The following is a 57,671-nucleotide window of genomic DNA, read 5'->3' on the forward strand; positions in this document are numbered from 1 at the left end:
AGATACATCTGTTATTTTAGAAGAGAAGAAAGCACCAAATTATACAAATAACGATGTAACTACAAAACCATCTACAAGTGAAATTCAAACAAAACCAACTACACCTCAAGAATCTACAAATATTGAAAATTCACAACCGCAACCAACGCCTTCAAAAGTAGACAATCAAGTTACAGATGCAACTAATCCAAAAGAACCAGTAAATGTGTCAAAAGAAGAACTTAAAAATAATCCTGAGAAATTAAAAGAATTAGTTAGAAATGATAACAATACAGATCGTTCAACTAAACCAGTTGCTACAGCTCCAACAAGTGTTGCACCAAAACGATTAAATGCGAAAATGCGTTTTGCAGTTGCACAACCAGCAGCAGTTGCTTCAAATAATGTAAATGACTTAATTACAGTTACGAAACAGACGATCAAAGTTGGCGATGGTAAAGATAATGTGGCAGCAGCGCATGACGGTAAAGATATTGAATATGATACAGAGTTTACAATTGACAATAAAGTCAAAAAAGGCGATACAATGACGATTAATTATGATAAGAATGTAATTCCTTCGGATTTAACAGATAAAAATGATCCTATCGATATTACTGATCCATCAGGAGAGGTCATTGCCAAAGGAACATTTGATAAAGCGACTAAGCAAATCACATATACATTTACAGATTATGTAGATAAATATGAAGATATAAAAGCACGTTTAACTTTATACTCATATATTGATAAGCAAGCAGTACCTAATGAAACTAGTTTGAATTTAACGTTTGCAACAGCAGGTAAAGAAACTAGCCAAAACGTTTCTGTTGATTATCAAGACCCAATGGTTCATGGTGATTCAAACATTCAATCTATCTTTACAAAGTTAGATGAAAACAAACAAACTATTGAACAACAAATTTATGTTAATCCTTTGAAAAAAACAGCAACTAACACTAAAGTTGATATAGCTGGTAGTCAAGTAGATGATTATGGAAATATTAAACTAGGAAATGGTAGTACCATTATTGACCAAAATACAGAAATAAAAGTTTATAAAGTTAACCCTAATCAACAATTGCCTCAAAGTAATAGAATCTATGATTTTAGTCAATACGAAGATGTAACAAGTCAATTTGATAATAAAAAATCATTTAGTAATAATGTAGCAACATTGGATTTTGGTGATATTAATTCAGCCTATATTATCAAAGTTGTTAGTAAATATACACCTACATCAGATGGCGAACTAGATATTGCTCAAGGTACTAGTATGAGAACAACTGATAAATATGGTTATTATAATTATGCAGGATATTCAAACTTCATCGTAACTTCTAATGACACTGGCGGTGGCGACGGTACTGTTAAACCTGAAGAAAAGTTATACAAAATTGGTGACTATGTATGGGAAGACGTTGATAAAGACGGTGTCCAAGGTACAGATTCGAAAGAAAAGCCAATGGCAAACGTTTTAGTTACATTAACTTACCCGGACGGTACTACAAAATCAGTAAGAACAGATGCTAACGGTCATTATGAATTCGGTGGTTTGAAAGACGGAGAAACTTATACAGTTAAATTCGAAACGCCAGCTGGATATCTTCCAACAAAAGTAAATGGAACAACTGATGGTGAAAAAGACTCAAATGGTAGTTCTGTAACTGTTAAAATTAATGGTAAAGATGATATGTCTTTAGACACTGGTTTTTATAAAGAACCTAAATATAATCTTGGTGACTATGTATGGGAAGATACAAATAAAGATGGTATCCAAGATGCTAATGAACCTGGTATCAAAGATGTTAAGGTTACATTAAAAGATAGTACTGGAAAAGTTATTGGTACAACTACTACTGATGCCTCGGGTAAATATAAATTTACAGATTTAGATAATGGTAACTATACAGTAGAATTTGAAACACCAGCAGGTTACACGCCAACGGTTAAAAATACTACAGCTGAAGATAAAGATTCTAATGGTTTAACAACAACAGGTGTCATTAAAGATGCAGATAATATGACATTAGACAGTGGTTTCTATAAAACACCAAAATACAGTTTAGGTGATTATGTTTGGTACGACAGTAATAAAGACGGTAAACAAGATTCAACTGAAAAAGGTATCAAAGATGTTAAAGTTACTTTATTAAATGAAAAAGGCGAAGTAATTGGAACAACTAAAACAGATGAAAATGGTAAATATCGTTTCGATAATTTAGATAGCGGTAAATACAAAGTTATTTTTGAAAAGCCTGCTGGCTTAACACAAACAGTTACAAATACAACTGAAGATGATAAAGATGCCGATGGTGGCGAAGTTGACGTAACAATTACGGATCATGATGATTTCACACTTGATAACGGATACTTCGAAGAAGATACATCAGACAGTGATTCAGACTCAGACAGTGATTCAGACTCAGACAGCGACTCAGATTCAGACAGTGATTCAGACTCAGATAGCGATTCAGATTCAGACAGCGACTCAGACTCAGATAGCGACTCAGACTCAGACAGCGACTCAGACTCAGATAGCGACTCAGATTCGGACAGCGATTCAGACTCAGATAGCGACTCAGATTCAGACAGCGATTCAGACTCAGATAGCGACTCAGATTCAGACAGTGACTCAGACTCAGATAGCGACTCAGACTCAGACAGTGACTCAGACTCAGACAGCGATTCAGATTCAGATAGCGACTCAGATTCGGACAGTGATTCAGACTCAGATAGCGACTCAGATTCAGACAGCGACTCAGACTCAGATAGCGACTCAGATTCGGACAGCGACTCAGACTCAGATAGCGACTCAGACTCAGACAGTGATTCAGACTCAGATAGCGATTCGGACTCGGATGCAGGAAAACATACACCTGTTAAACCAATGAGTACTACTAAAGACCATCACAATAAAGCAAAAGCATTACCAGAAACAGGTAGTGAAAATAACGGCTCAAATAACGCAACGTTATTTGGTGGATTATTTGCAGCATTAGGTTCATTATTGTTATTCGGTCGTCGCAAAAAACAAAACAAATAATACAATATGACCCAGGTCCTTGTGGCCTGGTTTTTTTTTATGATTACACATGCAATAGATGTATTTTTCATATAAAATAAACAATAAAGATACGGAATAAAACTTATATGAGGCGATAATATGAATTACATTTTAGGAACAATTTTAGAAAGTAAAATTACAGGTGTAGAAAAAGCGCAAATAAATAGATTGAAGTTGTTCAAACAACACGGCATATCTTCAAAATGTGTATATGTTAAATGGAATCCTTATTCATACACATATGCGAAGCAACATCAGATTGAAAATGATGTATTTACAATGTATGACTATTTTCAAAAAGCAATCAATTATAAAAAGACAAAGCAAGTTAACTGGATACAGTATTGGGAAAAGTCATGTAGGTACACATTGAAATTTGTGGAAAATTCAAATGATGTCAGAATATATGATGAAGAGCAATTTGTAATGTATGCTCATTTTTTAGATAAACAGTATCATCAATTAAACTATGTGAATTATTTTGATCATAAAAGAAGAAAAGTAAAACGCGAATTGTATGATGGAAGAGGCTTTTTAAGTTGTTCTCGAATTTTAGGTGAAGGACAACGGATTGTACTCGAAAATTACTATACACCTAATGGGGAAATCGTCATCCAAAAATATTTCGACGATATAAAAGGAAAAAACACGCTCACAAAGGTTATCTTAAATGAAGACCAGCAGCAACAATTTTTTGATACAGAAGATGAATTAGTTCAATATTTTCTCCATCAATTATGTAAAAATAATGATCAAATCATATTAGATCGTCCTCATGAATTAGGAAATGTTATAGCGGGATTAAATCAAAGTATTCCAGTTGTTGTTGTGCTCCATAGTACACATTTATCCGGTACCGGTAATGGTATAAAAAGTTTTTATAAAACAGTATTTAATAATTTAACACGTTATAAAGCGATTGTTGTATCAACAGAACAGCAATGCCAAGATATTTCACAATATATTGAAAATAAAATACCAGTTATCAATATTCCGGTTGGCTACGTGGCAAATTTAAAGTATCAATTTGACATCAATCAAAAGGAGAAAAATCATATCATATCAATTGCTCGCCTCGTTGAAAATAAACAAATTAAACATCAAATTGAAGTGATCAAGCAATTAGTAACAAAACATCCCAATATTCAATTGAATATTTATGGACATGGAAATGGTTTGTCAGAATATCGACAACTTGTAGAAGATTATCATTTATCGGAACATGTTAAATTTCATGGTTTTAAGACGCATATTAATGAAGAGATTGCTAAAGCAGAACTGATGTTATCGACAAGTAAAATGGAAGGTTTTGGCTTAGCAATTTTAGAGTCGCTTTCAGTAGGTACACCAGTGATCAGTTATGATATAGATTATGGGCCATCAGAACTGATTCAAGATGGATTTAATGGCTATTTAGTACCTAAAGGTGACATCAATCAAATGGTTGAAAAGGTCGATCAATTACTAAATAATACTCAAAAATTGCAACAGTTTTCGATTAATAGCATAGAATCTGCACAACAGTACAATGCAACTACTATCAGTACAAAGTGGCAAAATATTTTAAACTAAGTCAAAAGAAAAAAGCATTTTCCTAGAATCATCTATTTAACAAACAACGTTCATACGAACTTACATGTTTAGTTAAATGACATAGGAAAACGCTTTTTTTTATAAAAATAAAGGTGAAGTACATTTATATAAGACGAACAAATTGGTCCCATTGTTTAATTAACGACGCTTTACTATATTGTTGCGCTTTTGCCAAACTACCTTTTGACAGTCGTTGTTGTACTTCAGGATGATCAATCACATATTTTACTTTATCAAATAGGGCATCTTCATCATTTTTAGTAATTAAATAACCATTGAAATCAGGCGTAATCAATTCGTTAGGTCCATATTTAATATCATAACTAATAACTGGAACACCATGTGCTAAAGATTCAAGTAGCGCTAAAGAGAAACCTTCCATGTTACTTGTTATTAAACTTAAGTAAGCATCGCTGTATTCTTGGTTTAGATTGCTTAAAAAGCCACGTAAGTAAACATGATTTTCCAATCCATATTTTTGTATCAATTCATTTAATTTTTTACTTTCAGAACCAAAACCATACATATGAAGCTCTATTTTTGGGACATACGATACTAAGCGTTTAATTAATTCAATTTGTTGATGTAATTGTTTTTCAGGTGAATAACGAGCAACGGAAATTAATTTAACACTGCGCTGATCTAATGTTTGGACTGGTGTATCAATTGTTTCACTATAGCCGACAGGAATATTAACAATTGGAATAGTATGGTTAATACGTTTTTCAACATCTAATTTTTGCTGCTCAGTAGAAACGATAATTGCACGATATCGAGATAAATTTTCAAACATCGCTTTATATACATTTTTAAATGGCGATGAATCTAATGCATCAATATTTTTAATGTGTGTACTGTGAAGCACAGCTACTACTGGGATTGACTCAGGTGTTAAGTTGAAAATAGGTGCTGTATACACATTACGGTCACTGAAAAATAAATCCCCATGTTGATATAGTTGTTTAATGAAAAATGCGCCTAATTCCGTTTCATTATTAAAGAAATATTGTTTGTTAGCATAGTAAACAATAATTTTTTGTACTTCTGGTTTGCCATCCTTGTAAGAAAAATACTTTTCTAATTTTGTGTCACCTTCTGGATTATAGAAAAATTCACATAATGTTTGTTGTTTATCAACAAGAATCCTACTACAACTTAAAAAGCCACGCACATCATAAAAATCACGTTTTACTTTTCGTCTTTGACTATCAAAATGATTCACATAATCTAATATACGATATTTAGGATCTTGAAAATGGGCATACATTAAGAAACGCTCTTGATCATATATTCTAAAGTCATGACTATTTTCAACATGTTTTAAAGTATAATGACATTCATCAGTCCAATACGACAACCAGTCAAATGGTTCATTGCGTTCTAAATATGTTGCTTCTTGGAAGAAATCATACATATTAATATAGTCAGAACTAGTAATATAATTTTGGGCATTTCTATATAAATATCTATTCCATGACAGAAATACACATTGCGCTGGTCTTCCCATTTCTTTAAATAAATTTAAACGATTAATAATTGCTTTTTCTATCCCAGTTAAATTAACACCTAAACTATTACCTACAAAATAATTCATTTACAACACCACTTATATCTATTTTTTATAATTATATCACATAATATTTAATTACTTCTTTTAACTGGATGATGTGTTTATTTATAAAACAACAAATTTTGATATTTATAATGATAGTAGTTATTCAATCAACTACGACCAATATATCATTGTAGAGCTTAGGATATTGATTTATGCCTCAGGCACATCAAATGAGAAGATTTATAAAAGAGATATACAACTCTAGAAGGTATAATAAAAACGCGCAACTAATGTTACGCGTTTGAATTAATCATATGATATTATTTGCGATACTTTAATTTAGCGAAAGCATCATGTTGATGGATAGACTCTTCATTACGACATTCGATATCGAAACCGTCTAACCAATCAAATTCAACTAAGTCCGCGGCAATTAAACGAATTAAGTCTTCGACAAAACGTGGATTTTCATATGCACGCTCTGTCACACGTTTTTCATCAGGACGTTTTAAAATAGGGTATAGAATTGAACTTGCATTAGCTTCCATTGCATCTAAAATTTTGTTTTTATAGTCATCAACTATGTTTTGATCTTTATTAATATATGTTTTAACAGTGACAACACCACGTTGGTTGTGCGCTGAATACTCACTTATTTCTTTTGAACAAGGGCATAGCGTTGTGACAGTTGCTTCAATAGTAAGTTCTTTACGTGTAACTTTATCACCGTCAATTGCTAATCCATAAGTGACATCGGCATTACCAACTGCTTTAATATTTGTGGTTGGACTATAGCGGTCAAAGAACCATTTCCCAGAAACATCAACGCCTGCCGCATTTTGTTTCATATTCGTTTGTAAAGTGCGTAACACCTGATAAAGTGTATTAAATTCAAGTTCAATACCATTATCATAGTGCTTTTCAACACTTTCAATTATACGGCTCATATTAATACCTTTTTCGTCTTTTGTTAAACTTGTTGAAAAACTAAATGTGCCAGCTGTTTGATACTGGTCAACAAGTACAGGGTACACTAAGTTTTTAATACCAACTTCTTCTATTTCAAATAAAAAATCTTTATGTGTACTTTGTAAATCTGTCATTTCGTTCTTAGTAGTAGGTTTCGTGCCTTCAATAGGATCTACGGAACCAAAGTGTTTCCAACGACCTTCTCGTGTCGATAAATCAAATTCAGTCATTTTTTTCCTCCGTTAAGATTTAAAGTGATATGTCCAATATGGTTCGACTGTTAAAAAGCTGTGTTGTTTACCATCGATTTCAGGACTTGCTAATTGTTTTAAAAATGGACCTGTTTGAGAAGCATGTGCTTCAAATGCCTTAATTTTAAGTTCTTTAAAATCTGTAATATCATTTTGAATATCAGGTTCTCCAAGAGCTTCGGTTGCATCATTACTGAACGCAACTAAAGTTAAACGAGGGCGTTCTTCTTTAGGCATGCGTTCAACCGTTCGAATTACAGCGTCTGCTGTTGCTTCGTGATCAGGATGTACTGCATATCCAGGATAAAATGAAATAATCAATGATGGATTTGTATCATCGATTAAAGATTTAATCATACCATCTATATGTTCGTAGGGTTCAAATTCGACAGTTTTGTCACGTAAACCCATTTTTCTTAAATCAGTAATACCAATAACTTTACAAGCTTCTTCTAGTTCACGCTCACGAATACTTGGTAATGATTCGCGTGTTGCAAATGGGGGATTACCTAAATTTCTGCCCATTTGTCCTAGGGTTAAACATGCATATGTTACAGGTATGCCTTTTTGGATATAACTTGCTAATGTGCCTGCAGATGAGAAGGTTTCATCATCAGGATGTGGAAATATTACTAATACATGTCTTTCGTCAGTCATGTTGATGCCTCCTCTATAAATTAAATGGTCGCTCACTAATTTGAAGTGCTGCAGCGAGTTGACCTTCGTAATTAAAACCTGCAATTAAAAATTCATCATGTTCATTGACCTCAAAATGCGTTAGACCTTGTACATAAACCCAACCACCATTTGATAGTTTAAGACCAATGCGATAAGGTTCTTTATTACCACCTTTTAGTTGTGCATGCGTATATGTTACTTGTATGTTTCTTAAAAATGTACCAGCATTAAAAACACGTTGATCGAAATGGTTCGCATAGGCCCCATTTGTCGTTTCAACATGCAGATACACAGGTTTATGTTCAAAAGAAGCAAGTAAATCTATAACTTCTTGTTCTTTAATTGGTTCCAACACGTTCACTCCTTACACTATCAATGTGTTTATCTTTCTATTTTACTAAAAACTATTCGATAATTGTATACGATTGCTCAATTATTTATAAATTAATTTTCATGAAGGGTAATTACTCAGGATTACGTAATCATACAGCATTAGTTTTTTACTTTTAAAAATCAAAAATTTGTTGGAATTTGAAAAGTGTTAAACATTAAAAATGATGCTATATTAATGGTGTATGAATGAATTCATAAGTTTTTAAAATGTATTAAATTTGTGGAGGCATGTAAACAATGAAAGTATTAAACTTAGGATCGAAAAAACAAGCATCATTCTATGTTGCATGTGAGTTATATAAAGAGATGGCATTTAATCAGCACTGTAAACTAGGTTTAGCAACTGGTGGTACAATGACAGATTTGTATGAACAACTTGTTAAGTTATTAAATAAAAATCAGTTAAACGTAGACAATGTATCCACGTTTAATTTAGACGAATATGTAGGTTTAACCGCATCACATCCGCAAAGTTATCACTATTATATGGATGACATGCTTTTCAAACAATATCCTTATTTTAATAGAAAGAACATTCATATTCCAAATGGAGATGCCGATGATATGAATGCGGAAGCGTCAAAATATAATGACGTTTTAGAACAACAAGGTCAACGTGATATTCAAATTTTAGGTATTGGTGAAAATGGTCATATTGGATTTAATGAACCTGGTACGCCGTTTGATAGCGTTACTCATATCGTTGATTTGACTGAAAGTACTATTAAGGCTAATAGTCGATATTTTAAAAACGAAGATGATGTTCCAAAGCAAGCCATTTCGATGGGACTTGCTAATATTCTTCAAGCCAAACGTATCATTTTACTCGCATTTGGTGAAAAGAAACGTGCTGCTATTACACATTTATTAAATCAGGAAATTTCTGTTGATGTTCCAGCCACATTACTTCACAAACACCCGAATGTTGAGATATATTTAGACGACGAAGCTTGCCCGAAAAATGTTGCGAAAATTCATGTCGATGAAATGGATTGATTGCAATGTTTAATTAAGAAATGCCTCGGGAAAGGTTCCAATAGAAAGATAAAAAGCATTGGAAGGATGATTTTTAGTGGAATTACAATTAGCAATTGATTTATTAAACAAAGAAGACGCGGCTGAGTTAGCAAATAAAGTAAAAGATTATGTAGATATCGTAGAAATCGGTACGCCAATCATTTACAACGAAGGTTTACCAGCAGTTAAACATATGGCAGACAACATTAGTAATGTAAAAGTATTAGCAGACATGAAAATTATGGATGCAGCTGATTATGAAGTTAGCCAAGCAATTAAATTTGGCGCGGATGTAATTACAATACTAGGTGTTGCAGAAGATGCATCAATTAAAGCAGCTATTGAAGAAGCTCATAAAAATAATAAACAATTACTAGTTGATATGATTGCTGTTCAAGATTTAGAAAAACGTGCAAAAGAACTAGATGAAATGGGTGCTGATTATATTGCAGTACACACTGGTTATGATTTACAAGCAGAAGGGCAATCACCATTAGAAAGTTTAAGAACCGTTAAATCTGTTATTAAAAATTCTAAAGTTGCAGTAGCAGGTGGAATTAAACCAGATACAATTAAAGATATTGTCGCTGAAAGTCCTGATCTTGTTATTGTTGGTGGCGGAATCGCAAATGCAGATGATCCAGTAGAAGCTGCAAAACAATGTCGCGCTGCAATCGAAGGTAAGTAATATGGCTAAATTTAGTGACTATCAATTAATTCTAGATGAATTAAAGATGACTTTGTCACATGTTGAAGCGGATGAGTTTTCAACTTTTGCATCCAAAATACTACATGCTGAACATATATTTGTAGCTGGCAAAGGACGTTCAGGATTCGTGGCGAATAGTTTTGCAATGCGCTTAAATCAGCTCGGCAAACAGGCACATGTTGTTGGAGAATCAACGACACCTGCGATTAAGTCGAATGATGTATTTGTAATTATCTCTGGTTCAGGTTCCACGGAACATTTAAGATTATTAGCAGACAAAGCAAAATCAGTAGGTGCTGACATCGTATTAATTACTACAAATAAAGATTCTGCAATAGGCAATCTAGCTGGGACGAACATCGTTTTGCCTGCAGGTACAAAATATGATGAACAAGGCTCGGCACAACCATTAGGAAGTTTGTTTGAACAAGCATCTCAATTATTTTTAGATAGTGTTGTAATGGGATTGATGACTGAAATGAATGTTACGGAACAAACGATGCAACAAAATCATGCTAATTTAGAATAAAATAAAGATAGTCGATAATATGATGCCTAGGCAGAAATATTATCGATTATTTTTTTATTTAAATAATAAATTATAGTATAATATCAATAATAAACGAATAGGGGTGTTAATATTGAAGTTTGACAATTATATTTTTGATTTTGATGGTACGTTGGCAGACACGAAAAAATGTGGTGAAGTAGCAACACAAAGTGCATTTAAAGCATGTGGCTTAACGGAACCATCATCTAAAGAAATAACGCATTATATGGGAATACCTATTGAAGAATCATTTTTAAAATTAGCAGACCGACCATTAGATGAAGCAGCATTAGCAAAGTTAATCGATACATTTAGACATACATATCAATCTATTGAAAAGGACTATATTTATGAATTTGCGGGTATAACTGAAGCCATTACAAGTTTGTATAACCAAGGGAAAAAACTTTTCGTGGTGTCTAGTAAGAAGAGTGATGTATTAGAAAGAAATTTATCGGCTATTGGATTAAATCACTTGATTACCGAAGCTGTTGGATCCGATCAAGTAAGTGCATATAAACCAAATCCTGAAGGCATACACACAATTGTGCAACGCTACAATTTAAATAGCCAACAAACGGTTTATATTGGTGATTCAACATTTGATGTTGAGATGGCGCAACATGCTGGTGTACCATCTGCAGCAGTAACATGGGGAGCACATGATGCAAGGTCATTACTTCATTCAAATCCAGATTTTATAATCAATGATCCATCAGAAATTAATACAGTATTATAAAATTTGTTAAAACAGAGAATACCATGGTTAAAATGCATATTCATAAATATTAGATTATACATAGAAATATTTCGCTTTAGATTAGGAATATAAAATAAATATTTATTAATAATCGTGTATGTTTAAAGAGTGATGTCTGATTCGTTGATCATTTATTTTTGTACAAATAAATTAAAGTAAAAACAAAGTTATTGAAGTAAATCGAATATAAACATTTTAATATGATGAGGAAAGTAGTGATAGCATATGACTTACATGAAGTTGTGTGCTATCGCTATTTTTAGTTATAATTCCAAAAAGTTAATCGTTCGATGATTTAAGAATTATTATTGTTTAATTCAAATGTATGAGGGTATAAAATCATTGAATTTAATTCGATAAAGTGAAATTTTTGAACAAACATACTTTTGTATTTATATAAAAGTTTAAATTCTTATAAATTTGACAAAACTAATTAACTCCGTATAATTATGAAACATACAAGAGGGAGTGTATGAATTCATGGATTTTAATAAAGAGAATATTAACATGGTGGATGCAAAGAAAGCTAAAAAAACCGTTGTTGCAACCGGTATCGGTAATGCAATGGAATGGTTCGATTTTGGTGTCTATGCATATACAACTGCGTACATTGGAGCGAACTTCTTCTCTCCAGTAGAGAATGCAGACATTCGACAAATGTTGACTTTCGCAGCATTAGCCATTGCGTTTTTATTAAGACCAATTGGTGGTGTGGTATTTGGTATTATTGGTGACAAATATGGACGTAAAGTTGTATTAACATCTACAATTATTTTAATGGCATTTTCAACATTAACCATTGGATTATTGCCAAGCTATGATCAAATTGGACTTTGGGCACCAATACTATTATTGCTTGCAAGAGTACTACAAGGGTTTTCAACAGGTGGAGAGTATGCGGGGGCAATGACATATGTTGCGGAGTCATCTCCAGATAAGCGTCGTAACTCATTAGGTAGTGGACTAGAAATTGGGACATTATCAGGTTACATAGCTGCTTCAATTATGATTGCAGTATTAACATTCTTTTTAACAGATGAACAAATGGCATCATTTGGTTGGAGAATCCCATTCTTACTTGGTTTATTCCTAGGATTATTCGGCTTATATTTACGTCGTAAGCTTGAAGAATCACCAGTTTTCGAAAATGATGTTGCAACACAACCAGAACGAGACAACATTAACTTTTTACAAATCATCAGATTTTATTACAAAGATATATTTGTGTGTTTTGTAGCTGTTGTATTCTTCAATGTTACGAACTATATGGTAACTGCATATTTACCAACCTATTTAGAACAAGTTATTAAATTAGATGCAACGACAACAAGTGTATTAATTACTTGTGTCATGGCAATAATGATTCCATTAGCATTAATGTTTGGTAAGTTAGCGGATAAAATAGGTGAAAAGAAAGTATTTCTAATTGGTACTGGTGGGCTAACATTATTTAGTATCATCGCATTTATGTTATTACATTCACAATCATTTGTTGTAATAGTAATCGGTATATTTATATTAGGATTTTTCTTATCAACTTACGAAGCGACAATGCCAGGGTCGTTACCAACGATGTTTTACAGTCATATAAGATATCGAACTTTATCAGTAACATTTAATATCTCTGTTTCGATATTTGGTGGTACGACGCCATTAGTTGCAACATGGTTAGTTACGAAAACTGGAGATCCATTAGCACCTGCGTATTATTTAACAGCAATCAGTGTTATTGGCTTTTTAGTTATTACATTCTTACATTTAAGTACAGCAGGAAAATCTCTAAAAGGTTCGTATCCAAATGTAGATAACGAGCAAGATAGAGCTTATTATGCAGAACACCCAAAAGAAGCATTATGGTGGGTTAAAGAACGTAAGAATTAGAGATTTTAATAAAAAGTATAAATCAATCGTATATAAGCACTTTAAAGCTAGTAGGTTCTGCTAACTTTAAAGTGCTTTTTAAATTGAGAACTGTAATTAGCCGTAATAAAGTTTTTGTATATACATAAACCCCCACTGCAATGATTATCGCAATGGGGGAAAGAGGGGACTTAAAGCATATGTTTAGCTTTGAATACTTAAAATTCTCTTGCTATTGAAATGTTAGGATGTAAATATGTCTTAGAGTATTTTGTCCAACGCAATTAATATTGAGACTCTAACCTTCAATATTATTATAGAGAACACAAACTTAAATAGATTGGGTGACTTATTTGTGTCAGTTATTGCGATTGCGATAACTTCTTTTCTCTATATACATATAGTAACGTCTTATCTAATAAAAAACATGGTACTACAGTATCAAATTTATCTAGGGCTTAAGTTTGATTTTTATAATAGGCAGGTTTACCTGATAAAAATACTTATTCATTATATAATGTTAACAAGATGTATTTTAAAGTTTACATTGAGTGAGGGATATTGATGAACGTAATTTTAGAACAGTTGAAAACACATACTCAAAATAAACCTAATGACATAGCATTACATATCGATGATGAAACAATTACATATAGTCAACTAAATGCCCGCATCACTAGCGCAGTTGAATCTTTGCAGAAATATTCACTTAACCCTGTCGTTGCTATTAATATGAAATCACCGGTGCAAAGTATTATTTGTTATTTAGCTTTGCATCGTTTACATAAAGTGCCTATGATGATGGAAGGTAAATGGCAAAGTACTATACATCGTCAATTGATTGAAAAATATGGTATTAAAGATGTAATTGGAGATACAGGTCTCATGCAGAATATAGACTCACCGATGTTTATTGATTCAACGCAATTACAGCACTACCCCAATTTATTACATATTGGTTTTACTTCAGGGACAACTGGACTGCCAAAAGCATATTATCGTGATGAAGATTCATGGTTGGCTTCTTTTGAAGTTAATGAAATGTTGATGTTAAAAAATGAAAATGCAATAGCAGCCCCTGGACCACTATCGCACTCGTTAACATTATATGCGTTATTGTTTGCTTTAAGTTCCGGTCGTACTTTTATAGGACAGACCACTTTTCATCCTGAAAAGTTACTTAATCAATGTCATAAAATATCATCATACAAAGTTGCTATGTTTCTTGTTCCAACGATGATTAAATCATTATTGTTAGTTTACAACAATGAACATACAATCCAATCATTTTTTAGCAGTGGAGATAAGCTGCATTCTTCTATTTTTAAAAAGATAAAAAATCAAGCAAATGACATAAATTTGATTGAATTTTTTGGTACATCGGAAACCAGTTTTATCAGCTATAACTTGAATCAGCAAGCACCAGTTGAATCAGTAGGTGTGCTATTTCCAAATGTGGAATTGAAAACAACGAATCACGATCACAATGGTATAGGAACTATTTGTATAAAAAGTAATATGATGTTTAGTGGCTATGTAAGTGAACAATGTATAAATAATGATGAATGGTTTGTTACTAATGATAATGGCTATGTAAAAGAGCAGTATTTATATTTAACGGGACGTCAACAGGATATGTTAATTATTGGTGGTCAAAATATATATCCAGCACATGTTGAACGCCTTTTAACGCAATCTTCGAGCATTGATGAAGCAATTATCATCGGTATTCCAAATGAGCGTTTTGGTCAAATAGGCGTATTGCTTTATTCTGGTGATGTGACACTTACACATAAAAATGTAAAACAATTTTTAAAAAAGAAAGTGAAACGCTATGAAATTCCATCGATGATTCATCATGTAGAAAAGATGTATTACACTGCAAGTGGTAAAATTGCTAGAGAAAAAATGATGTCGATGTATTTGAGAGGTGAATTATAATATGAATCAAGCAGTCATAGTTGCAGCTAAACGAACTGCATTTGGGAAATATGGTGGCACTTTAAAACATTTAGAGCCAGAACAATTGCTTAAACCTTTATTCCAACATTTTAAAGAGAAGTATCCAGAGGTAATATCTAAAATAGATGATGTAGTTTTAGGTAATGTTGTTGGGAATGGTGGCAATATTGCAAGAAAAGCATTGCTTGAAGCGGGGCTTAAAGATTCAATACCTGGCGTCACAATCGATCGGCAATGTGGGTCTGGACTTGAAAGTGTTCAATATGCATGTCGCATGATCCAAGCCGGAGCTGGCAAGGTATATATTGCAGGTGGTGTTGAAAGTACAAGTCGAGCACCTTGGAAAATCAAACGACCGCATTCTGTGTACGAAACAGCATTACCTGAGTTTTATGAGCGTGCATCATTTGCACCTGAAATGAGCGACCCATCAATGATTCAAGGTGCTGAAAATGTGGCCAAGATGTATGATGTTTCAAGAGAATTACAAGATGAATTTGCTTATCGAAGTCATCAACTGACAGCGGAAAATGTAAAGAATGGAAATATTTCTCAGGAAATATTACCTATAACCGTTAAAGGAGAAATATTCAATACTGATGAAAGTCTAAAATCACATATTCCGAAAGATAACTTTGGCCGATTTAAGCCCGTAATCAAAGGTGGGACCGTTACCGCTGCGAATAGTTGTATGAAAAATGATGGTGCAGTTTTATTGCTTATTATGGAAAAAGATATGGCATACGAATTAGGTTTCGAGCATGGTTTATTATTTAAAGATGGTGTTACGGTAGGTGTTGATTCTAATTTTCCTGGCATTGGTCCAGTACCAGCCATTTCCAACTTACTAAAAAGAAATCAATTAACGATAGAAAATATTGAAGTCATTGAAATTAACGAAGCGTTCAGTGCACAGGTAGTTGCCTGCCAACAAGCTTTAAATATTTCAAATACGCAATTAAATATATGGGGTGGTGCATTAGCATCAGGTCATCCATACGGTGCAAGCGGTGCCCAATTAGTGACTCGATTATTTTATATGTTTGACAAAGAGACTATGATTGCATCTATGGGGATAGGGGGAGGTCTAGGAAATGCAGCATTATTTACTCGATTCTAACCAGCGATTAAATGTGTCATTTTCTAAGGATAGTGTGGCTGCATATTATCAGTGTTTTAACCAACCTTATAGAAAAGAAGTACCACCATTAATGTGTGCGTCATTATGGCCAAAATTTGATTTATTTAAAAAATATGCAAATAGCGAACTGATTTTAACAAAATCAGCAATTAATCAAACTCAAAAGATAGAAGTAGACACAATATATGTAGGGCATTTAGAAGATATTGAATGCCGACAGACTCGCAATATCACACGTTATACAATGGCTTTAACATTAACTAAAAATGATCAACATGTCATAACGGTTACACAAACTTTTATTAAGGCGATGAAGTAGAGATGAAGTTTAATGAGATATGGATAAATGAATATTTGGCGCTCGTAAATGATGATAATCCAATACATAATGAGATTGTGCCAGGACAATTAGTGAGTCAAATGATGCTGATGGCTATGTCATTAGAGACAAACCAGTGTCAAATTAACTACGTTAAACCTATTTTAATAAATGAAAATATCGAATTCATTGAACAACACGAACACGAAATTATAGCAATTAATGACGATGGAGGGATTAAAATAAAAATTTCTTTGAGCACAAAAAAATAACCGATATTAGCTGCATGAACGCATATTAATTAGGAGATGAAAGGACAGCTAATATCAGTTATGTATTGTTATTATTATTGGGAACAGAGATGAATATAGGTTACGTTTCTTTCTTTGCACGGGGATGCATTAATCTAAAATAATAATAACAACTATATCAATGTTTAATAAATTCTGGATTATTGGAACGATTAGTCAATTTAACTAACTTTCATATGATCTATATCGTCTTGTAATAAAGAGAGCAATTTGAATATTTCAGTATCACTAAATGAATCGTCACATTTAATTGAAACATGCTGAAACGTTTTGGTTATAATTTCATAAACTGGTGCGCCTTCATGGTGATACTGTCGATAAATAATCATAACCTATATTACCTCCTTTGCTACTCTATGGTTATATTATAAATAACATTTTTATGTGTGACATCAACCTTAAGTATCAACTTTTTATCAGACATAGAACGTATGATTTACTAAGACTATTTATGTATAAAAGTTCTAAATAAATATATATTTATAGAGTCGCCTGGCAGTCATTTGGGAAATATAACATATATGATTAGAGAGGCATCTATCGCAAAAGAATGATAATGATAGAGGTATTGAGCATATAGATGAGTTTAAGTTCATCTTGAAAATAAAGGGTTATTTAGTCATAGATGTAGATGTATAGGAAATATTTGTATGTATTGTTCGATATGTATGAAATTTTCAATAAAAGCTAATAACGCTTATATGTAACTTTCAAATTTAAATTATATACAGAGCATGATGATTATAAAAAAATAACCACATCACATAAATTGAGTTCATACCCAATTTAAGTGGTGTGGCTAATAATGTTGATTTATAGATGAACCGCCTAATCGTTAAACCTCTGTTACTTCAACATCGATATGTTCAATACGGTTGTATGCACCGTGATCCACAGGACCAACAAAATCATTCATTTTCCAACCGTTTTTAATAGCAGAAGCGACGAAAGCTTTCGCGCTAATCACAGCTTCTTTCGGTGACTTACCGTTAGCTAAATATGCAGTTGTTGCCGCAGCAAATGTACAACCAGCACCATGGTTATAACTTTGTTGGAACATGTCTGTTGTTAGTTGATAAAATGTTTGACCATCATAGTATAAGTCATACGATTTATCTTGATCTAAAGCTTTGCCACCTTTAATGATGACATGCTGTGCGCCTTTATCAAAGATAATTGTTGCAGCCTTTTTCATATCTTCAATTGAATTTAATTTACCTAATCCTGATAATTGACCCGCTTCAAATAAGTTTGGTGTCACTACCGTTGCTTTAGGTAGTAAATATTTAATCATCGCCTCAGTATTTCCAGGATTAAGCACTTCATCTTCGCCTTTACAAACCATGACAGGATCTACTACAAAATATTGTGCATTAGATGCCTCATATACTTCTCCAGCACGTTTGATTATCTCCTCAGTACCTAACATACCTGTTTTAATAGCATCAGGTCCGATTGATAAAGCCGTTTCAAGTTGTTTTTCAAATACATCCATTGGTAATGGTGTAACATCGTGTGACCATGTATCTTTATCCATAGTAACGATGGCAGTTAAAGCGACCATGCCATACGTATCTAATTCTTGGAACGTTTTCAAATCTGCTTGCATACCTGCGCCAGCACTTGTGTCAGAACCGGCAATTGTTAAAACTTTCTTTAAAGCCATTGAGCTTCACTCCTACATAATAATATTGTATTCATCATATCATTTTTAACCTAATTGAAAAATATTAAGCATTCAATATTTGATGATTGTTGAAATGAATCATTCATACTATTGTAACTTTTGAAAATGTCATTCACTTTAGATAAGTGTGATATGTTAAAATATGTCCTGAGGTGAGATTGAATGGAATGGTCGCAAATTTTTCATGACATAACAACGAAACATGACTTTAAAGCTATGCATGATTTTTTAGAAAAAGAATATTCGACTGCAATCGTATACCCTGATAGGGAAAATATATATCAAGCGTTTGATTTAACACCGTTTGAAAATATCAAAGTTGTTATATTAGGACAAGACCCGTATCATGGTCCAAACCAAGCACATGGATTAGCATTTTCAGTGCAACCTAACGCAAAATTCCCTCCATCTTTACGTAATATGTATAAAGAATTAGCAGATGATATTGGATGCGTTAGACAAACACCGCATTTACAAGATTGGGCAAGAGAAGGCGTCTTGTTATTGAATACAGTTTTAACCGTAAGACAGGGTGAAGCAAATTCTCATCGTGATATTGGTTGGGAAACATTTACTGATGAAATTATTAAAGCAGTGTCTGATTATAAAGAACATGTTGTCTTTATTTTGTGGGGGAAACCTGCACAGCAAAAAATAAAGCTTATCGATACATCTAAACATTGTATTATAAAATCAGTGCATCCTAGTCCACTGTCTGCATATAGAGGATTCTTTGGATCAAAACCGTATTCCAAAGCGAATGCCTATTTAGAGTCAGTAGGAAAATCACCAATTAATTGGTGTGAAAGTGAGGCGTAGATGGTGAATAGAGAAACTTTAATAGCACGAATTGAGCAAGAATTAGTACAAGCAGAGCAGGCACAGCATGACCATGACTTTGAAAAACATATGTATGCCATACATATATTAACATCTTTATATGCTTCAACATCAAATACACCACATATTGGTGAACAACAAATGAATCGTCGTATTGCTAACCATAATCAAATGCCACAATCACAAATAACGCAGCCAACTCATCAAGTGACAGCTGCTGAAATTGAAGCGATGGGTGGTAAAGTAAATACGCATTCAGCACATCATCATAATAAGTCATATTCACAACCTTCAAACCAACAACAAAGATTAGCGACAGATGATGACATTGGCAATGGTGAATCCATATTTGATTTTTAAAAAGCAACAATGAAACATAATTACTTAATAGCTTGTTAAGTATGTTGGTTAATAATCAAGACGCATATACTTTTATTCGAGTGTTCGGATTTAAACATTTATTAATACTGAATTATATAAGGAGAGGTAGCAATGAAATTATTTATTATTTTAGGTGCATTAAACGCGATGATGGCTGTCGGAACAGGTGCATTTGGTGCGCATGGTTTACAAGGAAAAATAAGTGATCACTATTTATCAGTATGGGAAAAAGCAACGACGTATCAAATGTACCATGGCTTAGCATTATTAATTATAGGTGTAATTAGTGGTACAACTTCAATCAATGTTAACTGGGCTGGCTGGTTAATATTTGCTGGTATTATTTTCTTTAGTGGATCATTATATATTTTAGTATTAACTCAAATTAAAGTTTTAGGTGCGATTACGCCAATTGGTGGCGTATTGTTCATCATTGGCTGGATAATGTTAATCATTGCGACATTCAAATTTGCTGGTTAAATTTTAAAACTTTAGATTACCTATGTAACTAAACATTAAATTTTTAATAAAAATAATCAAGAAAAAGAGTTACAAACTCATCTTTTGGGTATAGAATACCTTCGAGGTGAGTTTTTATTTATGGAAAAAAAGAATAAGCAAATAGATAGAGGCGATTTAAAACAAAACCTATCTGAAAAGTTTGTATGGGCGATTGCATATGGTTCATGTATCGGATGGGGCGCATTCATCTTACCAGGAGACTGGATTAAGCAGTCAGGTCCGATTGCAGCATCAATTGGTATAGTTATTGGTGCATTATTAATGATATTAATTGCGGTTAGTTATGGCGCATTAGTAGAGAGATTTCCAGTATCAGGGGGCGCGTTTGCCTTTAGTTTCTTAAGTTTCGGCAGATATGTGAGTTTCTTCTCATCATGGTTTTTAACTTTTGGTTATGTCTGTGTCGTTGCTTTAAATGCGACCGCATTCAGTTTACTAGTTAAATTCTTATTGCCAGATGTCTTAAATAATGGGAAACTATACACCATTGCGGGCTGGGACGTTTATATTACGGAAATCATTATTGCGACCGTATTACTACTTGTATTCATGCTAGTAACGATTCGTGGCGCAAGTGTATCTGGATCATTACAATATTATTTCTGTGTGGCGATGGTAATCGTCGTATTATTGATGTTCTTTGGTTCATTCTTTGGTAATAATTTTGCACTTGAAAATTTACAACCGTTAGCTGAACCTAGCAAAGGATGGTTAGTGTCTATTGTGGTTATTGTATCCGTGGCACCATGGGCATATGTTGGATTTGATAATATTCCACAAACAGCAGAAGAGTTTAACTTTGCACCAAACAAGACATTTAAGCTTATCGTGTACAGTTTATTAGCAGCATCATTAACTTATGTTGTCATGATTTTATACACTGGTTGGTTATCAACAAGTCATCAAAGTTTAAATGGGCAGTTGTGGTTAACAGGTGCTGTTACACAAACAGCATTTGGTTATATTGGATTAGGTGTATTAGCAATTGCAATTATGATGGGTATATTTACTGGTTTAAATGGATTCTTGATGAGTTCAAGTCGCTTGTTATTTTCTATGGGACGTTCAGGTATTATGCCAACAATGTTTAGTAAATTACATAGTAAATACAAAACACCATATGTCGCAATCATATTCCTAGTAGGTGTGTCGTTAATTGCACCTTGGCTAGGAAGAACTGCATTGACTTGGATTGTAGATATGTCATCTACAGGTGTATCCATTGCCTACTTTATTACATGTTTGTCTGCAGCGAAATTATTCAGTTATAACAAACAAAGTAATACGTATGCACCGGTTTACAAAACGTTTGCTATTATCGGCTCATTTGTATCATTCATTTTCTTAGCGTTGTTATTAGTGCCAGGTTCTCCTGCAGCACTGACTGCACCATCTTATATTGCATTGCTTGGATGGTTAATCATCGGTTTAATATTCTTTGTGATTCGATATCCTAAATTGAAAAATATGGATAATGATGAATTAAGTCGCTTGATTTTAAATAGAAGTGAAAATGAAGTTGATGATATGATTGAAGAACCTGAAAAAGAAAAAACTAAATAATAAAAGAATCGCACAATATACCTTCTTCATTCGGAGGCGTATCGTGCGATTTTTTGTATTATAAATTGACATTTAAGACGAGGCAGCTGAACCTTATATATAATTGCTAAGAGTTTGGGCTGAGCCATTTCTAACAATATTTATAATCGTTTAAAAGATTTCACGAACCCAGAAACAATTAATTTGGAAATTTGGTCGGCGAATAATAAACCTAATGCGATGGCGCCTGCAATAAGTGTTACTTCTAACATGGTATTGATTGCTGTGCTGAAATTTAATAAGACTAAATTTTTTGTAGCATCGTATGCTAATCCACCTGGTACTAATGGAATGATACCCGTTACCATAAAAATGATGGCAGGTTCTTTTTGTTTACGAGCCATATAATGACTTAACAAGCCTAATGCTAAACTACCAAAGAAACTAGAGTATATAGTGTGCACATTAAAGCCGTTGAAGAATAAGGTGTAAACCATCCATCCACATGTACCAACGAAACCACATGATAGATATAATTTTCTAGGTGCATCAAAAATGACGCAGAAGAACATTGAAGCTAAAAAGCTAAAGATAAAGTTTAAGATCCAAAACATAGTCTGATACTCCTATACTAAAATTAATACGCTACCAACGCCAGCACCGATGCCAAACGCAGTAACCAATGCTTCTAATGATTTCGTTGTGAACATCAACATGTGCCCACCAAATAAATCTTGTATTGCGTTTGTTATTAATACACCAGGAACAATAGGCATGACTGCCGCAATGATAATAGTTGCCAAGTCACCTGTTGGGATAAGTGTATGTCCAATAACGGCGATAATCCCAATAACTAATGAACCAATGAATTCTGGGATAAACTGTGCATGTAACTTGCGATCTAAAATCTCAGTGACTAGGTATCCTAGACTACCTGCTAATATCGCAGTTAAAACATCAATCAATCTACCACCTTGTAAATATAAGAAACTCATTGCAATCATTGCTGCAGCAAAACCTTTAAAGGGAAGACTGCTGTCACGCTTAGCAACATATATTTTTTCAAGTTGTGTTTTTGCTTCGGCTAAAGAAATTTCATTATTTGTAATTTGACGCGAAATTTTATTAGCTTGCGAAATTTTTATTAAGTTTGTATCTCGAGAGGTAATTCTAAATATTCTAGGAAACGATTCCGAATGTAACGTAAACTGGATGACAGTGTTTGTAACAAAGCTGTTACTTTCACTGTAACCAAGTTTTTTTGCAATACGTGTCATGGTATCTTCTACACGCGTACCTTCTGCACCAGATTCTAATAGTATGCGAGCAGCAAGCATGACAACGTCTTTGATAAGTACCTCTTGTTTGTATTCTTCTGAATTTATGTCCATTTCATCACCATTGTTTATAAGAATTTAATACTCATTATAGTTTATACACTATAAAATAACCACATGAGCTTTTTGATAAGTTGTTATTGATTTTAAAAAACTAATATTTGATACTATTGTAATAATAATCATTGGAATTTTTAGTAGTTAAAATTCTCTTGAAGTATAAAAAGGGAAAATTATTGAAAAAAATTCGACAAAAATATGTTTCAAATATTTCAAATAGGTTAAAATAATATTAGTTAACCATTACAAAAATTGTATAGAGTAGCGACTGTATAATTTCTATTGAGGTTAACGTTTATATGTAGTGATAGTAGTTAAAGTTCTCCCAAGGAAGACTACTCGGGTACACTTTGCTATGAGCAAAGTGTACTTTGTTATTGATAATACATTAGCACATATATATAAGTTTAAACATACAGATTTCAACTATTTACCAAATCACGTCTTATGTATACGGGAATATACTGAAGATAAACGAAAAATTCCAAGCTTAAACCGATAAGCTTGGAATTTTTTTATTAATTTATAAACGTACCAATGTATTAAGAAATCGCAAAGAATTGATCGAATTCGTTTGTGTTAATAAGATGTCCTACAAAGAAACTACCGAATTCACCGTATCGTGCTGTTGTTTCATCAAAGCGCATTTCGTATACAATTTTTTTGAATTGTAATACGTCATCTGAGAACAATGTTACGCCCCATTCGAAATCATCAAACCCTACAGAACCAGTAATAAATTGTTTGATTTTGCCAGCATATTTTCTACCAATCATACCATGGTCATACATTAATTTTTGGCGTTCTTCCATAGTTAACATGTACCAGTTATAAGTTTCATTACGACGTTTGTTCATTGGATAGAAACAAATATAATCAGAATGTGGTAATTCTGGGTATAATCTTGCTTTGATATGAGGGTTCTCATAAGGATCTTCATCAGATTTACCAGCTAAATAATTGCTCAATTCAATGACTGATACATATGAATATGTAGGGATTAGGAAGTCAGCAATGCGCAATTTGTTAAATTCATTTTCAATATGATTTAAAGACTTCATTTCAGGACGTAAGAACCATAATAACAAATCTGCTTTTTGACCAGTTATATTATAAATAGCTTGATCACCAGATTTTGATGATCTTACAGTTGCTGTATTTTCTAAAAATGATTGAAATTCAGTGACAAGTGCATCGCGTTCGTCCTTTGGAACTATACGTAATGATGCCCAATCAACTGCATAAAATAAATGTAGACTATACCAACCATCTAATGTTTCGGCTGCTTGACTCATGTTTATCGCTCCTTTTCAAAAATCATCAGTTCTTTATAAATTTTATCATAAAGCAAAGGGGTAACGATAAAATTATGATTACAAATTGGTGACGTGGCATTATGAAATAAAATGGCGTATAATTATACCGTGAATGATTAATAAGATTTATATTACAGGAGGACATTATGGCTGATTTATTAAATGTATTAAAAGACAAACTTTCTGGTAAAAACGTTAAAATCGTATTACCTGAAGGAGAGGACGAACGTGTTCTAACAGCTGCAACACAATTACAAGCAACAGATTATGTTACACCAATCGTGTTAGGTGATGAGACTAAGGTTCAATCTTTAGCGCAAAAACTTGATCTTGATATTTCTAATATTGAATTAATTAATCCTGCGACAAGTGAATTGAAAGCTGAATTAGTTCAATCATTTGTTGAACGACGTAAAGGTAAAGCGACTGAAGAACAAGCACAAGAATTATTAAACAATGTGAACTACTTCGGTACAATGCTTGTTTATGCTGGTAAAGCAGATGGTTTAGTTAGTGGTGCAGCACATTCAACAGGAGACACTGTGCGTCCAGCTTTACAAATCATCAAAACGAAACCAGGTGTATCAAGAACATCAGGTATCTTCTTTATGATTAAAGGTGATGAACAATACATCTTTGGTGATTGTGCAATCAATCCAGAACTTGATTCACAAGGACTTGCAGAAATTGCAGTAGAAAGTGCAAAATCAGCATTAAGCTTTGGCATGGATCCAAAAGTTGCAATGTTAAGCTTTTCAACAAAAGGGTCTGCTAAATCAGACGACGTGACAAAAGTTCAAGAAGCTGTCAAATTAGCACAACAAAAAGCTGAAGAAGAAAAATTAGAAGCAATCATTGATGGCGAATTCCAATTTGATGCTGCGATTGTACCAGGTGTTGCTGAGAAAAAAGCGCCAGGTGCTAAATTACAAGGTGATGCAAATGTCTTTGTATTCCCAAGTTTAGAAGCTGGTAATATTGGTTACAAAATTGCACAACGTTTAGGTGGATATGATGCAGTTGGTCCAGTATTACAAGGTTTAAATTCTCCAGTAAATGACTTATCACGTGGCTGCTCAATTGAAGATGTATACAATCTTTCAATTATTACAGCAGCGCAAGCCTTACAATAACGATGGATTTAGCGAGTAAATATTTTAATGGCGTCAACTGGCGATATATCGACCATTCTTCTGGATTAGAACCTATGCAATCTTTCGCATTCGATGATACATTTTGCGAAAGTGTGGGCAAAGATATATCAGATAATGTTGTGCGTACTTGGATTCATCAACATACTGTTATTCTTGGTATTCATGATTCAAGATTGCCGTTTTTAAAAGATGGCATTGATTATTTAACGAATGAGATTGGTTATAATGCCATTGTTAGAAATTCTGGTGGCTTAGGTGTCGTTCTAGATCAAGGTGTATTAAATATATCGCTGATGTTCAAAGGACAAACAGAAACAACGATTGATGAAGCGTTTACTGTGATGTACCTCTTAATTAGCAAAATGTTCGAAGATGAGAATGTTGATATTGATACGATGGAAATTGAACATTCTTATTGCCCAGGAAAATTTGACTTAAGTATCGATGGTAAGAAATTTGCAGGCATATCGCAACGAAGAGTTAGAGGCGGTATTGCTGTACAAATTTATCTTTGTGTTGAAGGCTCTGGTTCAGAACGTGCATTGATGATGCAAACATTTTATGAACATGCTTTAAAAGGTGAAGTGACTAAATTTAAATATCCTGAAATTGAACCATCTTGTATGGCCTCATTAGAGACATTGCTTAACAAAACGATTACTGTTCAAGATGTAATGTTTTTACTATTATATGCAATCAAAGATCTTGGCGGTGTATTAAATATGACGCCCATTACTCAAGAAGAATGGCAAAGATACGATACGTATTTTGATAAAATGATTGAAAGAAACAAGAAAATGATAGACCAAATGCAATAGTTAAATATTTAACAGCCCCTTTCAAGTTATCGTTTGGGGCTGTTATTTTTGAAAGTATCCATAAAAAGCATAAATATGTTATTGACCTAATATTTAAATTGAACATCATTAAATTAAAAGTAATGATATGATGGAAATAATCTATTTAATAAGAAAATTTCATGTTTTACGTATTAAATAGATTGAGAATAGGGTATATATAATGCGTATGACTATGAAAGAAACGACCTTCTATTGAAATGTTCTAATACTTTAGTAGTAAATCTATATATTCCAATTATTATTTGTAGTATTATAGTTAGGGTGGAAAATTATAAATTGTAGGGCTATTTTATAAAAAGATAAAGAATCTGAAATATCACTCGATAAGATTTAAACTTTGAAGTAAACGAAAGTTAGTTTTATACTAATCAAGTTAAGTCAAATATAAATTCAAAATAAAGATTATACATAATATGAATAATGTGAGATAAAGACTGCAATGAAATTTAACGCGAATGCGTATGCAACTTAGAATATGATGTCTTTTACTAATAAATAAAAATAATGAATCAAGTATAGGATAAATATAAAAGGTGATATTGACATGACAAGAAAAGGATATGGGGAATCGACAGGTAAGATTATTTTAATAGGAGAACATGCTGTTACATTTGGAGAGCCTGCTATTGCAGTACCGTTTAACGCAGGTAAAATCAAAGTTTTAATAGAAGCCTTAGAGAGCGGGAACTATTCGTCTATTAAAAGCGATGTTTACGATGGTATGTTATATGATGCGCCTGACCATCTTAAGTCTTTGGTGAACCGTTTTGTAGAATTAAATAATATTACAGAGCCGCTAGCAGTAACGATCCAAACGAATTTACCACCATCACGTGGATTAGGATCGAGTGCAGCTGTCGCGGTTGCTTTTGTTCGTGCAAGTTATGATTTTTTAGGGAAATCATTAACGAAAGAAGAACTCATTGAAAAGGCTAATTGGGCAGAGCAAATTGCACATGGTAAACCAAGTGGTATTGATACGCAAACGATTGTATCAGGCAAACCAGTTTGGTTCCAAAAAGGTCATGCTGAAACATTGAAAACGTTAAGTTTAGACGGCTATATGGTTGTTATTGATACTGGTGTGAAAGGTTCAACAAGACAAGCGGTAGAAGATGTTCATAAACTTTGTGAGGATCCTCAGTACATGTCACATGTAAAACATATCGGTAAGTTAGTTTTACGTGCGAGTGATGTGATTGAACATCATAACTTTGAAGCCCTAGCGGATATTTTTAATGAATGTCATGCGGATTTAAAGGCGTTGACAGTTAGTCATGATAAAATAGAACAATTAATGAAAATTGGTAAAGAAAATGGTGCGATTGCTGGAAAACTTACTGGTGCTGGTCGTGGTGGAAGTATGTTATTGCTTGCCAAAGATTTACCAACAGCGAAAAATATTGTGAAAGCTGTAGAAAAAGCTGGTGCAGCACATACATGGATTGAGAATTTAGGAGGTTAATGCGTTGATTAAAAGTGGCAAAGCACGTGCACATACGAATATTGCACTTATAAAATATTGGGGTAAAAAAGATGAAGCACTAATCATTCCAATGAATAATAGCATATCTGTTACATTAGAAAAATTTTACACTGAAACGAAAGTCACTTTTAACGACCAGTTAACACAGGATCAATTTTGGTTGAATGGTGAAAAGGTTAGTGGCAAAGAATTAGAGAAAATTTCAAAATATATGGATATTGTCAGAAATAGAGCTGGCATCGATTGGTATGCTGAAATTGAAAGCGACAATTTTGTACCAACAGCAGCAGGGTTGGCTTCATCAGCAAGCGCATATGCAGCTTTAGCAGCAGCTTGTAATCAAGCACTAGACTTGCAGCTGTCAGATAAGGATTTATCGAGATTGGCGCGAATTGGTTCGGGTTCTGCGTCGCGTAGTATTTATGGTGGATTTGCAGAATGGGAAAAAGGGTATAATGATGAGACGTCATATGCCGTTCCACTTGAATCGAATCATTTTGAAGATGACCTTGCCATGATATTTGTTGTGATTAATCAACATTCTAAAAAGGTACCTAGTCGATATGGTATGTCGTTGACACGAAACACATCAAGGTTTTATCAATATTGGTTAGATCATATTGATGAAGATTTAGCTGAAGCAAAAGCAGCGATTCAAGACAAAGATTTTAAACGCCTTGGTGAAGTAATTGAAGAAAATGGTTTACGTATGCATGCCACGAATCTGGGATCAACACCGCCGTTCACTTATCTTGTGCAAGAAAGTTATGATGTCATGGCGCTCGTTCACGAATGCCGAGAAGCGGGATATCCGTGTTATTTTACGATGGATGCGGGTCCTAATGTGAAAATACTTGTAGAAAAGAAAAACAAGCAACAGATTATAGATAAATTATTAACACAGTTTGATAATAACCAAATTATTGATAGTGACATTATTGCCACAGGAATTGAAATAATTGAGTAAGGAAGAGATAAAATGATTCAGGTCAAAGCACCCGGAAAACTTTATATTGCTGGAGAATATGCTGTAACAGAACCAGGATATAAATCTGTACTTATTGCGTTAGATCGTTTTGTAACTGCTACTATTGAAGAAGCAGACCAATATAAAGGTACCATTCATTCAAAAGCATTACATCATAACCCAGTTACATTTAGTAGAGATGAAGATAGTATTGTCATTTCAGATCCACATGCAGCAAAACAATTAAATTATGTGGTCACAGCTATTGAAATATTTGAACAATACGCGAAAAGTTGCGATATAGCGATGAAGCATTTTCATCTGACTATTGATAGTAATTTAGATGATTCAAATGGTCATAAATATGGATTAGGTTCAAGTGCAGCAGTACTTGTGTCAGTTATAAAAGTATTAAATGAATTTTATGATATGAAGTTATCTAATTTATACATTTATAAACTAGCAGTGATTGCAAATATGAAGTTACAAAGTTTAAGTTCATGCGGAGATATTGCTGTGAGTGTATATAGTGGATGGTTAGCGTATAGTACTTTTGATCATGAATGGGTTAAGCATCAAATTGAAGATACTACGGTTGAAGAAGTTTTAATCAAAAACTGGCCTGGATTGCACATCGAACCATTACAAGCACCTGAAAATATGGAAGTACTTATCGGTTGGACTGGCTCACCGGCGTCATCACCACACTTTGTTAGCGAAGTGAAACGTTTGAAATCAGATCCTTCATTTTACGGTGACTTCTTAGAAGATTCACATCGTTGTGTTGAAAAGCTTATTCATGCTTTTAAAACAAATAACATTAAAGGTGTGCAAAAGATGGTGCGTCAGAATCGTACAATTATTCAACGTATGGATAAAGAAGCTACAGTTGATATAGAAACTGAAAAGCTAAAATATTTGTGTGATATTGCTGAAAAGTATCACGGTGCATCTAAAACATCAGGCGCTGGTGGTGGAGACTGTGGTATTACAATTATCAATAAAGATGTAGATAAAGAAAAAATTTATGATGAATGGACAAAACATGGTATTAAACCATTAAAATTTAATATTTATCATGGGCAATAAATGATTTGATAGGGGAGCAATCATCTAATTTAATTAGAAGATAAATGCTCCATTTTTTATTGCCAGCCGTGTTACGTATCTTGAAAAAAATATTAAAAAGAGTAAAATAGATAGAGTTAACGAAAAAATTAATGAAATCGACGATATAGATATGATAAAGAAAGGTGGGTAGCAATATGAAAAATACATTCCTTATTTGTGATGAATGTCAGGCAGTCAATATAAGAACGTTACAAAAGAAGTTGGAAAAATTAGATCCCGATGCTGAAATCGTGATAGGTTGTCAATCTTATTGTGGACCTGGACGCCGAAAAACATTCACTTTTGTTAATAACCGCCCACTGGCTGCGCTTACTGAAGAAGAATTAATCGAAAAAGTTTCTCAACAATTAAAGAAACCACGTGATCCTGAAGAAGAAGAGCGTTTAAGAAAACGACATGAAGAACGTAAACGTCGTAAAGAAGAACAAGATAGAAAGCTTAAAGAAAAATTAGAAAAGCGAAAAGCACAACAATAAAACCTGATGGCAGCATCATTCAATGCGTGCCACCAGGTTTTTATGTTTTGTCTAGAAATTAAATAAATCATTAAATGATTCGGCCATCGTAGGATGTGTATAAATATTATCTCGTAATACGGTATATGGAATGTTTTGATCAATCGCAAGTTTAATTATATTAATTAATTCTTCAGATTGCTTACCATATAATGTAGCACCTAAAATCATATTATTTTCATTATTAATGACTACTTTAAATAAACCTCTTGGATCATTGTTAATTTTGTGACGAGGTATAGCACTTACTAAAAGTTGATGTTCAGTGTAATCATAATGTTGAGCGGCAGCTTCTTTACTAGTTAATCCAACACGTGATAATGGTGGATCTATAAATACTGTATAAGGCACGCTACCTCTATTGTCAGTCGTACGTGACTGATTACCATATAACGCTGATTTGATAATTCGATAATCATCTAAAGATATATACGTAAATTGAAGTCCGCCTTTAACATCACCTGCAGCATAAATATGTGGCACAGATGTTTGAAGTTGAGCATTGACTTTAATTTCGCCTCTATCACCTAATTCGATATCAGTATTTTCTAAAGCTAAGGCTGTATTCGGTTTGCGCCCGATAGCCAAAAGTACTGCATCAGCCTCAAAGTTGCCAACATTAGTACGGACTGTTGTATGATGATCGTCAGATGACAATTCAGTCGTTTCAACATTTGTATGCAATGCAATGCCTTTATTTTCTAAGTCAGTAATAGCATGTGCAACGACATCTTGATCTTCGCGTGGCATAAATGATTCACCACGTTCTAATACTGTTACCTTACTACCTAAATTCGCAAACATTGAAGCAAATTCTAAGGCAATATAACCGCCACCTACAATAACGAGATGCTTAGGTTGATAGCTAATGTTTAATAAACCTGTTGAATCGAAGACATGTTTAGCTTGATCAAGGCCTTTTATGTTAGGAATGATAGAGGTAGCACCGGTATTAATAATGATATGAGGTGCAGTAATACTATCGACGATATCGCCATGCTGATCTAATAAATTCACTTCAGTATTAGATTTAAACTGCGCTTTAAAATCCAATACATCAATGTTGTTATCGTCTGCTAATAAGTGGTAATTTTTATTGTTTAGCGCATTGACAACATCGTTTTTACGGTTATAACTTGCTTCAAAAGATTTGCCTTCTAATCCATCATGTACAAGTGTCTTCGAAGGTATACATCCTATATTTATACAAGTGCCGCCATACATTTTCGAAGATTGTTCGATAACTGCGACGTGTTGACCTGTTGATGCAGCATATTTCGCTAAAGTTTTACCAGCTTTCCCAAATCCTATTACAATTAAATCATATGTTTTCATGACATAAATCCTCCTTTTGAATGTCTTCAATGACATCTTTGATTGTTTTTTCATTATAAAAATTAATAATGATATTCTGTTCGTCTTGCTGATAATGTGACATGGTAGTTGCAATATTACGAGCAATTTGACAGTGACTGCCTTCGTCGCCAGTAAATAGACGTGTGTGGTGTTCTTTCTCTAAGACAAAATGTTTATATAATGTTGCTAGAGAGACATCAGCACTTTGATCATTTGCTAAATAACCGCCATCTTTACCTCGTATTGTGTCAATCATTTTTAAATCGACAAGTTGAGTCGTCACGCGTCGTAATTGAACAGGATTTAAACAAGTTAATTCTGCTAATGAACTACTATTGAATTTTTCTGAATGATGCTTAGTTAAAAAAGCTAATACATGCACGGCAATGTTAAATTCTAAATTCAATGTTTCTCACCTCATAATTGTAACTGTATTAGTTACAATTAAAAATCATTTTGCTCAATGTGTCAATACTTATGTTTGAAAAGTGTTGAATTAGGTGTGGTTATTGTGATGATTTATTGTTTGAAAGTTGATGCATTAACGGTGAGATTGCACAATTGAAATTTTAATTATGTATGAACTGATAGATATGAAATGAATATTGAAAATGAGAGCAATAAAATTTTGAATGATGATGTTGTGTGATTGTATAAACTTATTCGTATTTTAGATACGTTTTGATATTTCGCATGATGAGGAAATACTTTTAACAACTGATGACATATTTTAATAGTGAATATATTTTGAGATATTAATATATTTAATGTTAAGGATGTTGTCGCAATAAAATTAAAATATTGAAAGATAATTTTTATTGATTAATTGCGAATATACAAAGACACCATTATATCCATATGCTAAAATAAGAAAAAAGGCGACATGTTATCTCAATTTACCTGCATCTAGACTCCTTTACATAAGAAATAATCATCGCCGAGTTTTAAAATTTTACAACTTTGTAGATGTAAAAAGCATTTGATTTTAAATAGTTTGAAAATCATATATTTTTGAAAAAGGAGCATGCCGATGAGTATTGACATGTATTTAGACAGATCTCGAAACCAAGCTTCAAGTGTGGGGAATTTGAGTCAAACAATGAATTCAAATTATGATGCGTTGGAAAAAGCAATTACTCAATTTATCAATGATGATGCGCTTAAAGGGAAAGCGTATACGTCAGCTAAGCAATTTTTTAGTACGGTGTTAATTCCATTATCAACAAGTATGAAAACATTGAGTGATTTAACGAAGCAAGCTTGCGATAATTTTGTGTCACGTTATACGAGTGAGGTTGATAGCATATCTTTAAAAGAATCAGAGCTTGAAGAAGATATCAGATCATTAAGTCAACAAATTACGCGATATGAAAATTTAACTAACAATTTGAAAAAGCATGCTTCCGATAATCAGCAAGCCATTTCATCGAACCAACAAATAATACAAACATTAGGTCAACAAAAACATGAATTAGAAGAGAAACTACGTAAATTACGTGAGTTTAATCAAAAATCACCAGAAATATTTAAAGAAGTTGAAGAATTTCAAAAAATTGTCCAACAAGGACTTACCCAAGCGCAGAATTTTTGGAACTTTTCAACAAATCAATTTAATATACCTTCAGGTAAAGAACTTGATTGGGCTAAAGCAAGTCATGAAAAATATTTGAAAGTTGCTATGGGGAAAATTGAACATAAAGCAGAGAAAGAAACTTTAAATAAAGCAGACTTTGCTGTTATAAAGGCATATGCCAAAGAACATCCAGAAGACGATATCCCGAAAAGTATAATGAAATATATAAATGACAATAAAGATAGTATTAAACGAGATATAGGATTAGATATTACGTCAACACTTTTAGAGCAAGGCGGTATAAATGCAAGTAAATTCGGTGTATTTATCAATACAGCAGGTGGAGTGAAAGGCCCAGCCGGTCCAAATTCATTTGTGGAAGTCAAACGTACATCAGGTAATGTGTTTATAGAAAATGGTAGTAAATTTGCAAAAGGCGGAAAATATCTAGGGAAAGGTGTTGCAGGTGTAGGATTTGGTATAGGTATGTATGATGATCTTGCAAATGATAATAAAACATTTGGAGAGGCATTGTCGCATAATGGTATGACGCTTGCAGCTGGATCTGTTGCAGCATTTGGTGTAGCGGCTTTAGTAAGTAATCCAGTCGGTTGGGCTGTGGTAGGTATTTTAACAGCAGGTATTATTGGATCTACTGTTTCTGATTATCTTTATCAAAATAATTATTTTGGCATAAAAGATAAAGTGGACTGGGGAGGACATAAAATAGACGAGGGTATTGATGCTGTAAACAAAACTGCAGAAAAAGCTGTAGATAGTGTTGGTAATGCCATTGGTGATGCCACAAAAAGTATTAGTAATCATATTAATCCTATGAAATGGAGTTGGTAAATATTGCTTTGCGAATCTAAAGTTATTAATAAAAATCCTAAATATCGAATAATCAAATACGAAAGTGAATACTTAATGATTGATTTAGCAAGTAATTGGATTGTTTTCTTCTTTCCATTTATTAACTGGCTCATACCGAAAACATATGTCAAAATCACTAAGAATGATTATGAAAAATTAAATATTGTCAAACCAGTTAAAAATAAATCGATAGGATGGACTATATTCGCGGGTATTGTGTTACTTGGTGGTACTGTAAGAAGAAATACTTATTTATTTGATTTTCAATTAGAAAAACTAATTGTTTGGAGCAGCTGTTTTATTGGTTTTTTAGGGGTTATATTTTTTTATTGTTATCTAAATAAGAAATTAACATTAAATGTTTATAAGGAAAATAAAAATAATGAACTTAAATTAAGATTATTACCCTCCTTTAAAAATATGTGTTTCACAATTTTTTATTACCTCTTTACTGGTTTCATGTCTTATGGGGCATTTTACTTGTTGGTGTTTGAAAATGTACAAAATTTAATCTTATATATTTCTTGGCTTTTCATGACTATGCTATTTATGTTAATGAATATGCACTCAATTATAGATAAAAAAGTACATATATTTTTAAAGTCTAATAAATAGTTACAAATTTAGTTGGTTTTCAATTGCTAATTAGGGGGTGTAAACATTGCTGTGCGAATCTAAAATCATCAATAAAAACCCAAAATATAGAATTATTAAATATAATGATGAGTACTTAATGATCGATATAATAAGCACTTGGATTAGTTTATTTTTTCCTTTTATTAATTGGTTCATCCCCAAAAGATACGTCAAAATTAGTAGAGAAGAGTTTGAAAATTTAAATATTGTTAAACCTGCTAAAAAGAATGTTTTTTGGCCAGTTGCTAGTATCTCTACTTTATTCGCAGTTACATTAAGAAAGTATACGCTTTTACTTGACACTCAACTTGATAAAAAATTAGTTATTGCCATATGTTGCACCACATTTATAGGGATTTTAATATTTTATGTACGCCTAATTAAAAAATCATCTTTAAATATTTATAATACTAAAAATAAAAGGTCGAAAATCATCTTAATACCAACACTAAAAAATTTTTGTTTCACATTGTTCGGATATGTTTTTTTAATTTTTTGGACAGTGATTTTCTCATATGCTCTATTATCAATGAGTTATCAAAACATAATAGTATATTTTGCTTGGATTACAGCAATAATAGGTTTTTTTCTAGTGAATATAGCTTTAATTATAGATAAAAACATTCATGTCATACTTAAAAATTAAATGGTGGTAATAAATTCAGATTAAAGATATGCAAATAACAATGAATAAAATTTTTAATGATAGTAAGTTGATAATATTTTAATGTCTTTTGAAGTATCGAAAAATGTATTACACATAAAATTAAAGGGATGTGGAGACATTGGTTTGCGAGGTAATAGCTATATACAAAAATCCCAAATATAGAATTATTAAATATAATGATGAATATTTGATGGTGAATATAATAAATAATTGGTTAGTTTTATTCATTCCATTGCTTAATTGGTTGACACCAAAAAGATACATCAAGATCAGTCAAGAAGAATTAGAAAGTTTAAATACTTTCAAACCTGCTAAAAACAATGCATTTTGGCCAGCATTAGGTAGTTCAGTTTTATTTAGTGTGACTTTTAGAAAGTATATGCCTTTATTTAATGTTAGATTGGAAAAAACAATAGTAATAGCCATATTTTTTGTTGTATTTCTTGGTATTTTATTTTTCTACCTAAATTTAAATCGTAGGCTAGCATTAAGTGTTTTTACTATGAATAAAGAAAAAAGTCAGAAAATGATATTACTACCTAATTTAAAACATTTTTTCTTTATAATATTTGCATATTTATATTTCGGTGGTTTTTCATTTTTCACTTTATATGCCCTGATAACTATAGATGTTCAAAATATAATTATATTTATCTGTTGGGGTGCAGTAACTATGTTTTTCTTTTTTATAAACATTGTTCCCATTGGCATTAAAAAAGCTCATGTAATACTTCTTAAAAAAGCTGAATAATAAATGAGTTTTTTAAATCTAAAATTATTAAATTTAATATAAAAATTTGACTCATAGATAGAATGAATAAAAATCCGAAATATAGAATTATCAACTACAAAGATGAATATTTTATAATGGATATCCCATGTTAATATTAACAGTTTTAATTTCTTTGTTATGCAAATCAAAACATTATAGTATTTCTAATTAAATTTGCAATGGCTTTAATATTGTCGTTCTTAAATGTTTTTCAATTTCTGATTCAAAAGTACATGTAATTTAAAGGTCAACGAGCAATCGCGCTATATGCATATCAACTTAAGCAATACTTATTTTAACTGAGTTCTACATAACATTTTTCTAATACACCGCCTTAATTCAAACCCTAATTCTAACATTTGGAAGTTGTATTAAATCATGATAGTGTGATAGTGGAAAAGTTATAAAGATAAGGAGCTGGGTCTAATGAAGCAATTTGTAAACTTAGGTAAATCTGATGTTGAAGTGTTTCCAATCGCACTTGGGACGAACGCAGTAGGTGGGCATAATTTATATCCGAACTTAGATGAAGAACAAGGAAAAGATGTTGTTCGTCAAGCCATTAATCATGGTATTAATTTATTAGATACGGCATATATTTATGGGCCAGAACGATCAGAAGAATTGGTTGGAGAAGTTGTTAAGGAATATCCGCGAGAGCAAATTAAAATTGCTACGAAAGGGTCTCATGAATTTGATGAAAATCAAGAAGTACATCAGAACAATCAACCGGAATATTTAAAACAACAAGTTGAGAATAGTTTGAAACGTCTACAAACTGATTATATCGATTTATATTATATTCATTTTCCTGATGACAACACTCCGAAAGATCAAGCAGTTGCAGCATTACAAGAGCTTAAGGAACAAGGGAAGATTAAAGCCATTGGTGTATCAAATTTCACATTAGATCAACTTAAAGAAGCAAATAAAGATGGTTACGTTGATGTTGTACAGTTAGAATATAATTTATTGCACCGCGAAAATGAGGCAGTATTGCAATATTGTGTTGATCACCTAATCACATTTATTCCTTATTTCCCATTAGCATCCGGTATTTTAGCTGGAAAATATGATGAGAACACTAAATTTAGTGACCATCGTACTACACGTCGTGATTTTATACCTGGTGTTTTTGAAGAGAATGTGCGTCGCGTAAAAGCTTTGGAAAGCCTAGCTGCAGCACATCAAACTTCAATTGCGAACATTGTATTAGCATTTTATTTAACGAGACCAGCTATCGATGTGATTATTCCTGGTGCAAAACGTGCAGAACAAGTCATTGAAAATATTAAAGCTGCAGATATCGTTTTATCAGATGATGAGATTCAATATATCGATGAATTGTTTCCAATTGAAGACTAAATGAATTGTATTTAATGGTGATATCAGGCTGGGACATAAATCAATGTTCTATGCTCTACGAAGTTATATTGGCAGTAGTTGACTGAACGAAAATGCGCTTGTAACAAGCTTTTTTCAATCCTAGTCAGGGGCCCCAACACAGAGAATTTCGAAAAGAAATTCTACAGGCAATGCAAGTTGGGGTGTGGGCCCCAACACAGAAGCTGACGAAAAGTCAGCTTACAATAATGTGCAAGTTGGGGTGGGACGACGAAATAAATTTTTCGAAAATATCATTTCTGTCCCACTCCCATCACAAACGACGTTATATAAGGCATGACGAAATTTCGTCAAATTTATATAAAAGTTGTAAGCGTTTTACTATTCGGTAGGCAAAGCTTATGATAGTATAATTAGGTAACGAAAAACACAGATATTTATTAATCAAAAGTGAGGTTAGGCTAAAATGATTACTGTTTTGTTTGGTGGGAGTAGACCAAACGGTAATACTGCACAATTAACAAAATTCGCTTTGCAAGATTTAGAGTATCAATGGATTGACGTGACACAACATCAGTTTAAACCGATACGTGACGTGAGACATACAGCAGAGACTATTACTTCATATGACGATGACTATTTGCCGATTCTAGATAAAATATTGGCTAGTGATACAATTATTTTTGCATCACCAGTGTATTGGTATAGCATTTCAGCACCATTGAAAGCATTTATCGAACATTGGTCAGAAACATTACAAGATAAACGATATCCTAATTTTAAGGCACAAATGGCCGAAAAGGATTTTAGAGTTATTTTAGTTGGTGGAGATTGTCCAAAAATAAAAGCGAAGCCAGCAATTACGCAAATGAAATATAGTTTAGACTTTTTAGGTGCCACTTTAAATGGTTATATTATTGGAACTGCTGAAAAGCCTGGTGACATCATGAAAGACAACTATGCCTTAGCACGTGCAACTGAGTGGAATAGTATATTGCAATAAGACATACCTCATACTAAACGAAGTGATTTTTTGCTTCGTTATTTTTATTTTTAATTTTAACGGAAAATATAAATATATAAATTGAATAGACAATCATTGTTTATTAAGTATTGAGCAAGTTGTGGTATAATGCCGTTATTAAAACTTGTTAATAAGGGGAGAAAGTCATGTTCAAGGTAAGACAAGCAACTGAAAAAGATGTTGTTCAAATTAGAGATGTCGCAACTAAAGCTTGGTTTAATACATACTTAAATATATACGCTGCGACAACAGTTAATCACTTGTTAGAAGCTTCATATAATGAACATCATTTAAAGAAAAGACTTCAAGAACAATTATTCTTAGTCGTTGAAGAAGGTAATGACATCGTTGGCTTTGCTAACTTTATTTACGGTGAAGAATTATATTTATCAGCTCATTATGTTAAACCAGAATCGCAACATACAGGTTATGGTACAGCATTGTTAAATGAAGGATTATCACGTTTTGAAGATAAATTTGAAGGTGTTTACTTAGAAGTAGATAATAAAAATGAAGAAGCAGTAGCTTACTATAAAGAGCAAGGTTTTACAATCTTACGCTCTTATCAGCCAGAAATGTATGGCGAAAAGTTAGACTTAGCACTTATGTACAAAGCATTTTAAGTAAATTAAATATTATATTAAACGAAAAGGAGGGGAATAATGACTAACGCATATGTAGATTTAAAATTAGTAGAAGAAAAAGTTTTTAAAGATCCGATACATCGATATATTCATGTTGAAGATCAATTGATATGGGATTTAATTAAAACTAAGGAATTCCAAAGGTTACGTCGAATTAGACAACTAGGAACACTGTACCTATCTTTTCACACAGCAGAACATAGTCGCTTTGGACATTCTTTAGGTGTGTATGAAATAGTTAGACGATTAATTGATGAGTCATTTATTGGTCATGATGCATGGGACAATAAAGATAGACCGTTGGCATTATGTGCTGCATTATTACATGATTTAGGACATGGTCCATTTTCACATAGTTTTGAAAAAATATTTAATACAGACCATGAAGCATACACACAAGCGATTATTACTGGAGATACTGAGGTGAATGCTGTATTACGTAAAGTGTCGCCTGAGTTTCCAAGAGAAGTTGCGGAAGTAATTAATAAAACGCATCATAATAAATTGGTCATTTCGATGATTTCGTCACAAATCGATGCGGATAGAATGGATTATTTACAACGTGATGCGTATTTCACAGGTGTATCATATGGTGCTTTTGATATGGAGCGTATTTTAAGATTAATGCGACCTTCTAAAGATGAAGTACTAATCAAAGAAAGTGGTATGCATGCAGTTGAAAACTTTATTATGAGTCGTTATCAAATGTATTGGCAAATTTACTTCCACCCAGTTAGTCGTGGTGGAGAAGTGCTGCTTAATAATTGTTTGAAACGCGCAAAACAGCTTTATAATGAAGGCTATGAATTTAAGTTGCATCCACATGATTTTATTCCATTTTTTGAAGAGACAGTTACGATTGAACAATATGTTGAACTCGATGAAGCGGTAGTTACGTATTATTTGGAAAAATGGACAAAAGAAGATGATGCCATTTTAAGTGATTTAGCAAGTCGATTTATTAATCGAGACTTATTTAAATATATTCCATTTGATGGCTCAATTATTACAATATCAGAACTGCAAGAACTGTTTGAAGCAGGTGGTATTAATCCAGATTATTATTTTGTGAGTGAAGCATTTTCGGATTTGCCATATGACTATGATCGACCGGGGTCAAATCGCAAACCGATTCATTTATTAAGACAAGATGGTACGATTAGAGAAATAAGCAATCAATCATTAGTCATTCATAGTATTACAGGCATTAATCGCCAAGACTATAAATTATATTATCCTAGAGAAATGGTTGCAAAGATTAAAGATAAGACAATTAGAGAAGCTATTGAAAATTTGATTAATGAGCTTAATTAAACAGGGCTAAAATTGTTATCGTTAAATATGGAGGTTATATCATTGTCTGAGAAAAAAGGCTTTAATTTTAATATCATAAAAAATGACCCTCTAGATGGTCATAAAGGTACAAATATTGGTTCAATTAGCTTAGACAATATTGCACCAGTTTTTATCGATGTTGCTAACAAAGAAGCATTTATTGATATTGGAGGCATGCATGCTCGTGCCAAAGTTGAAAAAGGTGTGAAATGGATTACTGATAAAGCTGCTGTTGAAGGCGATGAAGCTAAAGAATATTGGTTGTGTTGGGTAACAACAGAACGTAATGAACAAGGACCATATTACGCTGGTTTAACAGCGTGCTATTTATTAGTGAATAAAGCAATTCGTCGTGGTTATAAAAGTATGCCTGAACATGTTAATATGATGGATAAATCAATGAAACATCATATTATCATTGATCAAATTGGTGACGAGAATAAAGCTATTTTAAAAGACTTTTTAATGAACCATGATGAAGGTATGTGGAAGCTTTCTTCTGATGCTTTACATCAAGCATTTAATTAAATATTAGAAACTAAAATTTCCCAATTAATCTATAAAGATATGATTCATTTCTCAATGACGACGTAAATCTTGAGGTGAAAATAAAGTCTTAGATTGGTTGGGAGTTTTTTTAATTTTTTTTGAAATTAAATTAATCTGTAGTTAATAAAAAATTTGAATAACTGACACATTTTTTTGATCATAGCTATATACTTTGTGAATTAATTCACATTATAATAAGAGTGAAGATAAGAGTATTATAAATTATCTTTAAATAAATATATGTGAAGTAAAAATTACACGTTAGCATATCGATTATGTCATTTCTTTTAACATATTAACTAGGGAAACGTTAAAAGTTAACGGTTGATATCTAACTAAAAACAAAGTCACAGTAGTATGTTTTAATCTGGCGTCTATTACAAATAAAAATTACATCTATAATTATTCGTTTTCATTTTTGAAAGTAATCGCCAATTAATATCATACATACTGGAGTGACTATAAGGAGGACATTATTATGAGAGCAGCAGTTGTAACGAAAGATCACAAAGTAAGTATTGAGGACAAAAAGTTAAGAGCTTTAAAACCTGGTGAAGCATTGGTACAAACGGAATATTGTGGTGTTTGTCATACCGATTTACATGTTAAGAATGCTGATTTTGGTGATGTTACAGGCGTTACTTTAGGTCATGAAGGTATTGGTAAAGTCATCGAAGTTGCAGAAGATGTAGAATCATTAAAAATTGGAGACCGTGTGTCTATCGCTTGGATGTTCGAAAGCTGTGGAAGATGTGAATATTGTACAACAGGTCGTGAAACACTTTGCCGTAGTGTGAAAAATGCTGGTTATACAGTAGATGGTGCAATGGCTGAACAAGTTATTGTTACTGCAGACTATGCTGTGAAAGTACCTGAAAAATTAGATCCAGCAGCAGCGTCTTCTATTACATGCGCAGGTGTGACAACTTATAAAGCTGTAAAAGTAAGTAATGTAAAACCTGGTCAATGGTTAGGTGTTTTTGGTATAGGTGGTTTAGGTAACCTAGCTTTACAATATGCTAAAAACGTTATGGGGGCTAAAATTGTTGCCTTCGACATTAATGATGATAAATTAGCATTCGCGAAAGAATTAGGTGCAGATGCTATTATTAATTCTAAAGATGTTGATCCAGTTGCAGAAGTTATGAAATTAACTGATAACAAAGGATTAGATGCAACAGTGGTAACTTCAGTTGCTAAGACGCCATTTAACCAAGCGGTTGATGTTGTAAAAGCTGGTGCAAGAGTTGTTGCCGTTGGTTTACCTGTTGATAAAATGAACTTAGATATCCCAAGATTAGTGCTTGACGGTATTGAAGTAGTAGGTTCACTTGTTGGTACAAGACAAGACTTACGTGAAGCGTTTGAATTTGCTGCTGAAAATAAAGTAACACCTAAAGTTCAATTAAGAAAATTAGAAGAAATCAATGATATTTTTGAAGAAATGGAAAATGGTACTATAACTGGTAGAATGGTTATTAAATTTTAAAAATATCAACTGACTATATAGATAAAGAAGGTAGTGCTCTGAACACTATCATTATAATCAAACACGAGGTTTTCATGAAAGATAGTGAAAATCTCGTGTTTTTTTGGTTTTGAGGTGTTGTTTGTATTTTATAAAATGGCTTACATATATGAAGCGTTGATTAAGTATGGAATTGTTAATTAATTGAACCTATTTAGCTTTAAGAAGGCATAACAAGATGACCTTATTTTATGCTATAATATTTCTATTATGCGAAGATTAAGGTGAGTAGTAAATTGGATAAAAAAGTAAGTATTCAAACAAAGCAAGTGTTGAAACAGCACAACGAAAAAGAAAAATTTGAATTTACTACTGAAGGAACTTGGCAACAAAGGCAATCTAACTTTATTCGGTATGTAGAACAAATTGAGGATGCAACAGTTAATGTTACAATAAAAGTGGATGATGATAGCGTTAAGTTGATTCGTAAAGGCGACATTAATATGAATTTGCATTTTGTTGAAGGACAAACGACAACAACTTTTTACGATATATCGGCTGGACGAATTCCACTAGAAGTTAAAACATTACGCATTTTACATTTCGTAAGTGGAGACGGTGGCAAGCTAAAGATTCATTATGAATTATATCAAGATAATGAAAAAATGGGTTCTTATCAATATGAAATTAACTATAAGGAGATAGGCGAATGAATATTATTGATCAAGTGAAACAAACATTAGTAGAAGAAATTGCAGCAAGTATTAACAAAGCAGGATTAGCAGATGAGATTCCTGATATTAAAATTGAAGTTCCTAAAGATACAAAAAATGGAGATTATGCTACTAATATTGCGATGGTACTGACTAAGATTGCAAAGCGTAATCCTCGTGAAATTGCTCAAGCGATTGTTGATAACTTAGATACTGAAAAAGCACATGTAAAACAAATTGACATTGCTGGTCCAGGATTCATTAATTTTTACTTAGATAATCAGTATTTAACAGCAATTATTCCTGAAGCAATTGAAAAAGGTGATCAATTTGGACATGTAAATGAATCAAAAGGTCAAAATGTATTGCTTGAGTATGTTTCAGCTAACCCTACAGGAGATTTACATATTGGTCATGCTAGAAATGCAGCAGTTGGTGATGCTTTAGCTAATATTTTAACTGCAGCTGGCTATAATGTAACACGTGAATATTATATTAATGATGCTGGTAATCAAATTACTAACTTAGCGCGTTCGATTGAAACACGTTTCTTTGAAGCTTTAGGTGACAATAGTTATTCAATGCCAGAAGATGGCTATAATGGAAAAGATATTATTGAAATAGGTAAAGATTTAGCAGAGAAACACCCTGAAATTAAAGATTATTCTGAAGAAGCACGTTTGAAAGAATTTAGAAAATTAGGCGTAGAATACGAAATGGCTAAATTGAAAAATGATTTAGCAGAGTTCAATACGCATTTTGATAATTGGTTTAGTGAAACATCTTTATATGAAAAAGGCGAAATTCTTGAAGTTTTAGCAAAAATGAAAGAATTAGGTTATACGTATGAAGCTGATGGCGCTACATGGTTACGTACAACTGATTTTAAAGACGACAAAGACAGAGTATTAATTAAAAATGACGGTACATATACGTATTTCTTACCAGATATTGCGTACCACTTCGATAAAGTTAAACGTGGTAATGACATTTTAATCGATTTATTTGGTGCTGATCATCATGGTTATATTAATCGTTTGAAAGCATCTCTTGAAACGTTTGGTGTAGATAGTAATCGTTTAGAAATTCAAATCATGCAAATGGTTCGTTTAATGGAAAATGGTAAAGAAGTGAAGATGAGTAAACGTACTGGTAATGCGATTACATTAAGAGAAATTATGGACGAAGTTGGCGTTGACGCTGCACGTTATTTCTTAACTATGCGTAGTCCTGATAGTCACTTTGATTTTGATATGGAATTAGCGAAAGAGCAATCTCAAGACAATCCAGTTTACTATGCTCAATATGCACATGCGCGTATTTGTTCAATTTTAAAACAAGCGAAAGAGCAAGGTATTGAAGTGACTGCTGCGAATGATTTTACAACGATTACAAATGAAAAAGCGATTGAATTGTTGAAAAAAGTAGCTGATTTCGAACCTACAATTGAAAGTGCTGCTGAGCATAGATCAGCACATAGAATTACTAACTATATTCAAGACTTGGCTGCTCATTTCCATAAATTCTATAATGCTGAAAAAGTGTTAACAGATGATATTGAAAAAACAAAAGCACATGTTGCTATGATTGAAGCGGTCAGAATTACATTGAAAAATGCATTGGCAATGGTCGGTGTAAGCGCACCTGAATCAATGTAAGAACATTTATATACACTCCAACGTAGAGTTTCTCGAAAGATACTTTGTGTTGGAGTGTTTTTAATTAGGTATGTGACATATTGGGGAATGCTTAGTATGTGAATAAGGTTAAGAGGGACGCAGTTGGATGCTACTGCACAACTGCATAAGAGAGCCTAAATCGCTAAAGCTCAAGGGGAGTAAAGGAATACAGTTGGCTTGCTTGCGCAGCAACTGCATAAGAGCCCCTAATTAATTTATTAATTAGGGGCTCTAAAAGGAGGGTGTAAATGTTAGGAACTGATGAATTGTATAAATTGTTATATAGGCATATGGGACCGCAAAATTGGTGGCCTGCTGATAATGACATTGAACTGATGTTAGGTGCAATTTTAGTTCAAAATACTAGATGGCGAAATGCAGAAATTGCATTGAATCAGATTAAAGAACATACGCATTTTAATCCCAATCATATATTAGAACTACCTATTGAAACGTTACAATCATTGATACATTCAAGTGGCTTTTATAAAAGTAAAACACTGACGATTAAAACATTATTAACATGGTTAGCACGACATCATTTCAATTATCAAGAGATTAATGAGCGATATAAAGGTGGATTAAGAAAAGAATTATTATCTTTGAAAGGTATTGGAAGTGAAACAGCAGATGTCTTACTTGTTTATATATTCGGACGTATTGAATTTATTCCAGATAGCTATACAAGAAAAATATATGATAAATTAGGATATGAAAACACTAAAAATTATGATCAATTAAAAAAAGTAGTCACATTACCAAATCATTTTACAAATCAAGATGCTAATGAATTTCATGCTCTGTTAGATGTATTTGGTAAACATTACTTTAGAGACAAAGATATAAAGAATTATGATTTTTTAGAACCTTACTTTAAAAAGTAAACGCTGTGAAGTTAGATAGATGAGTTTATATGAAATATAAAAAATAATTTACTATTTTCTTTTAGTATGTGGACTTATATAATAAATAGAAGCATATAAAGAAAAAAACAGTTGTTTGTTTGTGCAGCAACTGCATAAAAGCCTCTAATCACTAAAGGTGAAGAGGAACGCAGTTGGATGCTAAGGCACAACTGCATAAATCCCTCTAATCGCTAAAGCGAAAAGTGGGATTAAAAAGGAGATGTGATAATGTGAAGAAATCGTTAATTGCTTTTATTTTGATTTTTATGCTTGTCCTGAGTGGCTGTGGTATGAAAGATAATGATAAACAAGGTAGCGATGATAATGGCTCGTCTAAATCGCCGTACCATAGAATTGTTTCGTTAATGCCTAGTAATACTGAAATTTTATATGAATTAGGATTAGGTAAATACATAGTTGGTGTTTCAACGGTTGATGATTATCCAAAAGATGTGAAAGAGGGTAAGAAACAATTTGATGCTTTGAATCTAAATAAAGAGGAACTTTTAAAGGCAAAGCCAGATCTAATTCTTGCGCATGAGTCGCAAAAGGCAACTGCTAATAAAGTATTGTCATCATTAGAGAAACAAGGCATCAAAGTAGTGTATGTTAAAGATGCACAATCAATTGATGAAACATACAACACATTTAAGCAAATTGGGAAATTAACGCATCATGATAAGCAGGCTGAACAACTTGTTGAGGAAACTAAAGATAATATCGATAAAGTCATAGATTCAATTCCTGCTCATCATAAAAAATCAAAAGTATTTATTGAGGTTTCATCAAAGCCTGAAATATATACAGCAGGGAAGCATACATTTTTTAATGATATGTTAGAAAAATTAGAAGCCCAAAATGTTTATAGTGACATTAATGGTTGGAACCCTGTAACGAAGGAAAGTATTATTAAAAAGAACCCAGATATATTAATTTCGACGGAAGCTAAGACAAGATCAGATTATATGGATATCATCAAAAAAAGGGGTGGATTCAATAAAATTAATGCTGTCAAGAATACACGTATTGAAGTTGTAAATGGTGATGAAGTATCAAGACCAGGTCCACGTATTGATGAAGGATTAAAAGAATTAAGAGATGCAATTTATAGAAAATAAACCATTCTAATTATGCCCCTTATTGCTACATGTAAAAAAATACATGTTTGAGATAAGGGGTTTTTAAAATATATTTAGTGAATGATAGCAACGCGAGTATGTGATTGCTATAATGAATGTAATTATCGATGAAAGAAAAGAGAATGCTATGACATTTAATAAAGTATTATTGAGCTGGATAGTCATATTGATTATAACAACTAGCATATATCTATTTTGGCAGTTGGGGGATATCAATGATGTATTTAACCAGTCTATTTTAATCAATGTTAGATTACCGAGATTATTAGAAGCATTGTTGACAGGTATGATATTAACAGTTGCAGGTCTTATATTTCAAACAGTTTTAAATAATGCATTGGCAGATAGCTTTACATTAGGATTGGCAAGCGGTGCTACATTTGGTTCAGGATTAGCATTATTTTTAGGTTTAACAACGTTATGGATTCCTGTATTTTCAATAACATTTAGTTTGATAACATTAATAACTGTATTAGTCATTACGTCGGTATTGAGCCAAGGCTATCCAGTTAGAATCTTAATATTAAGTGGTTTAATGATTGGTGCATTATTCAATTCACTTCTATATTTTTTGATTTTATTAAAACCTCGCAAATTAAATACAATTGCCAATTATTTGTTTGGTGGCTTTGGTGATGCAGAATACTCAAATGTATCCATAATAGCAATCACATTTATCATTGCACTGTTTGGTATATTTATCATTCTTAATCAACTAAAGTTATTGCAATTAGGAGAACTAAAAAGTCAGTCACTAGGCTTAAATGTTCAATTGATTACATATATCGCGTTATGTATAGCTTCTATGATAACGGCGATAAATGTCGCATATGTTGGCATCATTGGATTCATTGGTATGGTGATACCACAACTCATTAGAAAATGGCAGTGGAAACAATCATTAGGAAGACAATTGGCTTTGAATATTGTAATTGGAGGACAAATAATGGTTATGGCAGATTTTATTGGTAGCCATATACTGTCACCAGTACAAATACCGGCAAGCATTATTATTGCATTAATTGGTATACCAGTGTTATTTTACATGCTAATATCTCAGTCGAAACGGTTACACTAGCACATGACATTTGCTAAAATAAAAATAACTATAAACATAAAGAGGGCATAAGCGATGGATTTGAATCAAATTAAAGCAGTTGTATTTGATTTAGAAGGTACGTTGTTGGACAGAGTTAAATCTCGAGAGAAATTTATCGAAGAGCAATATGAACGATTTCATGACTACTTAATTCATGTTCAACTGGCAGATTTTAAAAAAGCATTTATTGAGCTAGATGACGATGAAGATAATGATAAACCTGATTTATATAAAGAAATCATTAAACGTTTCCATGTAGATAGGTTAACTTGGAAAGACTTATTTAATGATTTTGAAATGCATTTTTATCGTTATGTATTTCCTTATTACGATACTTTGTATACACTAGAAAAGCTATCGCAAAAAGGCTTTCAAATTGGTGTTATCGCAAATGGTAAATCTAAGATTAAACAATTTCGATTACATTCACTTGGTTTGATGCATGTTATTAATTATTTATCAACATCAGAAACAGTTGGTTTTCGTAAACCACATCCTAAAATTTTTGAAGATATGATTGATCAACTAGGGGTATTACCTGAGCAAATTATGTATGTTGGCGATGATGCGTTAAATGATGTAGCTCCAGCACGAGCTATGGGCATGGTTAGTGTATGGTATAAACAAGAAGATGCTGAAATTGAACCACTCGAAGAAGAAGTTGATTTTACAATTACAACAGTGGAAGAATTATTAACCATTTTACCAATAAAAAATGATAATAAAGGAGAAAATTATGGATCTATTTACTAGAAAAGATGGAACATCGATACATTACAGTACATTAGGTGAAGGCTATCCTATCGTATTGATTCATACTGTACTTGATAATTATTCTGTGTTTAATAAATTAGCAGCACAATTAGCAAAATCATTTCAAGTTGTGTTAATTGATTTACGTGGACATGGCTATTCTGATAAACCTCGTCACATTGAAATAAAAGATTTTTCTGATGACATTGTTGAATTACTTAAATATTTATACATTGAAGAAGTTGCATTTGTATGCCATGAAATGGGTGGAATCATTGGTGCGGATATTTCAGTACGTTATCCTGAATTTACATCATCACTTATGTTGGTAAATCCAACATCTATTGAAGGTGAATTACCGGAAGAACGTTTATTTAGAAAATATGCCCATATTATTCGAAACTGGGATCCTGAAAAACAAGATAAATTTTTAAATAAGCGTAAGTATTATCGTCCGAGAAAAATGAATCGATTCCTTAAACATGTCGTAGATACAAATGAAATATCAACTAAAGAAGAAATTCAAGCAGTTAAAGAGGTATTCAAAAACGCTGATATTTCTCAAACTTATAGAAATGTCGTAGTACCGACAAAAATTATTGCAGGAGAATTCGGTGAAAGAACAACAAGATTGGAAGCTAAAGAAGTAGCTGATTTAATCCAAAATGCGGACTTTGAAGTATATCAAGAATCAAGTGCATTCCCATTTGTTGAAGAGCAAGAAAGATTCGTCGAAGATACAGCTTCATTTATCAACAAACATCACGATGAAAAGCATGTTTAATTTTTAGTGATAAGTGAAATATAAAAGTAGTAATTATTATTTGTAATATAATTGTAATATGACTGTTGTTTTAGAAATGATTGTTGTATAATGGTTGTGAGCACAAGACGATATAAATAAAAGGAGAGAGTGCTTATGAAAAAGCTACTAACGGCAAGTATAATTGCATGTTCTGTTGTAATGGGAGTAGGCTTAGTGAACACTAGTGCCGAAGCAGCAAGTGGCAACTCTATTGATACTGTTAAACAATTAATTAAGGGTGATCAGTCATTAGAAAATGTGAAAATTGGCGAATCTATTAAAGATGTTTTAACTAAGTACAAAAATCCTATGTATTCTTACAATGAAGATGGAACTGAACATTATTACGAATTCCATACTAAAAAAGGTATGTTATTAGTAACTACTGATGGTAAGAAAAACAATGGTAAAGTAACTCATATTTCAATGATGTATAATGATGCTAATGGTCCAACATATCAAGCTGTTAAAAATTATGTTGGCAAAGCAGTAACACATACGGAATATAGCAAAGTTGCTGGTAATTTTGGATATATTGAAAAAGGCAAAACGACTTATCAATTTGCCTCAGCACCAAAAGATAAAAACATAAAATTATATCGTATTGATTTGGAAAAATAATAATTAAATTAATCGTGCTTAACCGACAAGTTAAATCGCAATACTTGTCGGTTATTTTATTACATGGCATAATACAGTGAATATTAATTTTTATGATTTGCGAAGGGGAAATTAAACCAATACAATAAATAAAGATGTTTCATTTTAAAGGAGTACTACCAATGCGTATTAACGATAAAATTTTACTAGAAAATATAGAAGATTACTTTAATCATAAAGGTTTATCACCGCATTTGATTGATGATATTAAAGAGAAAGTAATTACTGATATAAAAAATTCTGAAAAGAAAGATCAAGATTATATTGAATATAAAAGAAAATCTCCAGCACAAATCATATTAATGATTCAAAGGAATTTATTTGCTTTACAAATGAATCCAGTTATTTTCTTTATTATAAACTTCATTCTCATATCCTATTTATATGATAAACAGTATGTTCAGTTTCAAGCTATTACTGGAATGAGTCTATTTTATTGTTTAGTGATTTTTCCAATGACTATTGTTGTATACCTAAGGGTGTCACAAAAGAATTACTTGCGTAGTAATAAAATAGAAATGATTATGGGTACAATTATCGCTATCATATCCTTGTTATTAATTATATTACAAGCATTTAATATTACTTGGGGCGTTATACCAATTACAAATTTTGGACATCAATTTTTCTTTTTCATTGGTATTATTTTAGTAATTGCCGGCATATTTTATAAGCGACTTGAGTTTTCGGGAATCGGCTTATTATTTTGTCAAAAAACCGTCGATGCAATGATTCATAATCCACAATCAGCCCAGATTTTTTCATTAATTATATGGATATTATTAGTAGTTCTAGTTATATATTTCACAATTAGATTATCTTCACGTACAAGATTATAAATATGATAAAACTATTCACTTGATTAATTGTATTAATTGAGATGAATAGTTTTTTTATTGTTGGAATAACTTTTGGTAATTTATAAATAATTTAAAAAAATTGTTTATAAAATGGAAGCGTATATAGAATGAAGGTTGGGTATATAGTTTATTGAGGGAGGTGTCACAATGAATAAAGTCACAATTAATCCTCAAATCCAATTAACTTATCAAATTGAAGGTAAAGGGGATCCTATAATATTACTTCATGGATTGGATGGTAATTTAGCTGGATTTGAAGATTTGCAACATCAACTAGCATCATCATATAAAGTACTTACTTACGATTTAAGAGGTCATGGCAAGTCTTCTAAAAGTGAATCATACGATTTAAACGATCACGTTGAGGATTTAAAAATTCTAATGGAGAAGTTAAATATTCATGAGGCACATATTCTAGGACATGATTTAGGTGGGGTAGTTGCTAAGTTATTTACAGATAAATATGCTTATCGTGTAAAATCATTAACTACCATTGCATCGAAGAAAGATGACTTAATACACAGCTTTACTCAATTGTTAATACAATATCAAGATGATATAGCGGGTTTTAATAAGTCTGAAGCGTATATTCTTTTATTTTCTAAATTGTTTAGAAATCAAGAGAAGACGATGAAATGGTATCAAAAACAAAGAATATATAGCATTAAGTCTGAGGATGATAGTGCGGTGGCAATTCGTTCATTAATTTTGCATAAAGATGAACCTATGTATTTAAAAAAACGTACATGTGTACCTACTTTGTTAATTAATGGGGAACATGATCCTTTGATTAAAGATAAGAATCATTTTAAATTGGAAGCGCATTTTTTAAATGTTACGAAAAAAATCTTCGAACATTCAGGACATGCACCGCATATTGAAGAACCAGAAGCATTTATGAATTATTATTTAAATTTTTTAAAAAGCGTATCATAATATGTGATATATAAACCTAGGGCATAAAGTCCTTAGGCAATGTGAAAAAGCTGATTACTATTCATTATTTGATAGAAATCAGCTTTTTTTGAAATGTATTTGATATATACTGCTCGTTATGCGGCTATCTTCCTTATATTAAGTGCCATTAGTGCAAAACCTCTTAACAATTAGGTAAAAAAAGACATAAAAAAAGGAAGTTTAATAGAATGTATCATCTATCAAACTTCACCAAATTGCGCTAAACAAAATTATAGTTCAATTTCGTTGTTTGCTTCAGTGATTCGTTTATTTACTCGACTCAATAATGATTCGATTTTTTTACGTTGTTGTGCATTAACAAGAATTAATACAGTTCTTTCATCATGCTCATTACGTTTTTTATCGAAGTAATCTTCTTGAGATAAAATTTTAACTGCTTTAACAACTTGTGGTTGTTTGTAGTTTAAATGATTAATAATATCTTTAAGATAGTATTCTTTCTCTTTGTTTTCGCTGATGTATGTCAATACAGCGAATTCTTCAAAGCTAATTGAAAATTCCTTTTTAATTAAACTTTTTAATTTGTCAGCATAAGTGACCATTGATAACAACTCAAAGCAATCATTGATTTTTGTAATTGCCATGTTTAAAACCTCCCTATTTGATGCATCTTGCTCGATACATTTGCCCGATAATATATTGATATCTAATCTTTATTTATTATAGATATGTTAGTCATAATTTTGCATTAAATAAGTTTTATTAAATATATTTAATGCTCTATTATTTAGTTAATTATAACTAATTAAAAATGAGAAGTAAACAAAAAAGTGTTTATAAAACAAATTATTCATTAGACACAGTGATTGTATTTCTGGGTTAGCATTTGGTTTAGTCAAAAATATCAGCATTTTTTATAATTTACCTTAATTTAATCGCCAATACAAGGTAATTTATTTAATGAAACGATTTAGCGCAATTAAATGTTTCGATATTCAATGTGTGTCTAAAGAGATTCTTTGTTATAGCTTAACTCTTCCAAGTTAACTTCTTCTACTATTTATACCCATTTTTCAGAATTTTATCACTAAAAATGAAAAATTTTTATAATTTTTTTAATTTAGTAATTCTCAGTGCAGTTTTAATGATAAGAAAAACACATTAATTTAGTGATTAAAACCAATCTATAGCACGTTAAAGTGTATATACGTTATTCCGATTGATAACGGGTAACAAATAATAGAAAGTACGATAATTGATCATGCATTAAAGCACTTTTATTTTTCAAACTCGACTCAATGAATTATAAAAAGTTGTGCATTTTGACTTATTTTTAATTAATTGAATAACCAACTATGAAATATTAGCACGAATAACATAATTTTTGCTATTAATTTGGTGTAAATTATTAAAAAATAACATTAATTTAGGTCTTAAGAATGAGTTGACTATCGAATTTGCTAAATTAAAATTTGTTGTGTCAAAGTATACTACCCAAATCAACGCTTTTCTAAAGATTTTTAGACCACAAAAAAATAGCTTATCACTTTTAAAAATAATTACAAGTTAAAATGATAAGCTAAAAGTTAATTTAAAATAATCTTAAAAGTATAATGCCTGTCAAAATACATAATAGACCAATAGTTTTTCTGGATGTCATTGCTATTTTAGGTGAACCAAATAATCCAAAGTGATCTATCAATATGCCCATTAGAATCTGGCCAAACATCCCAATAAGTGTTGTTAATGCTGCACCCATATGAGGCATTAAGATAATGTTAGCTGTTACAAAAGCCATACCAAGTATACCGCCAGTAAAATAGATAGGCTTTAATTTACCGAATTTTAAATGACTTGTTTTTAGTTTTAAAGAACTATTAAAAATAGCGGTTAAAATCAATAGCGTTATTGACCCAATTGTAAATGATACTAATGATGCAAAGGCTGGTGAATGAGTATGACTTGCTAAAGCACTATTAATTGTCGTTTGAATAGGTGGAAAGAAACCAAAAATAAATCCTAAGAGAAGCCAAAACAGTAAATACTTTTGATCAGTTAGTAATAAATTATTCTTGTTAAATTGATTCATTATGACGATGCCGACAATGAGTAACAATACTCCAATTGCTTTAATTAAATTAAAATCATGAATTGTAGCGCCAAATAAGCCAAATGTATCAATAATGACACCCATAATAATTTGACCCGCAACTGTTGCAATTACAGTTAATGTTGCACCTAATTTTGGCAATAACAATAAATTGCCAGTTAAAAAGCTAACCCCAAGCAAACCACCGACTACCCATGTGTAGTTAAATGATTGATTATTGTAAAAGTGAATAGTAAATACTTCTGGATTGATAATGATATTTAAAATAATTAAACAAATTGTTCCAACTGAAAATGAAATGAATGAAGTATAGAAAGGCGATTTAGTATACAGTGATAGTCTTGAATTGACAGATGTTTGGATAGGAATAAGCATTCCAACTAGGACACCAATGATATAGAAAAGAAGCATATGAATAAAGTCTCACTTTCCAAAGTTAATAATAAAATCATATGAATACATTATCATTATAGAGAAAATATACAACTCATTTACAATAATGTTGAAAAAAACAGGACATTATCATAACAAAATCACCCTAGACAATCATGATGAAAGTCTAGGGTGTTAGTATTTATACTAAATTAATTGCGCTTTCTTTATATCTATTTCTTATCTTCAAATAAAACAGTTGTTGTTTTATCAATAATTTGAGCAGAATGTACTTTGGTGATAGTACCACTATTTGACTTTATAATATTTAAATCTACTAATGCATTCATACTATCACGTGCAACTTGCTCGGTCACTACGTTGTTTAATTGTGGTAATTGCAGTTTTACAGGCTTGTCTAGTGAAGATTTAAAACTTAATTCAAGTGTTTTAGTCATGAATATGTCCTCCTGATTAAATTGATAAAGATTTGATGAGTTCGATATTGTTATATGTTTCTCCAGTAAGTCGCTCAATAAGTTTGCTGAATGTTTTAATTTGGTCGTTTGATGCATCAGGGTTAATGTTAGCGAATCGACGCTTAAATTCTGTTTGTTTGCCGTTAGCGTCTACTTTAGTAAATGATAATACAATAGTGATGTGGTTTATTTTACTCATATTTTAAAACCTCCTTTCACACTATATATCGAAATAAAATAATAAAATGGCTAATTTTATTTTCTATGTTTAAAATCTATAAAAAAGGCAATAGATATATGTAACTAAAATATAAAATAGCTATGATTAAGACACTTAAAGCAAGGGGAGGTTGAGTAATGAATAAAGTAGAAGCGATTAAATTTAATGATGATATTGTTAAAATGTATGAAGCGCTCAAGATAAAATCTGAACGTGACTATTTATTCTTTAAGTTAGCTATACATAGTGGATTGAAAGTATCAGAATTATTAACAATTACAGTCTCTCAAGTTAAGAGACTAATTGAAAAGTGTACGTTATCAGAAATGTGTAAAGCACATTTTCATTCGTTGATTAAAATTAGGTTACCAGAAACATTATCGAAAGAACTACTTCAATATATAGAGGACAGGAGTCTTTCGAATGAAGACGTTCTTTTTCAATCACTACGAACAAATCAAGTATTATCTAGACAGCAAGCATATCGAATAATTCACCAAGCATCAATTGAAGCTGGTATAGATAATGTAGGACTAACGACATTGCGTAAGACATTTGCATATCATGCTTATCAAAAAGGTATACCTATACCAGTCATTCAAAAGTATTTAGGGCATCAATCTGCTATTGAAACACTAAATTTTATCGGTTTAGAAAATGAGTGTGAACATAGTATTTATATTTCATTACAATTATAGAAACAAAGGAGGCTAATAATGAGTTTGGTTTATTTATTAATTGCTATACTTGTGATTATGGCGATGATACTTCTAATGTCTAAACGTAGAGCATTGGCTAAATATGCCGGGTACATAGCGTTGGTTGCACCTGTAATTTCATCTATCTATTTTTTGATTCAAATACCATCAGTAGCTAAACTGCAATATCTTTCTACCTCTATTCCATGGATTAAGACATTAGATATTAATTTAGATTTACGTTTAGATGGTTTAAGTTTAATGTTTTCTCTTATTATTTCACTTATTGGAATTGCAGTATTCTTCTATGCAACTCAATATTTATCCTCTCGAAAAGACAATTTACCAAGGTTTTATTTTTATTTAACGTTATTTATGTTCAGTATGATTGGTATTGTATTATCAGACAATACGATATTGATGTACATTTTTTGGGAATTAACGAGTGTATCATCATTTTTATTGATTTCATATTGGTATAACAATGGTGACAGTCAATTTGGTGCGATTCAATCATTTATGATTACAGTATTTGGTGGATTGGCGTTATTAGTTGGTTTTATTATGCTGTATATCATGACAGGAACGAATAATATCACTGACATATTAGGACAAGCAGATCATATTAAGAATCATGGATTGTTTATCCCTATGATTTTTATGTTTTTATTAGGTGCATTTACAAAATCAGCACAATTTCCATTTCATATTTGGCTACCTAGAGCAATGGCTGCACCTACACCTGTAAGTGCTTATTTACATTCAGCCACGATGGTAAAAGCTGGTATCTTTTTATTACTTCGATTTACACCATTATTAGGTCTTAGCAATATGTACATATATATCGTCACGTTTGTTGGTTTAATAACAATGTTATTTGGTTCAATCACAGCTTTAAAACAATGGGATTTAAAAGGAATCCTAGCATATTCAACAATCAGTCAACTAGGAATGATTATGGCAATGGTCGGTATCGGTGGTGGATATGCTCAACACCAACAAGACGCAATAGCATCTATTTATGTATTTGTATTATTTGGTGCGCTATTTCATCTAATGAATCATGCCATCTTTAAATGTGCGCTTTTCATGGGAGTAGGTATTTTAG

Annotated in this window: 59 protein-coding genes and 1 pseudogene (2 of these 60 running past the window's edge); 45 read left to right on the plus strand and 15 right to left on the minus strand. The window is 32.1% G+C overall.

The annotated features are described in order from the left end of the window. Both sdrE and NSS86_RS01465 read left to right on the plus strand, forming a co-directional pair. Positions 1 to 3,025, plus strand: the 3' portion of a protein-coding gene (gene sdrE, locus NSS86_RS01460) for an MSCRAMM family adhesin SdrE (RefSeq protein WP_000610266.1). The gene continues 437 nt to the left of window position 1, outside the view; 3,025 of the gene's 3,462 nt are visible here — the last part of the coding sequence; its start codon lies off the left edge, out of view; the stop codon is at positions 3,023 to 3,025. 120 nt (positions 3,026 to 3,145) lie between these two features. Continuing rightward, on the plus strand, positions 3,146 to 4,618 hold the full coding sequence (locus NSS86_RS01465; protein ID WP_001106740.1) for a glycosyltransferase: 1,473 nt from the start codon (positions 3,146 to 3,148) through the stop codon (positions 4,616 to 4,618). Positions 4,619 to 4,742: 124 nt separating this feature from the next. On the opposite strand, the gene NSS86_RS01470 is transcribed toward NSS86_RS01465, so the two are convergent. The 4 genes from NSS86_RS01470 to NSS86_RS01485 form a co-directional block, all read right to left on the minus strand. Continuing rightward, the gene (locus tag NSS86_RS01470; protein WP_001106104.1) at positions 4,743 to 6,233 is read right to left on the minus strand and encodes a glycosyltransferase; all 1,491 of its coding nucleotides are present in this window, start codon (positions 6,231 to 6,233) and stop codon (positions 4,743 to 4,745) included. A gap of 281 nt (positions 6,234 to 6,514) precedes the next feature. Further along, positions 6,515 to 7,393 (minus strand): GTP cyclohydrolase FolE2, encoded by an 879-nt coding sequence (gene folE2, locus NSS86_RS01475; RefSeq protein ID WP_000134236.1) that lies wholly within the window; start codon positions 7,391 to 7,393, stop codon positions 6,515 to 6,517. A 12-nt stretch (positions 7,394 to 7,405) separates the two neighbouring features. Then, complete coding sequence (bshB2, locus tag NSS86_RS01480) at positions 7,406 to 8,071, minus strand: bacillithiol biosynthesis deacetylase BshB2 (protein ID WP_000129068.1); 666 nt, start codon at positions 8,069 to 8,071, stop codon at positions 7,406 to 7,408. Positions 8,072 to 8,084: 13 nt separating this feature from the next. Then, positions 8,085 to 8,447, minus strand: coding sequence for a YojF family protein (locus NSS86_RS01485; protein ID WP_001557152.1), 363 nt, complete (start codon positions 8,445 to 8,447; stop codon positions 8,085 to 8,087). A 275-nt stretch (positions 8,448 to 8,722) separates the two neighbouring features. Between NSS86_RS01485 and nagB the strand changes: the two genes are divergently transcribed. The 9 genes from nagB (at position 8,723) to NSS86_RS01530 (ending at position 17,075) form a co-directional block, all read left to right on the plus strand. Next, positions 8,723 to 9,481, plus strand: coding sequence for a glucosamine-6-phosphate deaminase (gene nagB / locus NSS86_RS01490; RefSeq protein WP_000866415.1), 759 nt, complete (start codon positions 8,723 to 8,725; stop codon positions 9,479 to 9,481). 76 nt (positions 9,482 to 9,557) lie between these two features. Further along, positions 9,558 to 10,190, plus strand: coding sequence for a 3-hexulose-6-phosphate synthase (gene hxlA, locus NSS86_RS01495; RefSeq protein WP_000422861.1), 633 nt, complete (start codon positions 9,558 to 9,560; stop codon positions 10,188 to 10,190). Between the two features lies 1 nt (position 10,191). Beyond that, on the plus strand, positions 10,192 to 10,740 hold the full coding sequence (gene hxlB, locus NSS86_RS01500; protein WP_001051594.1) for a 6-phospho-3-hexuloisomerase: 549 nt from the start codon (positions 10,192 to 10,194) through the stop codon (positions 10,738 to 10,740). Between the two features lie 112 nt (positions 10,741 to 10,852). Then, a complete protein-coding gene (locus NSS86_RS01505; protein ID WP_000667095.1) occupies positions 10,853 to 11,500 on the plus strand; it encodes an HAD family hydrolase in 648 nt (215 codons plus the stop codon). A 501-nt stretch (positions 11,501 to 12,001) separates the two neighbouring features. Then, positions 12,002 to 13,402, plus strand: coding sequence for an MFS transporter (locus NSS86_RS01510; protein ID WP_000347061.1), 1,401 nt, complete (start codon positions 12,002 to 12,004; stop codon positions 13,400 to 13,402). Positions 13,403 to 13,945: 543 nt separating this feature from the next. Next, positions 13,946 to 15,322, plus strand: coding sequence for a long-chain fatty acid--CoA ligase (locus tag NSS86_RS01515; RefSeq protein WP_001100835.1), 1,377 nt, complete (start codon positions 13,946 to 13,948; stop codon positions 15,320 to 15,322). Between the two features lies 1 nt (position 15,323). Next, positions 15,324 to 16,463 (plus strand): thiolase family protein, encoded by a 1,140-nt coding sequence (locus tag NSS86_RS01520; protein ID WP_001070676.1) that lies wholly within the window; start codon positions 15,324 to 15,326, stop codon positions 16,461 to 16,463. Then, complete coding sequence (locus NSS86_RS01525; protein ID WP_001165058.1) at positions 16,438 to 16,803, plus strand: protein VraC; 366 nt, start codon at positions 16,438 to 16,440, stop codon at positions 16,801 to 16,803. Before NSS86_RS01520 ends, NSS86_RS01525 begins: the two co-directional genes overlap by 26 nt. A 2-nt stretch (positions 16,804 to 16,805) precedes the next feature. Next, entirely contained in the window at positions 16,806 to 17,075 is a 270-nt protein-coding gene (locus tag NSS86_RS01530) for a hypothetical protein (protein ID WP_339302317.1), read from the plus strand. A gap of 200 nt (positions 17,076 to 17,275) precedes the next feature. Here the strand turns inward: NSS86_RS01530 and vraX are convergent, their stop codons facing one another. Further along, positions 17,276 to 17,443, minus strand: coding sequence for a C1q-binding complement inhibitor VraX (gene vraX / locus NSS86_RS01535; protein WP_000587958.1), 168 nt, complete (start codon positions 17,441 to 17,443; stop codon positions 17,276 to 17,278). Between the two features lie 506 nt (positions 17,444 to 17,949). Continuing rightward, complete coding sequence (thiD, locus tag NSS86_RS01540) at positions 17,950 to 18,780, minus strand: bifunctional hydroxymethylpyrimidine kinase/phosphomethylpyrimidine kinase (RefSeq protein ID WP_001185462.1); 831 nt, start codon at positions 18,778 to 18,780, stop codon at positions 17,950 to 17,952. A 183-nt stretch (positions 18,781 to 18,963) separates the two neighbouring features. On the opposite strand from thiD, the gene NSS86_RS01545 reads away from it, so the two are divergent. The 4 genes from NSS86_RS01545 to NSS86_RS01560 all read left to right on the plus strand — a co-directional run bounded on the left by NSS86_RS01545 (position 18,964) and on the right by NSS86_RS01560 (position 22,107). Further along, complete coding sequence (locus NSS86_RS01545; RefSeq protein ID WP_000455256.1) at positions 18,964 to 19,620, plus strand: uracil-DNA glycosylase; 657 nt, start codon at positions 18,964 to 18,966, stop codon at positions 19,618 to 19,620. After that, complete coding sequence (locus NSS86_RS01550; protein ID WP_000248117.1) at positions 19,621 to 20,001, plus strand: DUF5327 family protein; 381 nt, start codon at positions 19,621 to 19,623, stop codon at positions 19,999 to 20,001. Positions 20,002 to 20,133: 132 nt separating this feature from the next. Continuing rightward, entirely contained in the window at positions 20,134 to 20,502 is a 369-nt protein-coding gene (locus NSS86_RS01555; RefSeq protein WP_000765183.1) for a DUF423 domain-containing protein, read from the plus strand. A gap of 120 nt (positions 20,503 to 20,622) precedes the next feature. Continuing rightward, entirely contained in the window at positions 20,623 to 22,107 is a 1,485-nt protein-coding gene (locus tag NSS86_RS01560) for an amino acid permease (RefSeq protein ID WP_000412514.1), read from the plus strand. A 140-nt stretch (positions 22,108 to 22,247) separates the two neighbouring features. Here the strand turns inward: NSS86_RS01560 and NSS86_RS01565 are convergent, their stop codons facing one another. The 3 genes from NSS86_RS01565 to hemQ all read right to left on the minus strand — a co-directional run bounded on the left by NSS86_RS01565 (position 22,248) and on the right by hemQ (position 24,778). Next, a complete protein-coding gene (locus NSS86_RS01565) occupies positions 22,248 to 22,700 on the minus strand; it encodes a threonine/serine exporter family protein (RefSeq protein WP_000498572.1) in 453 nt (150 codons plus the stop codon). Positions 22,701 to 22,712: 12 nt separating this feature from the next. Beyond that, positions 22,713 to 23,477 (minus strand): threonine/serine exporter ThrE family protein, encoded by a 765-nt coding sequence (locus NSS86_RS01570; RefSeq protein WP_000354088.1) that lies wholly within the window; start codon positions 23,475 to 23,477, stop codon positions 22,713 to 22,715. 548 nt (positions 23,478 to 24,025) lie between these two features. Beyond that, positions 24,026 to 24,778, minus strand: a complete 753-nt coding sequence (gene hemQ / locus NSS86_RS01575) for a hydrogen peroxide-dependent heme synthase (protein WP_000075704.1) — start codon at positions 24,776 to 24,778, stop codon at positions 24,026 to 24,028. A gap of 167 nt (positions 24,779 to 24,945) precedes the next feature. Here hemQ and pta point away from each other — a divergent pair, with 167 nt between their 5' ends. The 6 genes from pta (at position 24,946) to NSS86_RS01605 (ending at position 30,873) form a co-directional block, all read left to right on the plus strand. Beyond that, positions 24,946 to 25,932 carry a phosphate acetyltransferase gene (gene pta / locus NSS86_RS01580; RefSeq protein ID WP_000774281.1) on the plus strand — a complete coding sequence of 329 codons (987 nt, stop codon included), beginning with the start codon at positions 24,946 to 24,948 and terminating at the stop codon, positions 25,930 to 25,932. A gap of 2 nt (positions 25,933 to 25,934) precedes the next feature. Then, positions 25,935 to 26,771 (plus strand): biotin/lipoate A/B protein ligase family protein, encoded by an 837-nt coding sequence (locus NSS86_RS01585; protein ID WP_000362356.1) that lies wholly within the window; start codon positions 25,935 to 25,937, stop codon positions 26,769 to 26,771. Between the two features lie 586 nt (positions 26,772 to 27,357). Continuing rightward, the gene (mvk, locus tag NSS86_RS01590) at positions 27,358 to 28,278 is read left to right on the plus strand and encodes a mevalonate kinase (protein ID WP_000197034.1); all 921 of its coding nucleotides are present in this window, start codon (positions 27,358 to 27,360) and stop codon (positions 28,276 to 28,278) included. Positions 28,279 to 28,282: 4 nt separating this feature from the next. Then, the gene (mvaD, locus tag NSS86_RS01595) at positions 28,283 to 29,266 is read left to right on the plus strand and encodes a diphosphomevalonate decarboxylase (protein ID WP_000597327.1); all 984 of its coding nucleotides are present in this window, start codon (positions 28,283 to 28,285) and stop codon (positions 29,264 to 29,266) included. A 12-nt stretch (positions 29,267 to 29,278) separates the two neighbouring features. Next, a complete protein-coding gene (locus NSS86_RS01600; protein ID WP_000616885.1) occupies positions 29,279 to 30,355 on the plus strand; it encodes a phosphomevalonate kinase in 1,077 nt (358 codons plus the stop codon). Positions 30,356 to 30,531: 176 nt separating this feature from the next. Beyond that, positions 30,532 to 30,873, plus strand: a complete 342-nt coding sequence (locus tag NSS86_RS01605; protein WP_000798967.1) for a DUF1450 domain-containing protein — start codon at positions 30,532 to 30,534, stop codon at positions 30,871 to 30,873. A gap of 51 nt (positions 30,874 to 30,924) precedes the next feature. On the opposite strand, the gene merA is transcribed toward NSS86_RS01605, so the two are convergent. Both merA and hypR read right to left on the minus strand, forming a co-directional pair. Then, positions 30,925 to 32,247 (minus strand): hypothiocyanous acid reductase MerA, encoded by a 1,323-nt coding sequence (merA, locus tag NSS86_RS01610; RefSeq protein ID WP_000860592.1) that lies wholly within the window; start codon positions 32,245 to 32,247, stop codon positions 30,925 to 30,927. After that, positions 32,234 to 32,674, minus strand: coding sequence for a redox-sensitive transcriptional regulator HypR (gene hypR, locus NSS86_RS01615; RefSeq protein ID WP_001047238.1), 441 nt, complete (start codon positions 32,672 to 32,674; stop codon positions 32,234 to 32,236). Before hypR ends, merA begins: the two co-directional genes overlap by 14 nt. Positions 32,675 to 32,731: 57 nt before the next feature. Here hypR and NSS86_RS01620 point away from each other — a divergent pair, with 57 nt between their 5' ends. The 22 genes and pseudogenes from NSS86_RS01620 (at position 32,732) to NSS86_RS01725 (ending at position 52,702) form a co-directional block, all read left to right on the plus strand. Further along, entirely contained in the window at positions 32,732 to 32,833 is a 102-nt protein-coding gene (locus NSS86_RS01620; protein ID WP_001788276.1) for a hypothetical protein, read from the plus strand. Between the two features lie 465 nt (positions 32,834 to 33,298). After that, on the plus strand, positions 33,299 to 34,693 hold the full coding sequence (locus tag NSS86_RS01625) for a T7SS effector LXG polymorphic toxin (RefSeq protein ID WP_339302318.1): 1,395 nt from the start codon (positions 33,299 to 33,301) through the stop codon (positions 34,691 to 34,693). Then, a complete protein-coding gene (locus tag NSS86_RS01630; protein ID WP_072416008.1) occupies positions 34,694 to 35,329 on the plus strand; it encodes a DUF443 domain-containing protein in 636 nt (211 codons plus the stop codon). It begins immediately after the preceding gene. A gap of 46 nt (positions 35,330 to 35,375) precedes the next feature. After that, positions 35,376 to 35,996, plus strand: coding sequence for a DUF443 family protein (locus NSS86_RS01635; protein WP_000882087.1), 621 nt, complete (start codon positions 35,376 to 35,378; stop codon positions 35,994 to 35,996). 139 nt (positions 35,997 to 36,135) lie between these two features. Then, entirely contained in the window at positions 36,136 to 36,768 is a 633-nt protein-coding gene (locus tag NSS86_RS01640; RefSeq protein ID WP_000226989.1) for a DUF443 family protein, read from the plus strand. Positions 36,769 to 37,215: 447 nt separating this feature from the next. Next, entirely contained in the window at positions 37,216 to 38,154 is a 939-nt protein-coding gene (locus tag NSS86_RS01645) for an aldo/keto reductase (protein WP_000808888.1), read from the plus strand. A 445-nt stretch (positions 38,155 to 38,599) separates the two neighbouring features. Beyond that, positions 38,600 to 39,136: a flavodoxin family protein gene (locus NSS86_RS01650; protein ID WP_000633782.1), complete on the plus strand. Its 537-nt coding sequence runs from the start codon at positions 38,600 to 38,602 to the stop codon at positions 39,134 to 39,136. A 167-nt stretch (positions 39,137 to 39,303) separates the two neighbouring features. Further along, entirely contained in the window at positions 39,304 to 39,780 is a 477-nt protein-coding gene (locus NSS86_RS01655; RefSeq protein WP_000477505.1) for a GNAT family N-acetyltransferase, read from the plus strand. A gap of 39 nt (positions 39,781 to 39,819) precedes the next feature. Then, positions 39,820 to 41,115, plus strand: a complete 1,296-nt coding sequence (locus tag NSS86_RS01660) for an HD domain-containing protein (RefSeq protein ID WP_000180234.1) — start codon at positions 39,820 to 39,822, stop codon at positions 41,113 to 41,115. Between the two features lie 27 nt (positions 41,116 to 41,142). Next, positions 41,143 to 41,664: a YwhD family protein gene (locus NSS86_RS01665; protein ID WP_001792725.1), complete on the plus strand. Its 522-nt coding sequence runs from the start codon at positions 41,143 to 41,145 to the stop codon at positions 41,662 to 41,664. A 499-nt stretch (positions 41,665 to 42,163) separates the two neighbouring features. Beyond that, complete coding sequence (gene adhP / locus NSS86_RS01670; RefSeq protein ID WP_001200748.1) at positions 42,164 to 43,174, plus strand: alcohol dehydrogenase AdhP; 1,011 nt, start codon at positions 42,164 to 42,166, stop codon at positions 43,172 to 43,174. A gap of 74 nt (positions 43,175 to 43,248) precedes the next feature. Beyond that, positions 43,249 to 43,357: pseudogene (locus NSS86_RS01675) on the plus strand (hypothetical protein). A 92-nt stretch (positions 43,358 to 43,449) separates the two neighbouring features. Continuing rightward, positions 43,450 to 43,866 carry a DUF1934 domain-containing protein gene (locus NSS86_RS01680; RefSeq protein ID WP_000359086.1) on the plus strand — a complete coding sequence of 139 codons (417 nt, stop codon included), beginning with the start codon at positions 43,450 to 43,452 and terminating at the stop codon, positions 43,864 to 43,866. Further along, positions 43,863 to 45,524: an arginine--tRNA ligase gene (gene argS / locus NSS86_RS01685; protein WP_001021144.1), complete on the plus strand. Its 1,662-nt coding sequence runs from the start codon at positions 43,863 to 43,865 to the stop codon at positions 45,522 to 45,524. Before NSS86_RS01680 ends, argS begins: the two co-directional genes overlap by 4 nt. 269 nt (positions 45,525 to 45,793) lie before the next feature. After that, positions 45,794 to 46,429, plus strand: a complete 636-nt coding sequence (locus NSS86_RS01690) for an endonuclease III domain-containing protein (RefSeq protein ID WP_000901751.1) — start codon at positions 45,794 to 45,796, stop codon at positions 46,427 to 46,429. A gap of 251 nt (positions 46,430 to 46,680) precedes the next feature. Continuing rightward, positions 46,681 to 47,568 (plus strand): ABC transporter substrate-binding protein, encoded by an 888-nt coding sequence (locus NSS86_RS01695; protein WP_000749045.1) that lies wholly within the window; start codon positions 46,681 to 46,683, stop codon positions 47,566 to 47,568. Between the two features lie 148 nt (positions 47,569 to 47,716). Then, a complete protein-coding gene (locus NSS86_RS01700) occupies positions 47,717 to 48,667 on the plus strand; it encodes an iron ABC transporter permease (protein ID WP_010922824.1) in 951 nt (316 codons plus the stop codon). Positions 48,668 to 48,721: 54 nt separating this feature from the next. Then, a complete protein-coding gene (locus tag NSS86_RS01705; protein WP_000365354.1) occupies positions 48,722 to 49,441 on the plus strand; it encodes an HAD family hydrolase in 720 nt (239 codons plus the stop codon). Then, a complete protein-coding gene (locus tag NSS86_RS01710; RefSeq protein WP_000362978.1) occupies positions 49,425 to 50,225 on the plus strand; it encodes an alpha/beta fold hydrolase in 801 nt (266 codons plus the stop codon). Before NSS86_RS01705 ends, NSS86_RS01710 begins: the two co-directional genes overlap by 17 nt. A 135-nt stretch (positions 50,226 to 50,360) precedes the next feature. Further along, complete coding sequence (locus tag NSS86_RS01715) at positions 50,361 to 50,867, plus strand: hypothetical protein (RefSeq protein ID WP_000735558.1); 507 nt, start codon at positions 50,361 to 50,363, stop codon at positions 50,865 to 50,867. A gap of 161 nt (positions 50,868 to 51,028) precedes the next feature. Further along, complete coding sequence (locus NSS86_RS01720) at positions 51,029 to 51,745, plus strand: hypothetical protein (protein ID WP_001222133.1); 717 nt, start codon at positions 51,029 to 51,031, stop codon at positions 51,743 to 51,745. Positions 51,746 to 51,913: 168 nt separating this feature from the next. Beyond that, positions 51,914 to 52,702 carry an alpha/beta hydrolase gene (locus tag NSS86_RS01725; RefSeq protein ID WP_001045423.1) on the plus strand — a complete coding sequence of 263 codons (789 nt, stop codon included), beginning with the start codon at positions 51,914 to 51,916 and terminating at the stop codon, positions 52,700 to 52,702. Positions 52,703 to 52,953: 251 nt separating this feature from the next. Here the strand turns inward: NSS86_RS01725 and sarA are convergent, their stop codons facing one another. From sarA to NSS86_RS01745, 4 genes are all read right to left on the minus strand, one after another. After that, the gene (gene sarA, locus NSS86_RS01730; protein ID WP_001018677.1) at positions 52,954 to 53,328 is read right to left on the minus strand and encodes a global transcriptional regulator SarA; all 375 of its coding nucleotides are present in this window, start codon (positions 53,326 to 53,328) and stop codon (positions 52,954 to 52,956) included. 947 nt (positions 53,329 to 54,275) lie between these two features. Further along, positions 54,276 to 55,205 (minus strand): DMT family transporter, encoded by a 930-nt coding sequence (locus tag NSS86_RS01735; RefSeq protein ID WP_001557159.1) that lies wholly within the window; start codon positions 55,203 to 55,205, stop codon positions 54,276 to 54,278. 194 nt (positions 55,206 to 55,399) lie between these two features. Next, positions 55,400 to 55,624: a DUF2922 domain-containing protein gene (locus tag NSS86_RS01740; RefSeq protein ID WP_000169042.1), complete on the minus strand. Its 225-nt coding sequence runs from the start codon at positions 55,622 to 55,624 to the stop codon at positions 55,400 to 55,402. Positions 55,625 to 55,640: 16 nt separating this feature from the next. Then, positions 55,641 to 55,844, minus strand: coding sequence for a DUF1659 domain-containing protein (locus NSS86_RS01745; RefSeq protein WP_000036086.1), 204 nt, complete (start codon positions 55,842 to 55,844; stop codon positions 55,641 to 55,643). A gap of 158 nt (positions 55,845 to 56,002) precedes the next feature. On the opposite strand from NSS86_RS01745, the gene NSS86_RS01750 reads away from it, so the two are divergent. Then, positions 56,003 to 56,563: a tyrosine-type recombinase/integrase gene (locus NSS86_RS01750; protein WP_001044915.1), complete on the plus strand. Its 561-nt coding sequence runs from the start codon at positions 56,003 to 56,005 to the stop codon at positions 56,561 to 56,563. Between the two features lie 18 nt (positions 56,564 to 56,581). Then, on the plus strand, positions 56,582 to 57,671 hold the start of the coding sequence (gene mnhA2, locus NSS86_RS01755; RefSeq protein WP_000060771.1) for a Na+/H+ antiporter Mnh2 subunit A. The gene runs 1,313 nt beyond the window's last position; only the first 1,090 of its 2,403 coding nucleotides appear in the window; its start codon is at positions 56,582 to 56,584; its stop codon lies beyond the right edge, outside the window.

The sequence above is a fragment of the Staphylococcus sp. FSL W8-0056 genome, from assembly GCF_037963075.1.
Classification (GTDB): Bacteria; Bacillota; Bacilli; order Staphylococcales; family Staphylococcaceae; genus Staphylococcus; species Staphylococcus aureus.

What these genes read in the sequence shown, in the direction of transcription:
- mvk (WP_000197034.1), top strand. Translation starts at nt 27,358, where the DNA reads ATGACAAGAAAAGGATATGGGGAATCGACAGGTAAGATTATTTTAATA.
- NSS86_RS01690 (WP_000901751.1), top strand. Translation starts at nt 45,794, where the DNA reads ATGTTAGGAACTGATGAATTGTATAAATTGTTATATAGGCATATGGGA.
- NSS86_RS01510 (WP_000347061.1), top strand. Translation starts at nt 12,002, where the DNA reads ATGGATTTTAATAAAGAGAATATTAACATGGTGGATGCAAAGAAAGCT.
- NSS86_RS01745 (WP_000036086.1), bottom strand. Translation starts at nt 55,844, where the DNA reads ATGAGTAAAATAAACCACATCACTATTGTATTATCATTTACTAAAGTA.
- NSS86_RS01525 (WP_001165058.1), top strand. Translation starts at nt 16,438, where the DNA reads ATGCAGCATTATTTACTCGATTCTAACCAGCGATTAAATGTGTCATTT.
- adhP (WP_001200748.1), top strand. Translation starts at nt 42,164, where the DNA reads ATGAGAGCAGCAGTTGTAACGAAAGATCACAAAGTAAGTATTGAGGAC.
- NSS86_RS01585 (WP_000362356.1), top strand. Translation starts at nt 25,935, where the DNA reads ATGGATTTAGCGAGTAAATATTTTAATGGCGTCAACTGGCGATATATC.
- NSS86_RS01710 (WP_000362978.1), top strand. Translation starts at nt 49,425, where the DNA reads ATGGATCTATTTACTAGAAAAGATGGAACATCGATACATTACAGTACA.
- nagB (WP_000866415.1), top strand. Translation starts at nt 8,723, where the DNA reads ATGAAAGTATTAAACTTAGGATCGAAAAAACAAGCATCATTCTATGTT.
- NSS86_RS01465 (WP_001106740.1), top strand. Translation starts at nt 3,146, where the DNA reads ATGAATTACATTTTAGGAACAATTTTAGAAAGTAAAATTACAGGTGTA.
- argS (WP_001021144.1), top strand. Translation starts at nt 43,863, where the DNA reads ATGAATATTATTGATCAAGTGAAACAAACATTAGTAGAAGAAATTGCA.
- NSS86_RS01740 (WP_000169042.1), bottom strand. Translation starts at nt 55,624, where the DNA reads ATGACTAAAACACTTGAATTAAGTTTTAAATCTTCACTAGACAAGCCT.
- merA (WP_000860592.1), bottom strand. Translation starts at nt 32,247, where the DNA reads ATGAAAACATATGATTTAATTGTAATAGGATTTGGGAAAGCTGGTAAA.
- NSS86_RS01650 (WP_000633782.1), top strand. Translation starts at nt 38,600, where the DNA reads ATGATTACTGTTTTGTTTGGTGGGAGTAGACCAAACGGTAATACTGCA.
- NSS86_RS01660 (WP_000180234.1), top strand. Translation starts at nt 39,820, where the DNA reads ATGACTAACGCATATGTAGATTTAAAATTAGTAGAAGAAAAAGTTTTT.
- pta (WP_000774281.1), top strand. Translation starts at nt 24,946, where the DNA reads ATGGCTGATTTATTAAATGTATTAAAAGACAAACTTTCTGGTAAAAAC.
- thiD (WP_001185462.1), bottom strand. Translation starts at nt 18,780, where the DNA reads ATGGCTTTAAAGAAAGTTTTAACAATTGCCGGTTCTGACACAAGTGCT.
- vraX (WP_000587958.1), bottom strand. Translation starts at nt 17,443, where the DNA reads ATGATTATTTATCGACAGTATCACCATGAAGGCGCACCAGTTTATGAA.
- NSS86_RS01515 (WP_001100835.1), top strand. Translation starts at nt 13,946, where the DNA reads ATGAACGTAATTTTAGAACAGTTGAAAACACATACTCAAAATAAACCT.
- bshB2 (WP_000129068.1), bottom strand. Translation starts at nt 8,071, where the DNA reads ATGACTGACGAAAGACATGTATTAGTAATATTTCCACATCCTGATGAT.
- NSS86_RS01665 (WP_001792725.1), top strand. Translation starts at nt 41,143, where the DNA reads ATGGAGGTTATATCATTGTCTGAGAAAAAAGGCTTTAATTTTAATATC.
- NSS86_RS01725 (WP_001045423.1), top strand. Translation starts at nt 51,914, where the DNA reads ATGAATAAAGTCACAATTAATCCTCAAATCCAATTAACTTATCAAATT.
- NSS86_RS01645 (WP_000808888.1), top strand. Translation starts at nt 37,216, where the DNA reads ATGAAGCAATTTGTAAACTTAGGTAAATCTGATGTTGAAGTGTTTCCA.
- NSS86_RS01750 (WP_001044915.1), top strand. Translation starts at nt 56,003, where the DNA reads ATGAATAAAGTAGAAGCGATTAAATTTAATGATGATATTGTTAAAATG.
- NSS86_RS01545 (WP_000455256.1), top strand. Translation starts at nt 18,964, where the DNA reads ATGGAATGGTCGCAAATTTTTCATGACATAACAACGAAACATGACTTT.
- NSS86_RS01560 (WP_000412514.1), top strand. Translation starts at nt 20,623, where the DNA reads ATGGAAAAAAAGAATAAGCAAATAGATAGAGGCGATTTAAAACAAAAC.
- hxlB (WP_001051594.1), top strand. Translation starts at nt 10,192, where the DNA reads ATGGCTAAATTTAGTGACTATCAATTAATTCTAGATGAATTAAAGATG.
- hemQ (WP_000075704.1), bottom strand. Translation starts at nt 24,778, where the DNA reads ATGAGTCAAGCAGCCGAAACATTAGATGGTTGGTATAGTCTACATTTA.
- NSS86_RS01555 (WP_000765183.1), top strand. Translation starts at nt 20,134, where the DNA reads ATGAAATTATTTATTATTTTAGGTGCATTAAACGCGATGATGGCTGTC.
- NSS86_RS01565 (WP_000498572.1), bottom strand. Translation starts at nt 22,700, where the DNA reads ATGTTTTGGATCTTAAACTTTATCTTTAGCTTTTTAGCTTCAATGTTC.
- NSS86_RS01700 (WP_010922824.1), top strand. Translation starts at nt 47,717, where the DNA reads ATGACATTTAATAAAGTATTATTGAGCTGGATAGTCATATTGATTATA.
- folE2 (WP_000134236.1), bottom strand. Translation starts at nt 7,393, where the DNA reads ATGACTGAATTTGATTTATCGACACGAGAAGGTCGTTGGAAACACTTT.
- NSS86_RS01655 (WP_000477505.1), top strand. Translation starts at nt 39,304, where the DNA reads ATGTTCAAGGTAAGACAAGCAACTGAAAAAGATGTTGTTCAAATTAGA.
- NSS86_RS01520 (WP_001070676.1), top strand. Translation starts at nt 15,324, where the DNA reads ATGAATCAAGCAGTCATAGTTGCAGCTAAACGAACTGCATTTGGGAAA.
- NSS86_RS01720 (WP_001222133.1), top strand. Translation starts at nt 51,029, where the DNA reads ATGCGTATTAACGATAAAATTTTACTAGAAAATATAGAAGATTACTTT.
- NSS86_RS01625 (WP_339302318.1), top strand. Translation starts at nt 33,299, where the DNA reads ATGAGTATTGACATGTATTTAGACAGATCTCGAAACCAAGCTTCAAGT.
- NSS86_RS01705 (WP_000365354.1), top strand. Translation starts at nt 48,722, where the DNA reads ATGGATTTGAATCAAATTAAAGCAGTTGTATTTGATTTAGAAGGTACG.
- NSS86_RS01600 (WP_000616885.1), top strand. Translation starts at nt 29,279, where the DNA reads ATGATTCAGGTCAAAGCACCCGGAAAACTTTATATTGCTGGAGAATAT.
- NSS86_RS01605 (WP_000798967.1), top strand. Translation starts at nt 30,532, where the DNA reads ATGAAAAATACATTCCTTATTTGTGATGAATGTCAGGCAGTCAATATA.
- NSS86_RS01530 (WP_339302317.1), top strand. Translation starts at nt 16,806, where the DNA reads ATGAAGTTTAATGAGATATGGATAAATGAATATTTGGCGCTCGTAAAT.
- sarA (WP_001018677.1), bottom strand. Translation starts at nt 53,328, where the DNA reads ATGGCAATTACAAAAATCAATGATTGCTTTGAGTTGTTATCAATGGTC.
- NSS86_RS01715 (WP_000735558.1), top strand. Translation starts at nt 50,361, where the DNA reads ATGAAAAAGCTACTAACGGCAAGTATAATTGCATGTTCTGTTGTAATG.
- NSS86_RS01735 (WP_001557159.1), bottom strand. Translation starts at nt 55,205, where the DNA reads ATGCTTCTTTTCTATATCATTGGTGTCCTAGTTGGAATGCTTATTCCT.
- NSS86_RS01620 (WP_001788276.1), top strand. Translation starts at nt 32,732, where the DNA reads ATGTGTCAATACTTATGTTTGAAAAGTGTTGAATTAGGTGTGGTTATT.
- NSS86_RS01470 (WP_001106104.1), bottom strand. Translation starts at nt 6,233, where the DNA reads ATGAATTATTTTGTAGGTAATAGTTTAGGTGTTAATTTAACTGGGATA.
- NSS86_RS01570 (WP_000354088.1), bottom strand. Translation starts at nt 23,477, where the DNA reads ATGGACATAAATTCAGAAGAATACAAACAAGAGGTACTTATCAAAGAC.
- NSS86_RS01550 (WP_000248117.1), top strand. Translation starts at nt 19,621, where the DNA reads ATGGTGAATAGAGAAACTTTAATAGCACGAATTGAGCAAGAATTAGTA.